Here is a 53,064-nt window from a genome sequence, read left to right on the forward strand (position 1 = left end):
GCCCTCGGGCACGGCGCTGATGCTGGGCGAGGCGGCGGCCGAGGGGCGCGGCGTGGCGCTGGACGCGGTGTCCGACCGGGGCCGCGACGGCATGACCGGCGGGCGCGGGCGCGGCACGATCGGATTCCACGCGATCCGGGGGGGCGACGTGGTGGGCGATCACGACGTGATCTTCGCCGCCGATGGCGAGCGGGTGGTGCTGCGGCATCTCGCGACCGACCGGTCGGTCTTCGCGCGGGGCGCGATCAAGGCCGCGCTCTGGGGACAGGGCAAGGGGCCGGGCGCGTTCGACATGCTGGACGTGCTGGGCCTGCGGTGAAGGGGATGCGAGGGGCCAGCCCCTCGCGCGCCCCGGTCGGGGGGCCGTCTGCCCCCCGACATCCCCCCGAAGGTATTTCGGGCCAGAGGAGGGGCGTTGATGTCGCAGGCCCGAGGACCATCTTCTTTTCTATGCGCATTCTGTTCGCCCTCCTTCTTCTCGCCCTGCCGGTGCCGGCCGCCGCCTTCGAGCGGGTCGCGGATCGCGGCGCGTTCCTCGCGCTGGTCGAAGGCAAGCGGCTGACGGGCGACGGGGTGTCGCTGCGGGTCGGGCGCGACGGGTCCATCGCGGGGCGGGGCTTCGGCTTTCGCGTCACGGGCGGCTGGAGCTGGCAGGACGGCTATTTCTGCCGGACGCTGCAATCGGCGATCCGGGACTTTCCGCTGAACTGCCAGGTCGTCGCAGTGCGCGGCGATGTCGTCCGGTTCGTGGCCGATCGCGGCGCGGGCGACGTGGCGGACCTGCGCATCCGCTGACCGCTCAGAAGTCGATGGCGATGCCCTTGCGCTCCCAATCGCCGTAGCGCACCGGCTCGGGGCCGTCGCGGCCGCCCAGCTCGATCGGGCGCGCCTCGGTGTCGCGCCGGCGCGCCTCGGCCTCCTCCAGCGCGCGGCGGGCGACCTCCGGCAACGCGGCGCGGCGGGCGGCTTCCTCGGCAGGGCTCAGCGCGGCGAACTCCGCGCCTCGGTCGCGATTGCCCGTCGGGCAGGCGGGCGCGTCGGCGGGCGCTTCGGGGAGATCGGTCGGATCGACGTTCATTCGCTGGGCCATCGCGGGGCCTCCTTGCCGGGGGTGCGGGATGGATATACGTCGCGGGACCGCCGCCGCCAAGGAGCGCCCCCGCATGACGGATCGACCCGACAGCCTCGCCGCACGCCGCGGGGCGCTGAAACTCATGGCCCATGTGCTGCGCGACGGGCGAATGCTGTCTGACGGGGCCAGCGGTCTAGACGGACCGGATGCGGCGCGGGCGCTGCGGCTGGCGGGCCTCGCGCTCCAGCATCTGGGGCAGGCAGACACGCTCCTGAAGGCGCGGATGGAGCGCCAGCCGGCAACACGCGTGCGCGATATCCTGCGGCTTGCGCTGGCCGAGCTGTTCGCCGACGACGCGGCCCCGCACGGGGTGGTGAACGACGCGGTCGCGCTGGCCCGGATGTCGCCGCGCACGGCCAAGCAGGCGGGGCTGGTGAACGCGGTGCTGCGCGGGCTGGCCGAGGATCGCGCGGCTTGGGACGCGCTGCCGCCGCCCGCCCTGCCGCCTTGGTTGCGCAAGCCGCTGGCGAAGGCCTGGGGTCGCAACCGGCTGGAAGCGATCGAGGCCGCGCATGTCGCGGGCGCGCCGCTAGACCTGACGCCGAAGGGCCTGGACGCGGTGCTCCCGGACGGGGCCGAGGCCCTTCCGACGGGGTCGTTCCGACTGGACGGGGGGCAGGTCTCGACGCTGCCGGGTTATGCCGAGGGCCATTGGTGGGTGCAGGACGCGGCGGCCGCGATGCCCGTGCGCCTGCTGGGCGACGTGGCGGGGCTGCGGGTGCTGGACCTCTGTGCCGCACCGGGCGGCAAGACGATGCAGCTTGCGGCGGCGGGGGCGGAGGTCACGGCGCTCGACATCTCGCCCAAGCGCCTGCGGCGGGTCCATGCCAACCTGGAACGGACGGGACTGACGGCCGAGATCGTCGAGGCGGATGCGCTGGAGTGGACGCCGGAGGCACCGTTCGACGCGGTGCTGCTGGATGCGCCCTGCACCGCGACCGGCACGGTTCGGCGGCATCCCGACCTGCCGCATCTGCGCGAGGCGCGCGACGTCGAGACGCTGACCCGGCTGCAATACCGACTGATCGACCGGGCGCTGGACCTCCTGCGGCCCGGCGGGCGGCTGGTCTATTGCACCTGTTCGCTCTTGCCGGTCGAGGGCGAGCACCAGGTGACGGCGGTGCTGAAGCGGCATGACGGGCTGTCCGCCGAGCCGCTGGACCCGGTGGCGTTCGGCCTGCCGGAGGTCGCGGCTTCGGACCACGGGCTGCGGCTTCTGCCCGATCTCTGGCCCGAGCGGGGCGGCATGGACGGGTTCTACATGGCGGTGTTGCGCCGCCCGGACTGAGCCCCGCGTGACAGCCGATGGCGGGCGGCGTATCGTCGCGCGCGAAGGCCCCGGAGACAGGGGCCACCGAGGTCGGGAACGAAGCCATGGGACGGGCAGGCACCCTCCGCGACAGATGGACGACGCGCTGGCGCGTGGCGCGATCGGCGCCGCCGAAGGGCACCCGGTCTCTCGTCTGGCAGCCCGAGCCGCGCGGCACCGGATCGGCGCAGCGCGGGCGGCACATCCTGAACGGAACATGGCACCTGGCCGGGCAACTCGTGCAGGCGCCGGGGGCGTCGCCCTGGACACTGGAGGCGCCGTCCGACCCGTTCGAGATGATGCTGCACGGGCAAAGCTGGCTCGACGACGTGATGGCCGTCGGCACGGGCAACGCGGTCGCCACCGCTCGGGGGTGGATCCTCGAATGGGCCCGCCGGAACGGGCGTGGCACGGGCCGGGGCTGGGCCGCGGCGCTGACCGGGCGGCGGGTGCTGCGCTGGATCAGCCACGCGCCGATCCTCCTGCAGGGGATGCCCGCACCCGATCAGAGGGCGTTCTTCGAGACTGCGTACCGACAGACGGTCTTCCTGTCGCGGAACTGGACGCAGGCGCCCGCGGGCCTTCCGCGGATGGAGGCGCTGACGGGGCTTCTCTATGCCGGGCTGACGCTGGAGGGCCTGGGCGATCTGGGGCAACGGGCCGCGGCCGACCTGACGCAAGCGATGGCCGAGGATGTCGGCGACGATGGCGGCATCGCCAGCCGTAACCCGGAGGCGCTTCTGGAGGTGGCGACGCTCCTGGGCTGGGCGATCGCGGCCCTGTCGGAAATCGGCGAGGTGCCCGAGGGTCTGCGGGCGGCGCAGGCACGGATCGTGCCGACGCTGCGCGCGCTTCGGCATGCGGATGGCGGGCTCGCGCGGTTTCACGGGGGCGGGCGGGGCCTGCCGGGGCGGCTGGACCGCGTCTTGGTCGATAGCGGCATCCGGGGGCGGATGGATAGCGGGCTCGCGATGGGTTTCGTGGCGCTGGCGCATGGGCGCAGCTCGGTCGTGGTCGATGCCGCCGCCCCGCCAACGGGGATCGCGTCGGGCTCTGCCCATGCCTCGACGCTCGCCTTCGAGCTGAGTTCGGGGGCCTGCCCGGTGGTGGTGAATTGCGGGCCCGGCGGCGCGTTCGGGCCGGACTGGCACCGCGCCGGCCGCGCCACGGCGAGCCACTCGACCCTCTCGCTCAGCGGCTGGTCGTCGAGCCGGATCGGGCCGCTTCTGGCCCGCGACGGACGCCGGATCGCGCCGCTCGTGCAGACGCCCGCGCGGGTGCAATGGCAAAAGAGCGGATCGCGCCGGGCGACGACCGTGGTGCTGAGCCATGACGGCTACGCGCCGTCCCACGGGCTGACCCATCTGCGGCGGCTGGTGCTGGCCTCGGACGGGCGGACGCTGTCGGGCGAGGATTCGCTGCGCGCCGTCAGCGCCGCCGACAAGGAGCGGTTCGAGGACGCGCAGACCGAGGCCAAGCTGCAGGGCGTGCCCTTCGAGATCCGGTTCCACCTGCACCCCGACGCCGAGGCCGAGGTGGATATGGGCGGGCGGGCCGTGTCGGTCGCCCTGCCCTCGGGCGAGGTCTGGGTGTTCCAGCCGGGCCGCGACCTCGTGCCGACGCTGGAGCCGTCGGTCCATCTGGACGCCACGCGGCTGAAGCCGCGAGCGGCGCAACAGGTGGTTCTCTCCGACCGCGTGGTGAAGTATGCGGCCACCATCGACTGGACCTGGACACGGGCACAGGAGGCGACGGACCTGCCGCCGTCGCCTGCCGAGAGCCGGGGCTGAGAGCTGGAAGGACGATTCTCCGATGACCGACGCCGTGCCCGTGAAACGCGCCCTGATCTCCGTATCCGACAAGGCGGGGTTGACCGATCTCGGCACGGCGCTGGCCGCGCGCGGGGTCGAGCTGGTCTCGACCGGCGGGTCGGCGCAGGCCTTGCGCGCCGCGGGGCTGACGGTGCGCGACGTATCCGAGCTGACGGGCTTTCCCGAGATGATGGACGGGCGCGTCAAGACGCTGCACCCGGCGGTGCATGGCGGCCTTCTGGCGCTGCGGGACGTGCCGTCGCATGCCGATGCGATGGAGGCGCATGGCATCGCGGCGATCGACCTGCTGGTGGTGAACCTCTACCCGTTCGAGGCGACGGTGGCGCGCGGTGCGGATGCACCCGACGTGATCGAGAACATCGATATCGGCGGCCCGGCGATGATCCGCGCGGCGGCCAAGAACCACGGCTTCACGACCGTGATCGTCGACCCCGAGGATTACGCGCCGCTTCTGGAGGAGCTGGACGCCAACGACGGCGCCACCACCCTGCCCTTCCGGCAGAGGCAGGCGGCGATCGCCTATGGCCGGACGGCGGCCTATGACGCGGCGGTCGCGACATGGATGGCGCGCTTCGAGGAGGTGCCGCGGCGCGTCGCGGCGGCGGGTGTGCTGGCCCAGCCCCTGCGCTACGGCGAGAACCCGCATCAGGGCGCGGCCTTCTACACCGATGGCAGCGCGCGGCCCGGCGTGGCGACCGCGGCGCAGCACCAGGGCAAGGCGCTGAGCTACAACAACATCAATGACACGGATGCCGCGGTCGAGCTGGTGGCCGAGTTCGACGGACCGGCGGTCGCGATCATCAAGCACGCCAACCCGTGCGGCGTGGCGACCGGTGCCACGCTCGCCGAGGCCTATGGGCGCGCCTTCGACTGCGACCGGACGAGCGCGTTCGGCGGCATCGTCGCGCTGAACGGTCCATTGGACGAGGCGACGGCGCGGGCCATCGTGGAGATCTTCACCGAGGTGGTAATCGCACCCGAAGCCGACGACGCGGCCCGCGCGGTCTTCGCGGCCAAGCCGAACCTGCGGCTTTTGACAACGGGCACGCTGCCCGATCCGCGCGCGGCACGGCGGGCCCTGCGGCAGGTGGCGGGCGGCTGGCTGGCACAGGACCACGATACGGGGCACGTCTCGGCGGCGGAACTGAAGGTGGTCACGAAGCTGGCCCCGACCGAGGCCCAGATGCGCGACCTGATGTTCGCATGGCGCGTGGCCAAGCACGTCAAATCGAACGCCATCGTCTATGCGAAGGACGGCGCGACGGTGGGTATCGGCGCGGGCCAGATGAGCCGGCTGGACAGCTCGCGCATCGCCGCCCGGAAGGCGGTGGACGTGGGCGAGGTTCTGGGCCTGGACGGATCGGCGGCGGTCGGCTCGGTCGTCGCGTCGGACGCGTTCTTTCCCTTCGCCGACGGTCTTCTGGCGGCGGCCGAGGCGGGGGCGACGGCGGTCATCCAGCCCGGCGGGTCGATGCGCGACGACGCGGTGATCGCCGCCGCCGATGAGGCCGGTCTGGCGATGGTGCTGACCGGCATGCGGCATTTCCGTCACTGATGCGCGCGCTCTGGATCTCCGCCGCGCTGGCATTCGCGGTCGACCAGCTCTCGAAGCTGATCGTCGTCTTCGGCATGGACCTGCGCCAGATCGGTATCATCGAGGTGCTGCCCCCGTTCCTGACCTTCCGCATGGGCTGGAACGAGGGGATCAATTTCGGCCTTCTGAGTGGCGCAGGCGCACGCTGGCTCCTTGTCGCCATCGCGGTCGCGGTGTCGCTTCTGCTGATCCGCTGGGCGCGGGGCTTCGTGCGACCGATGGCCTTCGTCTCGGCAGGCCTCGTGATCGGCGGAGCGCTGGCGAACGCGTTGGACCGTGTCATTTACGGCGCGGTCGCGGATTTCCTGAACATGTCCTGCTGTGGCCTCAACAACCCCTATGCCTTCAATCTGGCCGACGTGTTCATCTTCGCGGGCGCCTTCGGGCTGATCGTCTGGGGCGACGACCAGACCAAAGGCGCCAAAGCCCCGTGACCCTGCCCGAAGGTTGCGTTAGGAGGGGTTCGAACGGGAAGACGCGGGGGATCGCGGAATGATCGGACGGATGGGAATGGCGGTGCTTCTGGTGCTGACCGTCGCGGCCTGCGAGCGCGACAACCCGACGCTGTTCAACCTGCGCAAGGCCGACCGGACGCCGGATGAATTCTCGATCCTGCCGTCGCGCCCGCTGGAACAGCCCGAGAATTTCGCCGCCCTTCCGCCGCCCACCCCCGGTGGATCGAACCGCACCGACCGCGCCCCCGAGGCCGAGGCCATCGCGGCCCTGGGTGGCAACGCGGCGGCGGGCGCGGGCGCCGACGGCGCGCTGGTCGCGGCGGTGTCGCGCTACGGGCTGCAACAGGGCATTCGCGGCCAGCTTGCCGCCGAGGACCTTGAATACCGCCGCAAGAACGATGGCCGCCTGCTCGAGCGGGTGTTCAACGTGAACGTCTATTACAAGGCGTATCGCCCCCTCTCGCTCGACCAATATGCCGAGCTGGCGCGCCTGCGCCGGGCGGGCGTGCGCACCGTCGCCGCACCGCCCGACCCCGCGACGGTCGACTGAACCCATCCTGACAATCGCGTGAATCCCGCCGGTCCCCCGGTTTGATTCCGCGCGCCGGGGCCTCATCTGTCACCCCAGACACGTATCCCGGAGGTTCCCGCTTGAGACTGCCCCTTCTCGCCGCCGCGGCATTCGCCGCCGCGCCCGCGCTGGCCCAGCCCAGCCTCGACGACACGGTCACGACCTTCACCCTGCCCAACGGTCTCGATGCCGTCGTGATCGAGGATCACCGCGCGCCCGTCGTGGTCCACATGGTCTGGTACGATGTCGGCGCCGCCGACGAGCCACCGGGCAAGTCCGGCATCGCGCATTTCCTCGAGCACCTGATGTTCAAGGGGACCGACGAACTCGAGCCGGGCGAATTCAGCCGCACGGTCGCGGCCCAGGGCGGGACCGATAACGCATTCACGGGCAAGGATTATACCGGCTACTTCCAGCGCGTCGCCGCCGACCGGTTGGGCCTGATGATGCGGATGGAGGCCGACCGGATGCGCGACCTCGTGCTCGACGACGAGGATATGCTGACCGAGCTGGACGTCGTGCTGGAGGAGCGGGCGCAGCGCACCGACAGCAATCCCGGCGCGATCTTCGGCGAGATGCGCAACGCCGTGCAATATCTCAACCACCCCTACCGCGTGCCGATCATCGGCTGGCCGCAGGAGGTGTCGGCGCTCGACCTGCAGGATGCGCTGGACTTCTATGGCGAGTTCTACGCGCCGAACAACGCCACGCTGATCGTCGCGGGCGATGTCGATCCCGACGAGGTCCGTGCGCTGGCCGAGGAGCATTACGGCGCACTCGAGCCGACGCCCGGCCTCGGCGAGCGGGTCCGCCCGGCCGAGCCGCCGCAGCTCTCGCCGCGACGCCTGAGCTACGCGGACACGCGGGTGTCCAATCCTTACGTCATCCGCACCTATCTCGCGCCGGAACGCGACGCGGGCGATCAGGACGACGCCGCCGCGCTGACGATCCTCGCGCAACTTCTGGGCGGGTCGTCGGCGACCTCGATCATGGGCCGAACGCTGGAGCAGGAGGAGGGCGTGGCGCTATATACGTCGGCCTTCTACTCGGGCACCTCCTATGACGACACGACCTTCGGCCTCGTGGTGATCCCCACGCCCGACCGCACGCTGGAGCAGGCCGAGGCGGACATGGACCGCATGATCGCTACGCTGCTCGAAGACGGGGTGGACCCGGTCCAGCTCGACCGGATCAAGGCGTCCGCCCGCGCCTCGGAGATCTACAGCCGCGACAGCCTGCAGGGACGGGCGCGCGAATATGGCGTCGCATTGACCTCGGGCCTGACGGTCGAGGATGTCGCCGCATGGCCCGACGCGCTGGCCGCGGTGACCGAGGAAGACGTGCTGCGCGTCGCGCGCGAGGTGCTGGTGCCCGAGACCAGCGTGACGGGCTGGCTGATCCGACCCGAGACCGAGCAGGAGGTGACCCAATGATCCCGATCCGCGCCTGGGCCATCGCCGCGATGGCCGCCCTCCCCCTGCCCGCTTTCGCCGCAGTCGAGATTCAGGAGGTCACGTCGCCCGGCGGCATTGAGGCCTGGCTGGTCGAGGAGCATTCGATCCCCTTCATCGCGCTCGAGCTGCAATTCGAGGGCGGGGCCGCGCTGGACCGGCCTGGAAAACGCGGCGCGGTCAACCTGATGACCGGGCTTCTGGAGGAAGGGGCGGCGGATCGCGACGCCCGCGCCTTCGCCGAGGCGACCGAGGATCTGGCCGCGCGGTTCGGCTTCGATGCCGGGCAGGACAGTGTCTCGATCTCGGCCGAGTTCCTGACTGAGACGACGCCCGAGGCCATCGCGCTTCTGCGCGACGCGCTGGTCTCGCCGCGCTTCGACGACGCCGCGGTCGAGCGGGTCCGCGACCAGGTGCTGGCCGTGCTGGCGCAGGACGCGACCGACCCGGATGCGATCGCGTCGAGCACCTTCCAGGCGCTGTCCTTTCCCGACCACCCCTACGGTTCGGTCATCGACGGGACGGTCGAGACGGTCTCGGCGCTGACCGCCGACGACCTGCGTGACGCCCATGCGGATGCGCTGACCCGCGACCGGGTGCGCGTCGGCGTGACCGGCGACATCACCGCCGCCGAGCTGGGGCCCCTTCTGGACAAGCTGCTGGGCGATTTGCCGGCGACGGGCGGCGATGTCGTGCCCGAGGCCGACAAGTTGCTAGAGGGCGGCATCACGGTCGTCGATTTCCCGAGCCCGCAATCGGTCGTCTTCTTCGGTCATGAGGGCATCGCCTTCGACGATCCGGACTACTTCCCCGCCTATATCCTCAACCACATCCTCGGCGGCGCGGGGTTCGAGTCGCGGCTGATGGCGGAGGTCCGCGAAAAGCGGGGCCTGACCTACGGAATCGGAACCTTCCTCGCGCCCCGCGACCACGCCGCGCAGTGGATGGGCCAATTCTCGTCGTCGAACGACAAGACCGCCGAGGCCGTGCGCCTCGTGCGCGAGGAATGGGCGCGGCTTGCCTCCGACGGCGTCAGCGCGGCCGAGCTGGAGCAGGCGAAAACCTACCTGACCGGTGCTTACCCGCTGCGGTTCGACGGCAATTCGCGGATCGCGGGCATCCTCGTGGGAATGCAATCGCTGAGCCTCGGGGTGGATTACATCCCCGGTCGCAACGACCGCATCATGGCCGTCACCGCCGAGGATGTCGCGCGCGTCGCGGCCCGGCTGCTGCGGCCCGACGACCTGCATTTCGTGGTCGTGGGTCAACCCGACGACCTGAGCACCGAAGGCTTTTAGCCCCTGTCAGAATCGGCGGCGCCCATGCTACCCCTTGGGGCATGGGCGCCGCCGACCGCAATATGATCCTTCCGCGCATCCGTCAGCTGGACGAAGGTGCCGTGAACCGCATCGCCGCCGGCGAAGTGGTGGAGCGGCCCGCCAGCGCCGTGAAGGAGTTGGTCGAGAACGCGCTCGACGCGCAGGCGACGCGGATTTCGGTCGAGATCGCGGATGGGGGCCGAACGCTGATCCGGGTGACCGATGACGGCCACGGGATCGCCGCCGCCGACCTGCCGCTGGCCCTGTCGCGGCACGCGACCTCCAAGATCGACGGAACGGACCTTCTGGACATCCGGTCCTTCGGCTTCCGGGGCGAGGCGCTGCCGTCGCTGGGCGCGGTCGGGCGGCTGACGATCACCACGCGGGCGGCGGGCGCGGCCGAAGCGGCGTCGATCCGCATCTCGGGCGGCCGGGTCGATCCGGTGCGCCCGGCCGCCCTGCGCGCGGGCACCGTGGTCGAGTTGCGCGACCTCTTCCACGCGACGCCTGCACGGCTGAAATTCCTCAAGTCCGAGCGATCCGAGACGATGGCCGTGACGGAGGCGATCCGGCGGCTGGCAATGGCGGAGCCGGGCGTTGCCTTCAGCTTGCGCGACGTGTCGGACGGCGGCGACAGGGTGCTGTTCCGCGCGGATGCCTCCGACCGCGCGGGGCGGCTGGCGACGATCCTCGGGCGCGACTTCCCCGAGAACGCGATGGTGCTGGACGCGGGGCATGAAGGCTTCTCGCTGACCGGATTTGCGTCGCTGCCGACCTATTCGCGCGGCAACGCGGTGCATCAATACCTCTTCGTCAACGGCCGCCCCGTTCGGGACCGGATGCTGACCGGCGCGCTGCGCGGGGCCTATATGGACGTGCTGGCGAAGGACCGGCATGCGGTCGCGGCGCTGTTCGTGACCTGCGATCCGGTTCTGGTCGACGTGAACGTCCACCCCGCCAAGACCGAGGTCCGGTTCCGCGATGCGGGGCTCGTGCGCGGGCTGATCGTCTCGGGACTGCGGCACGCGCTGGCCGAGAACGGGCACCGGGCCTCGACCACCGTGGCGGGGGCGGCGCTGGGCGCGATGACGCCAGAAAGTCCCGCCGCGCCCATCTACCAGATGGACCGGCCCTCGGCGGGCGCCCGAGGCACGGCCTATGCCGCGCAGATGCCGGGGCTGGCCGAAGCGCCCGCCGCCCGGATCGAGCCGGAGATCGAGGCCGAGGGACCGCTCGGTGCCGCGCGCGCGCATCTGCACGAGAACTGGATCGTGGCGCAGACGGCGACGGGCATGGTGCTGGTCGACGCCCATGCCGCCCATGAGCGGCTGGTCTACGAACGATTGAAGCGGCAGATGGACGAAAGCGGTATCCGCGCGCAGGCCCTCCTCATCCCCGAGGTGATCGAGGTCGGCACGGCGGCGGCCGAGCGGCTTCTGGCGCTGGACCTCGGGCGGCTCGGCCTTGCGGTCGAGGGGTTCGGGCCGGGCACCATCGCGGTGCGCGAAACCCCTGCGATCCTCGGGACCTGCTCGGCCGAGGCGCTGATCCGCGACCTGCTGGACGAGATCGAGGGCGACGAGGAGGTCGATCCCCTGTCGCTGCGCGCGCGGCTCGACGCGATTCTCAGCCGGATGGCCTGTCACGGCTCGGTCCGGACAGGTCGCCGGCTCTCGGGGCCGGAGATGAACGCGCTTCTGCGCGAGATGGAGGCGACGCCCAATTCGGGACAGTGCAACCACGGGCGGCCCACCTATGTCGAACTGAAGCTGTCGGATATCGAGCGGCTGTTCGGGCGGACATGATCCTCGACCTGAGCGATCCGCTGGTGATCGGCGGGGGCGCGGTGGCGCTCGTGATGCTGGTCCTGATCGCGCTGGTCGCGGTCCTGACCGCGCGGCTGGGCGACGTGACGCGGGGACAGGCGCATCTGGCGGGCACGCTGGGCGTGCTGCGCGATCAACAGCGGGCGGGCGAGGCGCAGGTGGGCGACGCGCTGGGCGCCTCGGCCGAGAAGACGGCGCAGGCGTTGGGCGACCTGCAGCGGCGGCTGGCCACGATCGACGCGGCGCAGACCAAGATCGAGGCGCTCTCTGCAGACGTGCTGGGCCTGCAGGACATCCTGACGAACAAGCAGACGCGCGGCGCCTTCGGCGAGATCCAGCTCCGCGATATCGTCGCGCGCGCCCTGCCGCCCGACGGGTTCACCTGGCAGGCGACGCTGTCGAACGGACGCCGCGCCGATTGTCTGATCCACATGCCCGACCCGCCGGGCCCGCTGGTGATCGACGCGAAATTCCCGCTGGAGAGTTACGAGGCGCTGATCGCCGACCCCAAGGACCCGCGGGCGGTGACGGCATTCCGCGCCGCCATCCGCACCCATGTCCGGGCCATCGCGGCGAAATACATCCTGCCCGGCGAAACGGCGGAGGGCGCGTGCCTGTTCCTGCCTTCCGAGGCGATCCATGCGGAACTGCACGCCAACCACGCGGACGTCGTGCGCGAGGCGTTCGGCCTGCGGGTCTGGATCGTGTCGCCGACGACCACGATGGCGACGCTCAACACGCTGCGGGCGATCCTCAAGGACCACCGGATGCGCGAACAGGCGGGCGCGATCCGGGCCGCGCTGGCCGCGCTGCATCGCGATGTCGAGCTGATCGTCGAGCGGGCGGGCAAGCTCGAGACGCATTTCGACCAGGCGCGCCGCGACGTCGAAGGCATCGCCACCGCCGCCGAGCGGGCGGGCAAGCGGGCCGACCGGCTGGACGCGTTCGACTTCGCCGAGGACGCCGCCCCCGCGCCGCCCCGGCTGGCCCCGGTGATCCGGCGTGGATAGCACCCCATGCGCGTGCTAGCTGCCCCCGCATGAGCACCCTCCCCGACAAGGCGGCCATCCTGCAATGGATCGCCGACAACCCCGCCCTCACCTCCAAGCGCGATATCGCCAAGGCCTTCGGCATAAAGGGCGCGGCGCGGATCGACCTCAAGCGCATCCTGCGCGAGATGGAGGACGAGGGGCACCTGTCGAAGCGCAAGCGGAGCTATGACGATCCGAACCGCCTGCCACCCGTCAGCGTGCTGAAGGTGGCGGGGCAGGATCGCGACGGCGACCTGTTCCTCGCGCCCGCCGACTGGAAGGGCGACGCGCCCGAGCCGCGCATCCTCTACGTGCCGAAGGACGGCGACCCGGCGCTCGGGGCGGCCGATCGCCTGCTGGTCCGGCTGACCGAGGTGGCGGGCGAAGATCACCAGTTCGAGGGAAGGCTGATCCGCCGGATCGGCACCGGGCCGCGCCGGGTCGTCGGCGTCTTCCGCGCCGGATCGGATGGCGGGCGGATCCTGCCCGTCGAAAAGGGCAATGACCGCGAATGGCTGGTCGGGCCCCACGATGTCGAGGGCGCGCGCGACGGCGAACTGGTCGAGGCCGAGCAGGTCGGTGGCCGAACGCGGATGGGTCTGCCGAAGGCGCGCATCGTCACCCGGCTGGGCGATCCGGGGGCCGCGAAGGCCGTCAGCCTGATCGCGATCCATCAGCACGGGCTGCGCGACGACTTCCCCGACGAAGCCGTGGCCGAAGCCGAGGCCGCCGAGGCGCCGGTGCTGGGCGACCGCACGGACCTGCGCGACCTGCCTCTGATCACGATCGACCCGAGCGACGCGCGCGACCACGACGACGCCTGCTATGCCCATGCCGATGACGATCCGCAGAACGAGGGTGGCCATGTCATCTGGGTGGCCATCGCGGATGTCGCGGCTTACGTCACGCCCGGTTCCGCGCTCGACCGCGAGGCGCGGGAGCGGGGCAACTCGACCTACTTCCCCGACCGCGTGGTGCCGATGCTGCCGGACGCGCTCTCGGGCGATCTCTGCTCGCTGCACGAAGGCGTCGAGCGGGCCTGTATCGCGGTTCGCATGGTGATCGACGCGCGCGGGCGGAAGCGGTCGCAGCAGTTCCACCGGGGACTGATGCGCTCGCCCGCGAGCCTGCACTACGAAGAGGTGCAGGCCGCCATCGACGGGGCGCCGAACGACCGGACCGCGCCCTTTCTTGACGTGCTGACACCGCTCTACGCGGCCTATGGCGCGTTAAAGACCGCGCGGCGCGAACGCCAGCCCCTCGATCTCGACCTGCCGGAGCGCAAGATCATTCTCAGCGACGCGGGCGAGGTCGAGAGCGTGGCCTTCCGCGACCGGCTCGACGCGCATCGCCTGATCGAGGAGTTCATGGTGCTGGCCAATGTGGCCGCCGCCGAGGAGCTCGAGCGGTTTAGGACGCCGCTTCTCTACCGCGTCCACGAGGAGCCGGAGGCGGATCGCATCGAGAGCCTGCGCGAGACGGCCAAGGCCAGCGGGTTCGACCTGCCGAAGGGACAGGTGCTGCGGACCGCCACGCTCAACCGGCTGCTGCACGCGGCCGAGGGGACCGAGCTGTCGGGGCTAATCTCGATGTCGACGCTGCGCGCGATGACGCAGGCCTATTACGGCGTGCAGAACATGGGGCATTTCGGCCTCGCCCTGCGGTCCTACGCGCATTTCACCTCGCCGATCCGGCGCTATGCCGACCTGATCGTGCATCGCGCGCTGATCACGGCGCATGGCTGGGGCGAGGACGGGCTGTCGCCGTGGGACGTGGAGAACCTCGACGCCACGGCCAAGCTGATCTCCGAGGCCGAGCGGCGCTCGATGGTGGCCGAGCGGGACACCAATGACCGCTATCTCGCGGCGTTCATGGCCGACAAGATCGGCGCCGAGTTCGCGGGGCGCATCTCGGGCGTGCAAGCCTTCGGCGTGTTCGTGCGACTGGACGAGACGGGGGCGGACGGATTGATCCCGGTGCGCTCGCTCGGGTCGGAATACTTCCGATACGACAAGGACGACCAGGTCCTGACGGGCTCCGAGAGCAGGACCGAGATCGGACTGGGCCAGCGCGTGACCGTGCGGCTGGCCGAGGCGGTGCCGGTGACCGGCGGTCTGGTCCTGGAACTTCTGGCGCTCGAAGGCGAGCGGCTGAAGACGAAGGGTCGCGGCGGGCGATCCGCGCCGAAGGGCGGCAAGCGCAAGTTCAAGAAGGCGCCGAAGCGGCGGCGCTAGGCGGGCCGGCGTGGAAACGACGCGCCCGTCAATTTCGCCGCAGCAATCGCCGCGCGGGGCCGCTAACGTGACGCGCATGAGATACCTGTTCTGCGCCCTCCTCCTCGCCCTGCCTGCCCAAGCCGATGACCTGCCCGGCTACCTGCCCGAGTTCCGCCCCCGTGCCGAGGCGGCGGGGATCGCGCCCGCCACGCTCGACGCCGTCCTGCCCGAGCTGGACTGGCTGGCCGACACCGTGCGGCTGGACCGCAACCAGTCGGAATTCACCCGCACGATCTGGGAGTATCTCGACCTCGCGGTGAGCGAAGACCGCGTGCGGAACGGGCGCGCGGCGCTGGCGGCGAACGCCGCGGCGCTGGATGCCATCGAGGCGCGGTTCGGCGTCGAGAAGGAGATCGTCGCCGCGATCTGGGGGCTGGAATCGAGCTTCGGCGCCTTCATGGGCGACACCTCGACGCTGGACGCCGTCGCGACGCTGGCCGCAGACGGGCGGCGGCGCGACTTCTTCGAGGCGCAGCTTCTGGCCGCGCTGACCATCCTCGAGGCCGGGGACGTGACGGCGGACGCGATGCGCGGCTCGTGGGCGGGGGCGATGGGGCACACGCAGTTCATGCCGAGCTCGTTTCTGGATCACGCGGTGGATTTCGACGGCGACGGGCGGCGCGACGTCTGGGGTGATGACCCGGTGGACGCGCTGGCCTCGACGGCGGCCTATCTCGCCTTCCACGGCTGGGAGACGGGGCAGCCCTGGGGCATGGAGGTGACGTTGCCCGAGGGGTTCGACTATTCCGAGGCGTCCTCGCTGGTCACGAAGACCCCTGCCGAATGGACGGCACTGGGCGTGCAGCCCGTCGCCGGGGGCACGCTTCCGAGCGAGACGCCGATCTCGATCCGGGTGCCCGCGGGCCGGGCGGGCGCCGCCTTCGCGACTTGGCCCAACTTCATGGTGCTCGAGCGCTACAACACGGCCGACGCCTACGTCATCGGGGTCGGGCACCTGGCGGATCGCCTGGCGGGCGGCGGTCCGATCCAGAGCGGCTGGCCCCGCGGCGACCGCGCCCTCGGGTTCGACGAGCGGGTCGAGATGCAGCGCCTGCTGGCCGCCGCGGGCTTCGATCCCGAGAAGTTCGACGGGCTGGTCGGCCCGCTAACACTGAACGCGATTCGGCGCTGGCAGGCGAGCGAGGGGCTGGTTCCGGACGGCTACATGCCGCCGCAGATGCTGGAGCGGCTCAGGGGCGGGTGACGGTTCAGGCACCTCCCAGCGCCGACATCGCGTCGATCCCGACGATGACCGACATCGTGAAGAACAGAAGGCAGGTCAGGACGGTCAGGACGATGACGCGGTTGAAGTAGTGCACCTGCCGGATGGCCTCGATCTGGAGCCGATGCGCCTCCTCGACCTCCCGGAGCGCGAAGACGGCGCGCAGACGCGGCGCGGGCTCGTAGACGAGGCACCGGAGGAGGAAGAGGATCGAGACCGAGATCGTCAGCACCTGCCCGAACATCAAAAGAAGCGTCCAATAGGTCTGGTCGAGCGAGAACACGAAGGCCGAGGTCGCGAGGATGATGGCAAGCACGGCGAGGAGCGCCGAGGACTTTGCGTCGATCTCGCCCATGATCTGCCGCGCCTCGTCCTCGGTCATGTCCGAAATGCCGACCCGCGCATCGCTGTCGATGCAGACCGGTTGCAGCGCGAGATCCGCCATATCGGGCAGAAGAGCGCGGTCCATGGCCCGCACGATGCCGTGCAGGCCGCGCCCGGTCACCCCGCGTGCCGCGTGGGCGCCCGAAGCGCGCCGAAGCCGTAATGCTTCAGCCAGCGCAGGTCGCTGTCGAAGAAGGCGCGGAGGTCGGGGATGCCGTATTTCAGCATCGCGATCCGGTCGATGCCCATGCCGAAGGCGAAGCCCTGCCATTCTTCGGGATCGATGCCACCCGCCTGAAGCACCTTCGGGTGCATCATGCCGGAGCCGAGGATCTCGAGCCAGTCGTCCCCCTCGCCCAGCTTGAGCGTACCGCCCTCCCAGGAGCAACGGATATCGACTTCGGCCGACGGCTCGGTGAAGGGGAAATGCGACGCGCGGAAGCGCAGCTCGATGCCGTCGACGTCGAAGAAGGCGCGGCAGAACTCCTCGAGGCACCATTTTAGGTTCGCCATCGAGATGTCGCGGTCGATCGCCATGCCCTCGACCTGGTGGAACATCGGAGTGTGCGTCTGGTCGTAATCGGCGCGGTAGACGCGGCCGGGGCAGATCATGCGGGTCGGCGCGCCGGTCTTCTCCATCGAGCGGATCTGGACGGGCGAGGTGTGGGTCCGCATCACGAAGGGATTGCCCGCCTCGTCGGTCCCCGCGCTCTCGGCCATGTAGAACGTGTCCATCTCGGCGCGCGCGGGGTGATGGCCTGGGATGTTGAGCGCGTCGAAGACGTACCAGTCGGTCTCGATCTGGGGGCCCTCGGCCACGGCGAAGCCCATATCGGCGAAGATGGCCGTCACTTCCTCGGTGACCTGGCTGACCGGGTGGATCGTGCCCTGACGGCGGGCGCGCGCGGGCAGCGTGACGTCCAGCCATTCCGAGCGCAGGCGTTCGTCCAGCGCAGCATCCTCAAGCCCGGCCTTCCGGGCGGCGATGGCCGAGTTGATCTCGTCCTTCAGGGCGTTGAGCCGCGGGCCGGCCTCTTGTCGCTCCTCGGGGGTCATGCGGCCCAGTTCGCGCATCTGGAGCGCGACCTCGCCCTTCTTGCCGACGGCGGCGAGCCGCACCTGTTCGAGCGCGTCCTCGTCGGAGGCGTCGCGGATTTGGCCCAGATACTTGTTGCGCAGATCGTCCATGGGCGCGGGTTATCGCGGCCCCGGTTGCGGCGCAACCGTCCGCGCGTCGACGCAAGGTCACGCTCGGGAAAAGCTGCCGCATCGGGAGGAGACCGCCGTGCAACTCGAGCAAATCGCCGGAACCGCCATCGCGAACGGGGACGTGCCCTTCGCCGTCATCATGCTGGGGGATCGTAACGGGATCACCGCGACGGCCGTCACGGGCGAGGCCGCGCCGGGCCGCCCCCCCACCGCGGACACCGCCTTTCGCATCTTCTCGATGACGAAGCTGGTCGGGTCGCTGGCCGCGATGCTCCTGATCGACCGTGGCAAACTCTCGATGGATGCGGAGGTGGCGGGGATCGTCCCAGAATGGGACAGGCTTCGGGTGCTGGACGGCTGGGGCGGGGACGCGCCGCGCCTGCGCGCGCCGAAGACGGCGGCCACGGTGCGGCATCTGGCGACCCACCGGTCGGGGCTGGAATACGAGTTCTGGAACGCCGACATGGCCCGCTACCTCGAGGCGACGGGGCATCCGTCGATCCTCGCGGGGACGCCGGCGTCCATGGATTATTTGCTGACGTTCGATCCAGGCGAGCGCCGGGGCTACGGCCCGTCGATCGACTGGCTCGGCCTCGTGATCGAAGCCGTGGACGGACGGCGCATCGACGCCTTTTGCCGCGAGGAGATCTTCGGACCGCTGGGCATGTCGGCCACCGCGTTCGAACCGGACGGGATGGAGGATCGGCTGGCCGAAGTCCGGATCCGCGGCGAAGATGGCACCCTCGGGCCGTTCGAGCTGGCCCCGCCGCCCACGCCGTAGGTCTACGGGATGGGGCATTGCCTCTATTCGACGGCGCCCGATTACATGCGGCTGTTGCGGATGCTGCTGGGGGCGGCGCGCTGGACGGGACGCGCCTTTTGTCGGAGGACGCGGTCGAGGCGCTCTATGCCGACCAGATGGAGGGCCGGAGGTTCGAGCGAATGGTGACCGTCGTCCCGCCGATCACCGACGACGTGGACCCCTGTCCCGGTGCCGCGGGGCACGGCTTCGCCGGGCTGCGCAACGACGCCGATATCGACGGGCGGCGCCGGGCGGGCACGCTGACCTGGGCCGGGGTGCTGAACACCCATTGGTGGGCAGACCGCACCGCGAATGCCTGCGGCGTCGTGATGACGCAGACGCTGCCCTTCGTGGATCCGCGCTTTCTCAAACTCTACGACGCGGTCGAAGAGCCGGCCTACGCCTGAGCACGCTGCCGCTCGGGTCGCCCCATCAGGCGATCAGCCGCGACAGCCCCCAGAGGCCCATGCCCATCATGGCGAGGTTCTCGCTGAGCGAAACGAAGCCCAGCGGCACGTTCGAGCCGCCGCCGACGCAGGCGCATTTGAGCTCCCGCTTGTCGAGATAGACCGCCTTGAAGACCGAGACGGCCCCGATCGTGCCGATGACGAGCATCACGGGCACCGCGAGCCACAGGAGCGCGCCGGCCAGCATGAGAAGGCCGGCGCCGGTTTCGAGATAGGGATAGATGTAGCCATAGCGGACCCAGCGCCGTGCGAGGAGGTCGTAGGTCAGGAACATGGTCGAGAAGCGTTCGACGTCCTGCAGCTTCTGGATGCCCAGAAGGCACATCGCGATGGCGACGAACCACGGCACGACCTGCCATTGCAGCAGCAGCCCGTCGACCCGCCAGCTCAGTGCCACGGCCATCAGCGCGGCCACCGCGAAGATCGCGAGAACGGGGCGGTAGGTGGTGGCCTTCGGGTCGGGCAAGGGCTTGCCGACATGGGCACGCAGCGCGTCGTAGCCGCCGATCCGCGTGCCGTCGATGATCACCTGCGGCGTCGTCTTGACGTCGAGCTCGGCCTTCAGCGCATCGGTCTCGGCACGGTCGCGCAGCGGGCGATCGTCGATCTCGTAGCCCTCGCGCTCCAGCAGGTCCTTGGCCTTCAGGCCCGACGGGCAGAGGTGGTCGGGCATGACCATGCGGTAGAGCGTGGCGCGCTTGGCCGTGTCGGTCGCGGTGTCCTTGGGCATGTCAGCGCTCCGGTCGAGAGGTTTGAAGGGAATGGAGGATGGGGCAGTCGGGGCGGTCGTCCCCGGCGCAGCGGTTCACGAGGTCGCGCAGCGTCTCCTGCATCGCGCGCAGGTCTGCGATGCGCGCCTCGATCCCGGCCAGATGGTCGGTGGCGATGCGCTTGACCTCGGCGCTGGCCCGCGCGTCGTCGCGCCAGAGCGCGAGAAGCGCGCGGCATTCCCCCAGACCGAAGCCCAGCGCGCGGGATCGACCGAGAAAGGTCAGGTCGTGCACGTCGCGCTCGGAGAAGCGGCGGTAGCCGTTGCCCCCCCGCTCGGGCGTCACGAGGCCGACCTCCTCGTAATATCGTATGGTCTTGGCGGGCAGGCCGGAGCGCTCCGCGGCATCGCTGATGTTCATGTGATGCGAGATAGTCCTTCCAGTTACTGGAAGGTCAAGACCCGCGTTCGGCGGCGCGCATCGCGGTGGCGAGCGCCCGTCCGATCAGGGCCGACCCCCGCGCCGACGGATGCACGAGATCGGGCGCATAGAGGGCCAGATCGCCCGAGTCGATCACGTCGCCCGCATCGAGGAAGACCAGCCCCGGATCGCGTGCGGCAAGTTGCGCCATCCGCGCGTTCATCACATCGAAGGCGGGCTGGCAGGGCGTGAAGCCCGTGGGCGACGCCTCGGCCCCGTCGTAGTAGCCGACGAAGGCGACCTTGGCGCCCGTGCTGCGGATGCGTGCAATGAGGGTCGGGATGTCGCCCGTGCCGCGTGGCCCGATCAGGGCGTCGCGGGTCGCGTCCATCCGGGGCGTCGCGCAGTCACCGCGGATGTCGTTGCCGCCGCCGGTCAGGATGACCCAGTCCCAGCCGCCCCCGGCGCCCGTGAACTGGCGCGTGATGTCGAACCCGAGGGCGGCGGCCGCGCCGTTGGGGTTCGTGACCTGGGCCAGCGATTTGGAGCGGTCGGTGACGGGGCGGCCGAGTGCTGCGGCCGTCGCTTCGGGGATGCCTGCCGCGCCGTTCCACGCCATGACGCTGTCGCCGATGGCGAGGATGGCGTTATCGGAGAACGGAGTCGCCACGCAGGCGGCCAGAAGGGCGAAGGGGGCAAGCAACGCGGCGCGCATCGGCGGATCTCCGGGGTTGGGGTACGGGGGGTCAACGGCCGATGCACAGGATCGGTTCATCCCGCGCGGGCACGGGTCGCGGCACGAAAAAAGGGCCGCCCCGAAGGACGGCCCCGATCTCGGGCTGGCGCGCGGCTCAGGCCTGTGCGGCGCGGGCTTGGTCGACGATGGCCGCGAAGGCCTCGGGCTCGTGCACGGCGAGATCGGCGAGGACCTTGCGGTCGACCTCGATCCCGGCCTTGGCCAGCGCGTTGATGAACCGCGAATAGGTCATCTCGGCGTCATGGGCGCGCACGGCGGCGTTGATCCGCTGGATCCACAGGGCGCGGAAGGTCCGCTTGCGATTCTTGCGGTCGCGCGTGGCGTACTGGTTCGCCTTGTCGACGGCCTGCGTGGCGGTCCGGAACGTCGTCGAGCGACGGCCGTAATAGCCCTTGGCGGCCTTGATGATCTTCTTGTGGCGGGCGTGGGTGACCTTGCCGGAGGTGACTCGGGACATGTTCTCTCCTCCTCAGCGATCGTAGGGCATGTAGCTCTTGACGATCTTCGCGTCAGGAGCGGACAGGGTGGTCGTTCCGCGGGCGTCGCGGATGAACTTCTTGTGGCGCTTGATCATGCCGTGGCGCTTACCGGCCTGACCGGCGAGGACTTTCCCCGTCGCGGTCACCTTGAAACGCTTCTTGGCGCTCGACTTCGTCTTCATCTTGGGCATTTCGGGCTCCTTCGTTCATCGCGCGCCTCGGCATCCCAATCGCCGGGCGTGCGGTCATTCGAACGCGCCGGGTAGCAGGGCGGCGGGGGCGTGGCAAGGGGCGGCGGCACCGGGCGGGCCGACCCTCAGCGGATGACCCGCGCGACCATCTCGATGAAGGCCTCGGGGATGCGGATGGGGCCGAAGCCGTCGCGATCCACCTCCCAGACCCAGAAGAACAGCGCGATCCCGACCAGCGTGGCCAGAAGGGACTTCGCCGACACCCGCCGATCGACCCAGGCGGTCACGACGCCCATGATGCCCAGCATCGTCACAACCGTGGCAATCACGATCAGGACGTCGAGATCGCCCGGATGCGGCAGCGGCAGGTCGGGGATCGATGGCAGGTCGGCCCAGCCCGCGCGAAGGCGGGTCCAGAGCGCGGCCAGCCCGTCCACGTCAGTCGCCCTCGCCCCCGAAGATCAGACGCTCGTCGCAGGGCGCAACGCGCAGGATGTTGGTCGAACCGGGCACGTTGAACGGGATGCCCGCGGTCACCACGACCTGATCTGTGCCCTCGGCGAAGCCCGACGACTTGGCGGCGCGCACGGCCGAGACGACGGCGAACTTGAAGCGCTCGACCTCCTGGGTCTCGACCGAGTGGACGCCCCAGGACAGGACCAGCCGCCGCGCCGTCTCGCGGATCGGGGTCAGGCCGATGACCGGCACGCGGGGACGCTCGCGGCTGACCTTCAGTGCGGTCGAGCCGGAATGCGAGAAGACGCAGATCGCCTTGACGTCGGTGGTTTCGGCGATCTCTCGGGCGGCGGCGACGATGCCGTCGGCGGTCGTCGTCAGATGCGAGGACCGGCTGGCCTCGATGATCTCGCGGAAGGTCGGATCGCTCTCGACCTCCTCGGCGACGGCATTCATGGTCTGGACCGCCTGCAGCGGGTACTGGCCGGCGGCGGATTCGGCCGAGAGCATGACCGCGTCGGTGCCCTCGTAGATCGCCTGCGCCACGTCCGAGACCTCGGCGCGGGTGGGCATCGGGCTCTCGATCATCGATTCGAGCATCTGGGTCGCCACGATCACCGGCTTGGCGGCGGCGCGGCACTTGCGGATCAGGCGCTTCTGGATCGGCGGTACGGCCTGTACCGGCAACTCGACACCCAGATCGCCGCGCGCGACCATGATGCCGTCGGACACGGCGAGGATCTCTTCGAATGCCTCGACCGCGGCGGGCTTCTCGATCTTCGACAGGATCGCGGCGCGCCCGCGGGCCAGCTCGCGCGCCTCGTCCACGTCCTCCGGGCGCTGCACAAAGGAAAGCGCCAGCCAGTCGACGCCCAATTCGCAGACGAACTCCAGATCCTTGCGGTCCTTCTCCGACAGCGCTGCCAGCGGCAGCACCACGTCAGGCACGTTGACGCCCTTGCGGTTCGAGATGGTGCCGCCGGTGACGACGACGCAATCGGCGTAGTCGTCGCCGCAGGCCTCGACCTTGAGACGCAGCTTGCCGTCATTGACCAGAAGCGTGCTGCCCGGCTCCAGCGCGGCGAAGATCTCCTTGTGGGGGAGGCGCACGCGGGTGGCGTCGCCCGGCGTCTCGTCGAGATCGAAGCGGAACTTCTGGCCCTCCTCGATCTCGGCCGAGTCCCCCTCGAACACGCCGCAGCGCAGTTTCGGGCCCTGCAGGTCGGCGAGGATGCAGATCGGGCGACCGGTGTCGCGCTCGATGTCGCGGATCGTGTTGTGGCGCGCCCGGATGTCATCATGGCCGCCATGGCTCATGTTCAGGCGGAACACGTCGGCCCCCGCCTCGAACAGGCTTCGGATGGTGTCGTAATCGTCCGATGCGGGGCCGAGGGTGGCGACGATCTTGACGTTGCGATGGCGTCTCATGGGGCGCTCCTGCGGCGTGGGTCCGTTAGCGCTCGCACCTTTGCCCCGTCCGGGGCGTGGCCGCAACACTTCGCCCGCAATCTACGGCGCGCCGCGGCCTGCGCCAAGCCGCTTCCCAACCGGCGCGGGCGGGGCTAGGCATGCCGCCATGGACGGCCCCTCCCACCATGTCGAGAACGCGAATGGCGCCGGTCGCTGGGTGGTCACCTGCGACCACGCGTCGAACCGCGTGCCCCGCTCGGTGGCGGGCGGCGACCTGGGCCTGCCGGCGGCGGACATGGCGCGCCACATCGCGTGGGATGTCGGTGCGGCGGGCGTGACGCGGGCGCTGGCCGGCATGTTGGACGGGCCGGCCGTCCTGTCGGACTTCTCGCGGCTGGTGATCGACCCGAACCGGGGCGAGGACGACCCGACGCTGGTCATGCGGCTCTATGATGGAACGATCATCCCGGCGAACCGCCATCTCGACGCGGCCGAGCGCGAGCGCCGCCTCGCCGCGTTCCACCGCCCGTATCACGACGCGTTGACGGGCCTTCTGGCGGCGCGGCGCGACCCCGTGATCTGCTCGATCCACAGCTTCACGCCGCAGCTGCGCGGACGCCCGCCCCGGCCCTGGCAGATCGGCATCCTCTTCGCGGACGACCGGCGGCTGGCCAACCCGCTGATCGCGCGCCTCCGGGCCGAGCCGGACCTCCTGGTGGGCGAGAACGAGCCCTATACCGGGCACCTGCCGGGCGACGCGATGGACCGCCACGCCATCGTCCACGGCCGCCTGCATGTCTTGATCGAACTGAGGAACGACCTCATTTCTGACGAAGACGGCCAGCGCGAATGGGCCGCCCGGATCGCGCCGCACCTGGCCGCAGCCCTGGAGGATGTCGAAGATGGATGACCAGACCCGGACCGAGATCGAGGCCGCCGCCTTCCGCCGCCTCCGCCAGCACCTGCTGGAGGACCGCCCGGATGCGCAGAACATCGACCTGATGAACCTCGCGGGGTTCTGCCGGAACTGCCTGTCGCGCTGGTATGGCGAGGCCGCGGGCGAGCGCAGCATCCCGATGACCAAGGAGGAGGCGCGCGAGGCGTTCTATGGCATGCCCTTCGCCGAGTGGAAGGCCCGCCACCAGGCCGAGGCGACGCCCGAGCAGGAGGCCGCCTTCAAGACCAGCTTCGCCGAGAATGTCGGCGGAACCGGCTGACGCGCCTGCCGCTTTTGGATAACATGCGCGCATCGGACATAACGTCCCCAAGTCCAATCGACCGCTCCGAAGGAGACCCGACATGACCGGACGCCTCGTCCTCGCCGCCGCTCTCGTGGCCCTTGCCGCGCCCGCCGCCGCCAACGCCCCGATGAACTCCGCGCGGGTCCACCTGTCGCAGCAATTGCCGGTCTACGGCTTTCGCGATGTCGACGTGCGCCGCCTGAGCGCCGGACAGGTCGTGCAGCTTCAGCATGTGCTCCATTCGGGTCGCTCGAACGGCAACATTCGATGGCAGATCGACACGATCCTGAACGGTGGCCTCTTGCAACGCGGCTTCGACCGCGTGCTGCGATGAGGCTGATGGCGCTGGCCATTGCGGGGCTGCTGATCGCGGCGCCCGTAACCGCCGCGCCGAACGCGCAGCTGGTTCAGTCCGTGCAGACGCGGCTCAACACGCTGGGCTTCGGCGCCGTCGACGCGGGCAGCCTCACGACACGGCAGATCGCGGCGCTCCACATGCAGTTGCAGGGCGGCACGATGGAGTTCGGCATCCCGCAGATGGACGCACGCCAGAAGGTGCGCGTGATCCTCGGGTGGGACGGCTACACGCTACGCGACTGACGGATCAGAGCGCGGTCTTGCGGCTTTCGTCGAGATAGATTTCCCGTAGGCGCGCCGCGACCGGGCCGGGCGTCCCCTGCCCCACTGGCGTGCCATCGATCTCGACCACGGGCATCACGAAAGTCGAGGCCGAGGTGACGAACGCCTCGTCGGCCGCGCGCGCCTCCTCGATGGTGAACGACCGCTCCTCGACCTTCATCTGCGCCTCCGCCGCCAGCCGAAGAACAGCCGCGCGGGTGATCCCGTGCAGGATCTCCTCGCCCAGATGCCGCGTCACTATGGTGTTGCCTTTGACGATATAGGCGTTGTTCGACGTGCCTTCGGTGACGGCGCCGTCCTCGACCATCCAGGCATCGTCGGCGCCCTCGGCCTTGGCGGCCATCTTCCCCATCGATGGATAGAGAAGCTGCACCGTCTTGATGTCGCGCCGCCCCCAGCGCCGGTCGGGGATCGAGATGACCTTGATGCCGGTCTTCGCCACGGGGTTGTCGGCGAGCCCCGGCTTGGCCTGCGTGAAGAGCACGATCGTCGGCGTGGCATCCGCGGGATAGGCGAAGTCGCGGTCGGCCGCGCCGCGCGTGATCTGGAGATAGACCAGCCCGTCCCCGACGTCGTTCCGGGCCACCAACTCGCGGTGGATCGCGAGGAGTTCCTCGGCGGTGACGGGGTTCGCCATTTCCAGCTCGTCGAGGCTGCGCTGCAGGCGCGTCGCATGGCCGGGGAAGTCGATCAGCTTGCCGTCCAGTACGCTCGTGACTTCGTAGACCCCGTCCGCGAAGAGGAACCCCCGGTCGAAGATCGAGACCGTCGCCTCGTTCTCGGGGAGGTATTCGCCGTTGACGTAGACTGTGCGCATGGGGGCCTCCGCTCGGGTTGGCCCCCGTGATGCGACCCGCGCCGGGTCGGGTCAAGCGCAGGGATGTGACGGTACAATCGCGGAGGGCGTGCCGCGGGCCATGGGTTGGACGAGGCTGCGGCATCGCGTCCGCGCTTCGCGATCGGCACGGGCGCGGTGGACAGGGATGGTGCCGCGACGTCCGAGCGGGCTCACGGACGTGCCGAACCGAGCAGCGTCGCAACCGGCGCACGTCGCAGGTCTCGGCTACGGCTGTCCGGCCGAGCGATTGCCAATCCCATCACGCGAGGTGGCGGAGTTAGCGATGCTCGAGGGCGCCCATATCGAGCGGAGTGGCCGAGGATCGAACCCCGGTTCCGCAGGCATGCGTTTTCAGCGAACGGTGATCAAACCCGCCGGCGCCTCGCCGTCGCGTTCGTAGTCGAGGGGCGCGTTCTGGCGGGCGGCGGTGACGCGCTTGAACTCGTAGCGCATGGCATCGCCGTTGGGGTCGCCGGCGACGATCAATGCGCTGCGCACGACGCGGGGGCCATCGTGGATTTCGACGAGACCGCGCAGCTTCGGCGCGGCGTCGAGACCCACCTCGAAGCCGGTGTCGTCGCAGGACCGGATCGGATACCAGTCGTCGCCGACCTGCACGCGCAGGCGGCCGCCGGTCGCGCGCTGGTGGCGCGCGCGGGCGGCGATCAGACCGTCCCGCACCTCTTTCGGCAGGTGGTAGAAATCTGGCTGCGACATGCGATCTTCCCCCGTCTCGTGCGTCGGCCACGGCCGATTCCCCGCAGCAGACTAGCATATCCTGGAGGGCAAACGTGAAAATCGCGTGAAGGTTGCATCAGCCCCGCGCGCGGGGTCGCAAGACGTGCGGAATGGCCGGATCATAGAGCGCGGAATCCTTGAAGTCCGAAACCTCGCCCAGCACCGGACCGACCATGACCAGTGCAGTGCGCGTGATCTTCTCGGCGCGCACCTTGGCATGGATGTCCGACAGCGTGCCGCGGATGAAGGTCTGGTCGGGCCAGCCGACACGGTAGGCGACGACGACGGGACAATCGGGCCCGTAATGCGGCGCCAGAACACGCTCGATCTCGCGCAGGGCGCGGATGCCCAAGTGGATCGCAAGCGTCGCGCCGGTGCGGGCGAAGTTCTCCAGCGTCTCGCGGGGCGGCATGGAGGTGGACTTCATACTGACCCGGGTGAGCACGATCGACTGCGCCAGTTCGGGCACCGTCAGCTCCTGTCCAAGGGCGGCGGCGGCGGCGGCGTAGGCGGGCACGCCGGGGCAGATGTCGTAGGCGATGCCATCGCGGCGCAGGAGGCGGATCTGCTCGGCGATAGCGCCGTAAAGGCTCGGGTCGCCGGAATGGACGCGGGCGACGTCCTCGCCCCGGCCGTGGGCGGCCACGATCTCGGCATGGGTCTCGGCCAGCGTCATGGGGGCCGTGTCGAGGACGCGCGCGCCAGCGGGCGCCTCGGCCACAACCGCCTCGGGCACCAGCGACCCGGCATAGAGACAGACGGGGCATTCACGGATCAGGCGCTGCGCCTTCAGCGTCAGAAGCTCCGGGTCGCCCGGCCCCGCGCCTATGAAATGGACGATCATGCCGCTAGCCTTCCGTGATGGTGTCTGCCCCAGAGGATTTCGTGCCCGCCTTCGTCGCCGCCTGGATGGCGCGCGACGGCGCGGGGCTCGCCGCACTCTTCACCGAGGACGCGGATTTCGTGAACGTCGTGGGCATCTGGTGGGAGGATCGCGCCGCGATTGCGCGCGCCCATGCCCACGCGCTCGGGAGCTTCTTCGCCGAGACGCGCCTGGCCCCCGGTCGGATCAAGATCCGCGAGTTGGGGGACGTGGCGGTGATCCATGCGCGCATGTCCCTGAGCGGGCAGCGATTGCCGGATGGCGGGGTCGCCGGAGCGCGCACCACGATCCTGACCTTCGTGCTCGCGCGGCGTACGGACGGCTGGACCTGCGTGTCGGCTCAGAACACGGATGTCGTGCCGGGTGCGGAGACGCAGCTTGCCGCGGGCGGGACGCTCACGCCGCAGGACTATCGCTGAGACCATCACAAGGCCGCATCCGCGAGGTCGCCGCCCGTCATCTTCCTGGCATAGCCGCGTGGCGTGAACATCCGCGTCCTGTCGCCGGTCCGGACCAGCCGCGTATTCGACGAGCCGACCAGCACGACCGTCAGCATGTCCACCTCGTCCACCTCGAGCGCATCGAGGCGACGATAGCGCAGCGTTTCCTCGGGCCGGCCCAGCGACGAGGCCAGGAGGACGGGCGTATCGGCGGGGCGATGGGATAGCAGGATGTCCCGCGCCTCGGCCAGAAGGGTGCGGCGGCGCTTGGAGACGGGGTTGTAGAAGGCGATGACGAAATCGCCCTCGGCCGCGGCGTGCAGGCGGCGGACGATATCCTCGCGCGGGGTCAGCAGGTCCGAGAGCGAGATGGCGCAGAAGTCGTGGCCCAGCGGTGCGCCCGCGCGTGCGGCTGCGGCCTGCAGCGCGCTGACACCGGGCGTGCAGACCACTTCGACACGGCGGGCGGCATCGGTGACGGCGCTGTCGTCGGTGCGCGCCATCAGCTCGAAGACCAGCGCGCCCATCGCGTAGATCCCCGCGTCGCCCGAGCAGATCAGCGCGACGTTCCGCCCCTCGCCCGCGCGCTCTAGCGCGTGACGGCACCGGGCCTCCTCGCCGCCGAGGGGGAAGTCGGCGCGGGGCTTGCCTGCGGCCAGCGGGCCAAGCAGGTCGATATAGAGACCGTAGCCGATCAGCTCCTCGGCCTCCTGCACCAGGCGGCTGGCCTCGGGCGTGCGCCAGGCGGATTGGCCGGGCCCGATGGATACGATGGAGACGCGGCCGCGAGGGCGGCCCCCATGGGTCGTGATGGGATCGGCGGCGCGGGCGAGCGCGGCGGTCGTGTTGGCGGTCTTGCGCTTGGACTGCACAAGTGTGCCCCCGCTCGCCGCGAGGGCCGACGCCTCGGCGACGGAGGGCGTGCCGACCTCGGCCTGCACCACGTCCGACGGGTTGGGCACGTCGATCGCGGCCAGTTCAGCCGCGGAAAAGGCGCGGAGCGGCACGCCGAGGCGGGCGGCAAGCGCGTTCATCGCCGGCTCGTCGAGCTTGAGGTCGAGGGTACTGACCGACGCCACGGCACCCGGCGCCACGCCCGCCGCATCAAGAACGGCCGAGACATTCTCCCAAAGCTCCTCGGGGTCCGCGTCGCGGGCGCAACCGACGCCGAGCGCGTGGCGCTGCGGGTGATAGACGAGCGTTGCCGGGCCACCCGCCATTGGGGCCTCGGTGACCGCGATCTCGACGGCATCGCCCTCGGGCAGGTCGAAAAGCGGCTCGCCTGTGGTCCGCGCGCCGCCGCCCGAGAGCAGTGCGGCCATGACGGGCTTTGCGTCCTCGGGGTTGGCGAGGCGGTGGCCCGACGGCGGCTCGTCGAGTGCCACCCCGAGGGCCACGTCGCCCGCCGTCGTGACCGCCGCCGCTCCGCCCAGCGCCTGGGCGATGCGGCGGGCCAGGCGGTTGGCGCCGCGATGCCCGCCGAGCAATGGCACGACCACGCGGCCATCGTCGGAGACGGAGATCACAGGCGGCTCGGTCGTCTTGTCGGCCAGTAGCGGGGCCACGGCGCGGATCAGGATCCCGCTGGCGCAGACCCCGATGACGGCGTGCCCCGCGGCGAACAGGTCGCGGGCATGGACCAGCGCATCCGGAAACGTGGTCTCGGCCTCCGCGCGTTCCGCCCGGCCGTGAAGGGGGCAGTCGAGGGCGGCCGCGACGGCGCGGGCCGTGGCCTCGCCCGCGGCATTGAGGGCGAGGACGATAGGCGGGGCGGTCAGGGCGACGGCGTGAGCCACGGATCGGCTCCTTTCGCGATCAGGATCATGGAGAAATAGGGTGCGGCCTCGGGGGCTTCGGCGAGCGGCATCACCCGCTCGGCGCCCAGCGTGGCGCGCTCGACATATGTGGCCGACGCCAAGAGGCCCTCGGCGTCAAGAAGCGCGCGCAAGCGCGGCAGATGACGGCCGACCTTCATGCAGACGACCGTGTCGGCGGCGCGCAGATGGGCCCGGAGTGCGTCATCAGGTAGCGGGCCGGGCAGCACCGTCATCACCTCGTTGCGGGCTGCGAGCGGTAGGGCGGCGGCGGCGGCGCAGGCGGTAACGGAGGTGACGCCGGGCACGATCTCGACCCGGTAGACGGCCCGCAGCCGCGCGAAGAGATACATGAAGGAGCCGTAGAAGAACGGGTCGCCCTCGCAGAGGCAGACCACGTCCGTACCGCCGGCGAGCGCGGCGGCGATCTCGGCGGCGGCGGCGTCATAGGCGGCCTGCGCGGGCGCGCGATCGGTGGTCATGGGCACGTCGATGCGGATCTCGCGCGCGTGCGGCGCGATCAGGTCGGCGGCGATCGACCGCGCGAGGCTGTCGCCGCCGGCGAGGCTCGGGTAGGCGACGACGGCCGCGCCCTCGATCAGCCGCGCGGCGCGGCGGGTGATGAGATCGGGATCGCCGGGCCCGAGGCCCACGCCGTAGAGCGTGCCCGTCATCGCTTCACGAGGCTCAGTTGCGTGACCGGCATGGCGGGGCGCCAGCCGCGATAGGAGCCGACGGGCTCGGCCCGGTCGACCGCGATCCGGACGAGGTCGCCGCCATGCCGCGCGTGGAGCGCCGCGAGGATCGCCTCGGATTCGAGCGTCACCGCATTGGCCACGAGGCGTCCCAGCGGCCGGAGGGCGGCGAGGGCCGCGTCGAAGGTCGCTGCCGAGAGGCCGCCGCCGATGAAGACGGCATCCGGCGCGGGCAGGCCGTGCAACGCGTCAGGCACCGTGCCGTCGCGCAGGTCGAGGCGTGGCGTGCCCAGCGCCAGCGCGTTCTCGGCGGCCATGGCGCGGCGGTCAGCGCGCGGCTCGATCCCGATGGCACGGGCCGAGCGGGCGGCGCGCATCCACTCGATCCCGACCGAGCCCGAGCCGGAGCCGATATCCCAGAGCAGCGCGCCGCGCATCGGCATCAGCTTGGCCAACGTGGCGGCGCGAACCTCGCGCTTGGTCATCGTGCCGTCCGAGCGGAAGAGGTCATCCGTCAGCCCCGGCACGCGCGGCAGAAGCGCCGCGTCGGGCGCGGCACGGCAATCCACCGCGAGGGTGTTGAAGGCCGGGACGTCGTGGTCCCATCCCGCGGCGGTGCCGTCGAACCGCGCCTCGTCCGCGCCGCCCATGTTGGCCAGCACGGTCATCGGGCTGTCGCCGAAGCCGCGCGCGGTCAGGAAGGCCGCGATCCGAGCGGGGGTGTCGGCGCCGGTGGTCAGGATCAGCAGCCGCGCGTCGGGCTGGATGAAGGCGATCATCTGCTCGACCGGGCGGCCATGGACGGTCAGCGTCTCGAGATCCGCCATCGACCAGCCCATGCGCGCGGCGGCGAGCTGGAAGGCGCTGAGCTGGGGGTGATAGGCGATCTGGCCCGGCGGGATGGCGCGGCCGATCCGCGCGCCGACGCTGAACCAGAGCGGATCGCCCGTGGCGAGGACGACGACGCGCTGGCCCCGGAACGACAAGAGCGTCTCCACCAGCGCATCGAACGGGCTGGGCCACGCCACGCGGGCGGCCGAGACGGCGGCGGAGAGGTCGTGATGACGATCGCCGCCGACGAGGATCTCGGCCGTCTCGACCACGGTGCGCGCGGCGGGGGTCAGCCCGTCGAGCCCGTCTTCGCCGATGCCGACGATATGGAGCCAGGGGGCGTCAGGCACGGGATCGTCCGGCGCTGGCCCCGATGGGGGCGCTGCCCCCGCCTTCGGCTCCCCCGAGGTATTTCCGGCCAGAGGAAGGGGCGGGCGGCATAGTTACTGGGTGGTTAATGGCCGATCCGGTCACTGGACACCGCCCGCCGCGAGGATGCCCAGCGCGTTGACCGCCGCCGACGCCATAGCCGAGCCGCCGCGCCGACCGCGCAGGGTGAGGAAGGGCGTCGCGCGGGGGCGCTCGGCCAGTTCGGCCTTTGACTCCGCCGCGCCGACGAAGCCCACCGGAAAAGCAAGGATCGCGGCGGGCCGGGGGGCCCCCTCGTCGAGACGTTCCAGCAGGCGGAAGAGCGCCGTGGGCGCGTTGCCGATGGCCACGACCGCGCCCCCGGTATCCCAGAGGTCGACGGCGGCGGCCGAGCGCGTCGTGGCGCCCTCGGCGGCCATGTCGGGCACGCGGGGATCGTTGAGGGTGCAGCGGATCTCGGTGCCCTCGGGCAGCAGGCGGCGCGTGATGCCCGAGGCGACCATCTCGCAATCGGCATAGACGGGCGCACCGGCGCGGATCGCCGCGATGCCCGAGGCCGCGACGTCGGGCGCGTAGGCCAGCCGGTCGGCGACCTCGATCATGCCGCAGGCGTGGATGACGCGCACGGCCAGCTCGGCCACGTCGGCCGGGAAGCGGTCGAGATTGGCCTCGTGGCGCACGGTGGCGAAGGAGGCCGCGTAGATCGCCTTAGGGTCGCGCTCGTAGGGTCTCATGCGAGGACCGTGCGGGGCGCGCCCCGGGGCGCGGACGGGACGGTGGCGGTCATGTCAGGCCTTCGCCGTCCGGCGCGCCGATTCCGGCCCGTGGGGGTGGTCGGCATGGGGATATTCTGGATGGGCGTGATCGTGGTCGTAATGGTCGTGGTCGCCGTGGTGGTGATGGTGGTGATGGTGGTTCGCCGCCTGCCCCTCCAGACGGCACATCCCGGTGCAGAACGTGTCGCAAAGCGCGCAATCGGCCACGTTGGAGCCGGGGGCCGACGCGCCCTGCCCCTCGACATGGTGGTGGTGGCTTTCCTGGACCGCGCCGACCTCGGCCTCGAAGCCCAGGACGGCGGTGCGGTACTTGCAGAGCACGCAGGTCGGCGGCGGCGTGTCGGCGAAGGCCGGATGGTTGCGGTCCTCGGCGCGGATATGGACGTGGCGCCCCCCTTCCAGCGCCAGCACCTGCTCGCGGTAGGCGCAGATGCCGCAATTGGGCGGCGGGTTGGCCCCCGTCTGTTCCAGCACGCGCTCGGCGAAGGTGGCGAGGACCTGCGGATGGTCGCCGAGATAGCCCGCCTTGACGAAGGCGGTGCCGGGATGGGCGGCGGCGACGCGGTCGGTGAAGCCGTAGATCCGGTCGATGAGGATGCCGGAGAAGAGGAAGTAGGGGAACACGACGATGCGCTTGTAGCCGAGCTTGGCAGCATGGGTCAGGCAGGGCTCGACCAGCGGGAAGGTGACGCCCGAATAGCCGATCTCGAGCCAGCCCATGCCCAAGCCTTCGTGCAGCATCCGGGCGATCTTGGCGACGTTGCCGTTGGCGTCGGGGTCCGAGGCGCCGCGGCCGATGACGACGAGGCAGGTGTCGTGACGCGCGACGGCGCCGTCCTCGGCATCGGCGGCGGCCAGCGCCGCCTCGATCCGGGCGGCGGCGGCGGCGATCATCTTCGGATCGACCCCCAGCTCTCGCCCGTAGCGGATGTCGATGCCATGGGTCGCGGCATAGGCGTTGAGCACCGTGGGGATGTCGTTCTTGGCGTGCATCGCCGCGAAGAGCATGCCCGGCACGGCGAGGATCCGGTCGCATCCCTTCGCACGCAGCCGGTCGAGCCCGTCGCGGATCACGGGGTTGGCGAATTCCAGATAGCCGTAATCGACGTGCCAGTCGGCGGGCAGATGGGCCGGAAGCTGCTCGGCCAGGGTGGCGAACTCGTCGACGGCGGATTGCGAGCGGCTGCCATGGCCGCAGATCATGACGCCCGTGGTCATGCGGGCTGCTCCTCAGGGGCGTCCTCGTCCTCGGCTTCGGTCTCGGGCGTGTCCTTGCCGCCCTTGAGCCATCCGACGAGCCCGGCCAGCGCGATCGCGCCGAGGCCCGCGCCGAGCACCCAGTGGTCGTGACCGGCAAGGTCGCCGATATGGCCGGGATGGGCGGCGGCCGAGGCCGTGGTCAGGAAGAAGGCGAGAACTGCGCGCATCGGGACCTCGTACGAATGGCCCCCGGATGCCGGGTCGAAGACGATGCCGCCCCCGGCCCCCGATCTGGGTCGGCACGGGATCGCGGCCACCTGTCCGGCCCCCGGGGCGTTGGGGGCGTCGTCGGCGTCAGGGGTATCGGCGGGGGCGTCGGGGCGCAATGCGATTCCCGGCAGGGCGCGGCCCGTTGGCGACGTTGTGGGGGTCCCTCAGCCGGGTGCCGCGACGGCGGCGTCGGCGATCGGCGGCACGCCCAGCCGACCGATCCCCGGCAGCTTCAGCGCGGGACGGCGGAGGTCGAGGCCGACGGCCTGGCCCAGCAGATGGAGCTCGATCCCGGCGCGCGGCCCGAGGGCCAGCCCGGCGAGGCCGTTCCACGACACGTGCAGGTCGCCACCCGCGTCGCGCACCGCCTGCCAGCCCGGTCCGAGGTAGTCGCGACCGACGGCGTGGGGGGGCAGCGTGATCCCGAGTTCGGGCACCGCACGTAGGAGATGGGCCACAAAGGTGTTCGAGTTCGGGCCCGGCCAGATGACATAGGCATTTCGACCCGCGAAGGGGTAGTCTGCGATGGCCCGCTCGAGCGCGGGGATCGCCGCGGTGGCGTCGGCCCCGGCGAGCGCGCCGACGACATCGGGTGTGTTCGAGTACCAGCGCGCGTCGGGGGCATAGGCGTCGCGGCGCACGGGTGCGCCCCAGCCGACCACGTCATGTCGCGTCCAGCGCGCATCGCCCGCACGCTTGTGGACGATCCAGCTATGGACCGAGAGCGCGCCCTTCGGCCCGCCGGTGCGCGCCGAAAGCACCCGGATCGCCGCACCGGGGACGGATTCGGCGGGCGGCAGCACGCCGGACGGTCCCCAATCGGCATCGCGCCACGAGCCGGGGCGATCCTGCACCGCCCACCAGAGCCCCGCGATCGCGGCGGGCAGCACGAAGGCCAGCGCGAAGCCGAGCAGGCTCCAGCGAAGCGTCATGGCGACGAATGCGATCATGCGGGGATATCCGGGGGGCGTGGCACGGCATCAAGATGGGACCGCGACGCCGCGACCGAAAGGGGGCGCCGCGCGGCGTGCCGTCGCGGCAGGCGTCAATCGGCGCGGGCGAGCATCCGGCCCAGCGGACGACCGCCGATCAGGTGCTGGTGGAAATGCGGCACCTCTTGGACGGCATGTTCGCCGGCATTCGAGATGGCACGGAACCCCGCCCCATCGGCACCCGGCGCCACGCCCTTCTCGGCGCAGATGCGCGCGCAGGTGCGGTGGAAGTCCACGATCTCGGCATCCGCGGCGTTGGCGTGGAAATCCGCGTAATCGATATAGGCGCCCTTCGGGATGACGAGGACATGGACCGGCGCCTGCGGGGTGATGTCGGCGAAGGCGAGGGTGTGATCGGTCTCGGCGACCGTCACGTTGGGGATCTCGCCGCGCAGGATACGGGCGAAGACGTTCTGATCGTCATAGGTCTGGGGCATGGGCGGTCTCCTTTGGGCGAAGGCTAGCGCGGCGGCGGGTCGGGGGAAACGGCGTCACGCGGAGACGAGGACGCGCAGCGCGCCAAGCGGCGCGAACCCGGCGGCACGGGCATGGTCGAGGTCGGCATCCCGCTCGTAGCCGACCACCGGCAGGTCGGGGACGATGGCCGCGGCGGCGCGGGCGGCCCCGCCCCAGGTCGATGATGCGGCGGGCCCGAAGACGTTGGAGAGGCCGGTGCAGTCGGGCGAGCGGTTGAGGAGGCATCCCGCGACGATCCGGTCGTCTTCCAGCCGCGCCATGATGGCGAGGTCCGGGTGCGACAGGGCCGTGGTCGGCAGGTCGGGACCGCCCGCGGCCGTCCAGCGGGCGAGCGTCGCGGAATCGGTGACGCGATGCCAGGCGTACGACGCGGCGCGGGGCGGGGGATGCGCGATCCATTGCGCCTCGAAAAGGGGACGGAGGCCGCAGGCCGCGGCGTCCAGCCGCGCGAAGCTGTCCTTGACCGCTATGCCGCCGAAGCGCGTGCGCAGCGCGGCGATGCCGGGCGCGGGGTCGGTCCCCGGATCGGTGGTCACGAGATGGGCGAAGAGCGGCGGCGGCGCGGCCTCGGCCACGAAGGCGGCGGGTGTGCGGATAAAGGCACGGCCGTGACAGGCGAAGATCGCCGCGTGGAGATCGGCATTGTTGCGCGCGGCCATCGCGGCATCGGGCATGCGCGGCGCGGCGGTCAATCGTCGAAGAGATGCGGCGTGCGGGCCAGCGCCTCGGCGGTGTCGCGATCGGTGCCGAACACCGTCTCGAGCACGGTGGCCATCTCGGCCTCTGGGGTGCCTTCCACGAGGCGGTGGATATCGGGCAGGTCCGCCTCGCGGATGCGTGTGATCTCGGTGACGAAATCCTGCGCCACGGTCGGCATCAGGCGTTCGATCGTGGCATCGGGCGTCTGGTCACCCAGAAGACCGATCCGCTGGGCATGGCCGCGCAGGTAGCCCTCGTCATAGGCGCAGTCGACCAGCAGCGTCCGGATCGTTGTGCGGTCGGCATAGAATTCCTCCAGCAGCTCGAAATCGGCGGGATCGAGGCAGATCGCGAGGCGGTCCGTCCCCATCTGGCGGAACAGCATCCGCAGCATCGCGCGCCGATGGCGGTGACGCTTGGCGAGACTGGTCTCGATGCCACCGAGATCGGGCATCGGGCTGTCATCCTCGTTGAAGATGTAGTCGAGGGCGGGGATGACCTGATGCTGGCGCAGGCTTTCCGCCAGGCGCTTGGCCACGTGGTATTTCTTGCACACCAGCACGATCAGCTCGCGGTCGCGGCCGAGCGAGCTCTCGCGTTCCCAGAAGCGGGGGGCGAAGCGGCGGCCGACGCGACCGCGCTGGGTCAGGAACTGGAACAGGCGGCGACCGTCTCCGGCGATCGGGAAGGAGGTCCGCCCCGAGGTCCAGAGGCTTTCCAGCCGCTCCTTCAGCTCGTCGGCCTCGGGCGAGATCTTGCGCGCGAAGAGGAAATCCTGGCTGAGCAGCAGATCGTAATGGTCGTCGTAGAAGGTCGCGGGCATCCCGTAATCGGTGAACATCAGGAAGGTGAGCGTGCGGCTTTCGATCTCGGCGCGCGGCACGAGGTGGCGCACGAGGGTCTGGAAGAACGTCTCGTCGGGAATCCAGGTCGTGGCGAAGAAGCGCATCACGGCACGGTTCTTCCGGCAGAAGGCCAGGATGCGCTCGATCGTGCGGCGGCGCAGGCACCACCATTGCGACCCGATCATCATGTCGATCCCCTCGGGAATGTGCCGCTCCAGCTTTAGCGCCTTCTGGGCGGCCAGCATCGCGTAGAAGGCGCGCTTGTTGGTCCGCTCGTTGAGGTAGTGGCGGTAGATCAGCCGCTCCTCCTTCATGCCGGTCTTGATCCAGCCGGAGGTGAAGTAGTCGAAGCTCTCGATATAGTCGGCGTCGCGGGCATCGAGCATCGCGCGGGCATGTTCGGCCGACTTGATGGGGCGGCAGTCGCCCGAGAGCATGTAGAGATGCGTGGCGCGCGGAAAGGCGTCGATGGCGGTCTCGATCGTGGCCAGCGTCGCGCGCACCAGCGACCATTCCCCCCAGCCGCATTTGATCCGCTTGCGCACCAGGGCCACGTTCGGATTGTCGTGCAGCCCCGCCTCGATCGCGGCATATGCTTGGGCGGGCGAACGGGCATCGAAATGGATCGCGACGTAATCGCCTGCCTTCGTCAGACCCTCCGCCTGCCGGATGACGGCTTCGGGATCCTTGTGACAGAGCAGGATGAACGCGATCTTCGCCATTGAGCCCATCTTAATCCAAATTCGGTCACACCGGCATCGCAATACCGTCGCGGGGGCGTTGAAGAAACCGGACAATGCGGCTTTGATGCCGAGGATTTGACAGGGGACGTGTGAAGATGGGGTTTCCGGGCACTTGGATGACCGAAAGCGAGAGCGTCGTGTACCGTGTGGTGCCGAAATGCGCATGCTCGTCGATCGGGCAGATCATGTTCTATTCGGACCATGGCCGCTTCTTCGACGGGGACATCCATGACAGCACCGCCGGTCTGCACAAATGGGCGCAGGAGGAGAGCCAACCGCTGATCGTCGCGAACGCCAAGGCGCACAAATCCTATGCGTTCACCTGCGTGCGAAACCCCTATACCCGCATCCTGTCGTCCTTCTTCGACAAGATCGCGGGCATCCAGCGCAACGGGAAGCGCTACCGCGGCAAGCTGGTGCCGCAGCTGGCCGCGAAATACGGGGTCGAGGTCGGGTCGCCCGAGGACGATTTCCAGTTCGACCAGATCGCGTCCTTCCGCCGGTTCCTTCTGTTCGCGCGGGACACGATCCGCTTCCGCCGTCCGATGGACCCCGACATCCACTGGTCGGCGATGGCCGGCCACGTCGGCACCTTCGTCGCCAATGGCGGGCGCTACGACCACATCGTCTTCACCGAGAAGTTCAACGAGGGAATGCAGGTGGTGCTCGATCATATCGAGACCCCCGTTCCGGTCGACCTGTCGGAAGTGCCCCGTTTCAACGAGAGCGAGGGCCACGGCCCCAAGCGCGCGCACCCGGTCGAGGACTATTTCGACGACCTGTCGATGCACCTCGTCTGGGAGATCTACCACCGCGATTTCAAGCTCTTCCGCTACGACTTCGAGAACCCCGGCAACAAGATGCCGCTGGGCGAGGTCGATCTCGACGAGGTCCACGCGAAGCTCAGCGATTAGCACTTCGTCATGGAGAGGTGCGGCAGGGTTCCGCACCCCGTATTTCCCCGACATGTCCCGAATTCCGTGGTCGAGGCCGAGAGCTGACTGCGTCATCTGTTCTCGGCCAGGGCGGCGATCGACGGGGTGGGGTGGTTCAGCGCAAAGTGCGGGATGCGGAGCGCATCGTCGGACGCCACGCCTTCGAGGCGGAGGTGCGGCGCCGCGGCTTCGGGGCCGTGCAGAACGGCGGACGATACGTGATCTTCTGCAACCGCGAGGAGATGCGCCTGATCGAGTGACCGCATCCTTGCAAGGACGCGGACAGGGTCTTGCAAGACCCTGCCCCGCTCAGAGCATCGACGGCACCACGAGGTCCGGCGGGCGGTGGCCATCGGCAAAGGTCTGCATGTTGACCAGCACGCGGTCGCCCATCTCAAGACGGGCCTCGCGCGTGGCCGAGGCCATGTGGGGCATCAGGACGACGCTGGGCAATTCGCGCAGGCGCGGGTTCACGCCCTGCCCGCGCTCGTAGACGTCGAGCCCCGCGCCCGCCAACTCGCCCGCGCGCAGCATCCGGGTCAGGGCGTTCTCGTCGATGACCTCGCCGCGCGACGTGTTCACGACGACGGCCGAGGGGCGCAGAAGCTTGAGGCGGCGCGCGCCCAGAAGGTGGAAGGTCGACGGTGTGTGCGGGCAGTTGACCGAGACGACATCGGCCAGCGTCAGCATCCGGTCAAGACTGTCGTGATAGGTCGCCTCGAGCGGCGTCTCGAGCCCGTCATGCAGGCGGCGGCGGTTGTGGTAATGGACCTCCATCCCGAAGGCGCGGGCGCGGCGGGCCACCGCCTGCCCGATCCGGCCCATCCCGAGGATGCCGAGGACCTTCCCCCGAAGCCGTGACCCCAGCAGTGCCTCGGGCGCCCAGCCGGCCCAGTCGCCCGCCTGCATCCGGGCCATTCCCTCGGGCATCCGGCGCATCGCCGCCAGCATCAGGGCCATGGTCATGTCGGCGGTATCCTCGGTCAGCACGCCCGGCGTGTTCGACACGAGGATACCGCGCTGGCGGGCGGTGGCGACGTCGATGTGATCGACCCCGGCGCCGTAATTCGCGATCAGCTTCAGCCGGTCGCCCGCCCCGGCCAGAAGCGGCGCGTCGACGGTATCTGTCAGGCTGGTCACGAGGATGTCGGCCCCCTGCATCGCCTGGGCGAGCGCGTCGCGCGACATCACGTCGTCGCTGTCGGTCAAGGTCGTGTCGAACAGCTCCGACAGCCGGGCCTCGACCGGGGCGGGCAGGCGTCGCGTCACGACAACACTCAGGCGCTTCGTTGGCATCGGGGGGCGGTCTCCGCTTTGGTCCGGGCGGGCATGATGGCATGGTGTCCCCCACGCGCAAGGGGCGGTCAGACCCCGGCGGAGACAGTGAGGCACGGGCAGTCATGCGGAACTGGATGATCGGGGCGGCGCTGGCCGTCTTTTCGGCCCATGGGGCCCTCGCGGCGGAAAAGGGCCCGGTGACGGGCATGGACCTGCCGCGCTTCGTGTCGATGAAGGCATCCGAGGGCTATGCCCGGCGGGGGCCGTCGGGCACGCACCGGATCGACTGGGTGTTCAAGCGGCGCCACATGCCGCTGCGCGTGGTGGACGAATACGGACACTGGCGCCGGGTGCAGGACCGCGACGGCGCGGGCGGCTGGATGCACTACTCGCTGCTCTCGGGCAACCGGACCGTCATCGTCGAGGAGACGGCGCTGGACCTGCGCCGCAGACCCCGCCCCGACGCGCCCGTGTCGGCGCGGCTGGAGCCGGGCGTCGTGGCATGGCTGGGCGAATGCGACGAGGGCTGGTGCGCGGTCCGGGTCGAGGGCGCCGCGGGATGGGCCGAGACGGGTCGCCTCTGGGGCGTGGCGCCGGGCGAGGTGCGGGACTAGCCCCGCACGTCTTCGAAGGGCCCCCGAAAGGTCTCGGCCAGCCGCTCCCAGAGCGCGGGCGAGCGCGCATTCAGCAAGAACCCCTCCCGCATCGTCGGCGCATAGGGTGTCCCGTCGAGCGTGCGCGAACAGCCCCCGGCCTCGTCGAGAATCAGCGCGCCCGCCGCGTGGTCCCAGACGTTCAGCATCCCGTTGAGGCAGAAATCCGACGCCCCGGTCGCCATGCAGCGATACTCGTGAAGGCTGGAGCCCTGCGACGTCATGCGACGAAACAGCGGCGCGGTCGCCGCGAGGTCGGCACGGACACCATGGGGCATGTGGTAGAGCCCGGTATTGCCGCGCAGCGCGCCCAGCGGCGCCTCAGCCGCATCGGTGCGCAGCGGCCGGGCACGCCCGGCGCGGACATGGTGCGCGCCGCCGCCGCGATTCGCCGCCACCCAGTCGTCGAAGGACGGATCGTAGAGCAGGCCCCAGACCGTCTCTCCCTCCTCGATCACGGCGACGATGACGCCGTAATTCGCGACGCCATGGGCGAAGTTCCACGTCCCGTCGATCGGATCGATGATCGTCACGCGCCCCTCGCCCACCCGTTCGAGCAGACCGGGATCGGCGCTCACCGCCTCCTCCCCGATGACGCGGTCACCGGGCAGGATCGCCTCGACCTGCGCGGTCAGGGCCCGTTCGGCGGCGGTATCGGCCACGGTCACGAGGTCGTCCCACGTGGATTTCGCGTCGACGTCGCCCGCGTCGAGATTGCGGAAGCGCGGCGCGATCTCGGCGGCGGCGACGGCGCGGGTGGCGGCGATGATAGCGTCGGCCTGGTCGTCGGTCAGGGGCATGGCGGGCTTTCGGTCAAGGTCGGGAATCCATCACTACGACGATGCGCGCGCCGCCGCTATCCACCGATCACCCTTTGCAAAATCAGGAGGTTAACATGGGTGTTCGCACAAAGATCAGATTCGTCGACGCCGGGGTCCTGGACGAGATCGTCGCGCAGGACAACGATGCCGATATCACCGACGAGACCGATGTCATGGATGAGGTGCAGGAGGCCGCGGACGAGGCGGGACGGCTTCTTGGGCTGGGCAAGCGCCGCGTCGAAGCGGTGTTCGCGCATAACCGGCTCAAGAACAAGAAGGCCGCGTGGAAGAGCGACCCGGTCATCTGCCGCTATTTCGGCGACAGCGACGTGACGCGGCGCCAGATGCGGCTGGTGCGGCGGCGCCTGCGCCGGGCGCATCGGCGCACGACCGAAGGACGCCTGCGCATCCGCCTGCGGAGCCAGTCGAAGGCATCGAAGACGACGACACGCGGCCGCAATTCCGGGGGCGTGGCGACGCCGCGGATCTTCCAGCTCTATCCCCGATGGTTCGCGGCATCCGAGCGGGCGCGCGCGGGGATCCTCGCGCATGAGCTGTTCCACGACTGGAGCAAGGATCACGACGTCACCGGCGATCCCTACTCGATCGACAACGTGCTGGCGCTGGCGCGCGACGAGCCGAAGAAGGCCCGGCGCAACCCCGAGAACTTCGAGCAGTTCATCCTCGCCCTCGCCTGAGGGCCGATGGCGCGGCGCGGCCCCGTGGGCCCGCGCCGCGCCGACCGTTCAGGCAGCGTCGTCCAGCCCGCGGCCCTTCAGGAGCGCATCCACGCCGGGCAGCCGCCCCCGGAAGCGCGTATAGAGCGCAGCCGCATCCTCGGACCCGCCGCGCGACAGGATATCCGCCTCCAGACGCTTGGCCAGATCGGGATCGAACGGATCGCCCGCATCCTCGAAGGCAGCGAATGCGTCGGCATCCATCACCTCGGACCACATGTAGCTGTAATAGCCCGACGAATATCCGTCGCCCGAGAAGACATGCGCGAAATGCGGCGTCGCGTGCCGCATCCGGATCGCGCGGGGCATCCCGATCGTCTCGAGCACCTCGGCCTGCTTCTGCATCGGGTCCGCGGGCGCCGGCCCGTCATGGAACGCGAGGTCGACCAGCGCGCTCGCCACGTATTCCACCGTCGCGAACCCCATGTCGTAGGTCGAGGCCCGCAATAGCCGGTCGCGCAGGGCGTCGGGCATCGGCGCGCCCGTCTCGGCATGGGTCGCGAACTCGGCCAGCACCGACGGCACGTCGAGCCAATGCTCGTAGAGCTGGCTCGGCAGTTCCACGAAGTCGCGCGCCACGCTCGTGCCCGAGATCGAGCCGTAGGTGACGTCCGACAGCATCTGGTGCAGCGCGTGGCCGAACTCGTGGAACAGCGTCCGCGCATCGTCGTAGGACAGGAGCGCGGGGTCGCCCTTGGTGAAGTTGCAGACATTGACCACGACCGGGCGCACGTCGTCGTCCAGCCGCGACTGGGACCGCATCGCGCTGCACCACGCGCCCGACCGCTTGGACGGCCGCGCGAAATAGTCGCCCATGAAGACCGCGACGTGTTCGCCGTTCCGCGTAACCTCCCAGACGCGGACATCCGGGTGGTAGGCAGGCGTGTCGAGCCGTTCGAACTCCAGCCCGAAGAGGCGGTGCGAGACCGCGAAGGCCGCCTCGATCATGCGGTCGAGCTGGAAATAGGGCTTCAGCTCCGCCTCGTTCAGGTCGTGCAGCTCGGCGCGCCGGGCCTCGGCGTAGTAGCGCCAATCCCACGGCTCCAGCGGGCCGACGACGCCATCGGTGCGAGCCATGCGGGCGAGGTGCTCGGCATCGCCAAGTGCCGCGGTCCGGGCCGGATGCCAGACCTGCATCAGGAGGTCGCGGACGGCGTCGGGCGTGCCCGCCATCTCGGTCTCGAGCTTGTAGGCGGCGAAATTGTCGTAGCCGAGGAGGCGCGCCCGCTCCTCCCGCAGGGCGAGGATCTCTGTCGCGATGGCGCGGTTGTCGGTTTCGCCGCCGTTGGCACCCCGCGCGGTCCAGGCCTCGTAGGCCCGCTCGCGCAGGTCGCGGCGGGGGCTGAACTGCAGGAACGGCACGATCAGCGAGCGGTTCAGCGTTACCACCGGGCCGGGCCGGTCGCGCTCGGTCCCCGCGGCGCGGGCGGCGTCCTTCACGAAGTCCGGCAACCCATCCAGATCGTCCTCGGTCAGGTCCATGAACCACGCCCGCTCGTCGGCCAGGAGGTTCTGGCTGAACGCCGTGCCCAGCGTCGCGAGCCGCGCCTTGATCGCGGTCAGGCGCTCGGCGGCCTCGCCTTCCAGTGCCGCGCCCGCGCGCACGAAGCCCCGGCGGGTCAGCATCAGCACGCGGGCCTGCTCCTCCGTCAGGTCGAGCGCGTCCCGCCGCGCCCAGAGATCTTCGATCCGGGCGAAGAGCGCGGCGTCGTTGGTGATCTCGGAGGAATAGGCCGAGAGCTTCGGCGCCATATCGCGCTGCAGCGCCTCGCGGGCGGAGGTGCTGTCGGCGCCGGCGAGGTTGTAGAACACGCCCGCCACCCGGTCGAGCGTCCGATCCGACCGCTCCAGCGCCTCGATCGTGTTGGCGAAGGTCGGCGCGTCCTCGGTCGCACCGATGGCGGCTATGGCGGCGCGGCCTTCGGCCATGCCCTGCTCCAGCGCGGGCGCGAAGTGGTCGTCCTCGATCCGGTCGAAGGGCGGGAGGGCGTGGGGGCCGGTCCAGTCGGACAGAAGCGGGTTGGTCATGGGCGTCTCCTTCGCCGCCCTATGTAGGACCGCGCCGCCCGGTGATCCACGGCCGATCCGGGGCCCGGCCGCGTCGCGCCATGGCGGAACCGGGCCGTCGCGGGTATCGTTCCCTCCAGGCATCAACCCCAGGGAGAGCCGCCATGTCGCTCCGTCTCACCAAGATCCTCGCACTCACGCTCATCCTGCCGGTCCTCTCGGGCTGCGCCGCCGTGGCCGTCGGGGCCGCGGGCGCCATCGTCGCCGACGAGGTGGCCGAGAACGAAGGCGGGAACCTCTTCTGATGGCCCGCCTCACACGCGCGGCCCTCGTGCTGGCCGTGGCCCTCGGGCTCGCCGGGTGCGAGACGGCCAAGGGCTTCGTCCAGGACAGCGAGAACCTCGGCGACGCGCTCAGCGACGGGCTCTGAGCAGGGCGGCCGGGGCCTAGGCGGCCGCGTGCCGAGCGGCTAGCCTGCGCCGATCAGCGAAAGGATCGGCATGGGCTGGAGCATCCATCACGTGAACCTCGAGGCGCGCGACGTGCGGCGCACGGCGGCGTTCTACACCGACATCCTCGGTATGAAGGAACGTCCCTGGACCTTCCCCGAGACCCGCGGCTACCTGCCCGGCGATCCCGACAAGCTGGCGCTCTTGGGCGACGGGCGGGACAGCCATTCCGGCCTCCACCTCATCGCCCCGGATGAGGACTTCGCGGAAAAGAACGACCTCGCCTTCAACCCCTCGGTCGGCGGCCACGTGGCGTTCAACGTGCCCGACCTCGACGCGGTGATCGCCCGGCTGCGCGCCGCGGGGGTGCGCCACTCGGTGACGGGCGAGTTCGCGATCCCGGGGCTCCGGCACGTGTACCTGGAGGACCCGGAGGGGAACCTGGTGGAGGTGAATGGAGGATAATGACACCATCGACTTTTGCCATATCTTGAGCTCTTGGAAATGTTGCTCCCCAACACCTTCTTAATTGTGCCATAAATCCCAACTATGGCAATAGAGAACGGTCAATTAGCCTAGAGAAGTCTGAAATCACGTCTGAAGCGGTCGCTTTATACATCGTAATGGGCCTAGACAACTGATCTGACCCGCGAGAGTCGTCGACAAATAGCAGCCTTCCGAGCTCGTCTTTTATATCCGAGATGTTTGATTCCGATTCTTCGTAACAGGACGCGATGACATCTCGAACACTGCTCCTCTTCGGAAGGTCGAAAAGCTTCAGATTGAGCTTGTGATACCCAAACCCTAAGAATACCGCCATTCTCGAAGTTGAGAAATGCTTCGCAATCTCATCTACGACACCGCTATCAGCACCTTCCGTAAACGTCTGTATGCGCGCTGGGGCGTCAGACAGATTAACATCAGGTTGCGCCTTACTGCCATCCCGGCCCGAAAGGACCCACGGGTTTGATAGATCATAATCGCCAATTACACCATACGGGTGAATGACCCTTAGCGCCTCGTTTAGCCGAGAGCCGTATTGCGGGCCAAAATAGGATGGCACAGCTATAGAGAAGAACCTCTCTATACACCTATCGTAATTGAAACAGACGAAAGTTACTTTCGAAAGCGTCGCCAGAAATTCTTCGGCATCTCGACCGCTTACTAATCTTTGAAAAAGTCGTCCCAACCAAGTGTCACCGATCCGCCGCGGCAGTGCGGCCGTGCCTGCCTCATTCACGCTAGAAAAAAGAGAGCTCCCCAACTCTGCTCGTGCAATACAGCGAAGAATTGCAACTTTTCCGAACTCGACAAGCTTTGAGTCCGCTTGATGTGTATGCATAAAATTATCAATTGAGGGCGCTAAACCCATATTGTCGCGAATCTTCCAGCCCGATTTCTGATATTCACCAACCCTCCCCTCCCCATTGGCAGCTCTATCGAGGGCTTTGAGGGCGTCAACCACCTCCCGCTCGCCCTTCGATAGCTTACTCGAGGAAAATCGAATATCACAAACCTCTTGGATCTGCTGAGTCAGGCCAACGCCCAATGGGAATCCGTACTCAAAGCTAGCACCTGCGCCGACTACTATTACCAACGAAGTATCAGTCACATTTATTCCAGTCGAACTGAGGTCAATTTAAAGATGCGAACTTATCTATCGGCGAAAATATTCCCATACTACGTGCTGCGCTGCTGTGGGCGACATGCGTCAAAGTAGGACCCGCTGGCTTCGACGAAAAGGTTAAAGGACAACACTCAGCCTCAGCTTCCGTCAAAACTTCGCCCGCGCCCTGCCAAGATGCATTTACCATCATCCATCCATCTTCAACGCCGAGATAAACGCGATTTTGGGGATCTCCACCATCACCATCCCATCCAATCGTGTGCGGCCGCAGACTTTCGCACGCGAAAGTCGCGTTCCCGCACCGTTCGAAATCCCCCAAAGTGACTGCGGCGTTACGAGTCCATCTTCAACGCGCTGATGAAGGCACTTTGGGGAATCTCCACCTTCCCGAACTGCCGCATCTTCTTCTTGCCCGCCTTCTGCTTCTCCAGCAGCTTCTTCTTCCGCGTCGCGTCCCCGCCGTAGCACTTGGCGGTGACGTCCTTCCTCAACGCCGCCAGCGTCTCGCGGGCAATGACCTTGCCCCCAATCGCCGCCTGGATGGGGATCTTGAACATGTGGCGGGGGATCAGCTCCTTGAGCTTCTCGCACATGGCGCGGCCGCGGGTTTCGGCGCGGTCGCGGTGGACCATGATCGAGAGCGCGTCGACGGGCTCGTCGTTGACCAGGATCTGCATCTTGACGAGGCTGTCCTCGCGGTAGCCGATCATCTGGTAGTCGAAGCTGGCATAGCCCTTGGTCACCGATTTCAGGCGGTCGTAGAAGTCGAAGACGACCTCGTTGAGGGGCAGGTCGTAGACGACCATGGCGCGGGGGCCGGCATAGGTCAGGTCGAGCTGGATGCCGCGGCGATCCTGGCAGAGCTTGAGCACGTCGCCGAGATAATCGTCGGGCACGAGGATGGTCGCCTTGATGCGCGGCTCCTCGAGATGGTCGACATGGGTGAGGTCGGGCATGTCGGCGGGGTTGTGCAGCTCGACCATGCTGCCGTCGCGCATGTGGACGTGGTAGACGACGCTGGGCGCGGTGGTGATGAGGTCGATGTCGTATTCACGCTCGATCCGGTCCCGGATGACCTCGAGGTGCAGAAGGCCCAGGAAGCCGCAGCGGAACCCGAAGCCCAGGGCGGCGGAGCTCTCGACCTCGTAGGAGAAGGAGGCGTCGTTCAGCGCCAGCTTCTCGATGGCGTCGCGCATGTCCTCGAAGAGCGCGGAATCCACGGGGAAGAGGCCGCAGAACACCACCGGCTGCGACGGCTTGAAGCCCGGCAGCGCGGTCGCTGTGCCCTTCTTCTCGTGGGTGATGGTGTCGCCGACGCGGGTGTCGCGGACCTGTTTGATCGACGCGGTCAGGAACCCGATCTCGCCCGGCCCCAGCGCGGGGATGTCGGCCATGGCGGGGCGGAACACGCCGATCCGGTCGACATGGTGGATCGTGTCGTTCGACATGAAGCGGACGCGGTCGCCTTTCCTGAGCTGTCCATCGATGATGCGGACGAGGACGATGACGCCGAGATAGCTGTCGTACCAACTGTCCACGAGCATGGCCTTCAGCGGCGCGTCCGGGTCGCCCTTGGGCGCGGGCAGGCGGTCGACGATGGCCTGCAGCGTCTCGCGGATCCCCTCGCCGGTCTTGGCCGAGACGAGCATCGCGTCGGAGGCGTCGATGCCGATCACGTCCTCGATCTGCTCGCGGACGCGATCGGGCTCGGAGGCGGGGAGGTCGATCTTGTTGAGGACCGGCACGATCTCGTGGTCGGCATCGATGGCCTGGTAGACGTTGGCCAGCGTCTGCGCCTCGACGCCCTGGGTGCTGTCGACGACGAGGAGCGAGCCCTCGACCGCGCGCATGGAGCGCGAGACCTCGTAGGCGAAATCGACGTGGCCGGGCGTATCGATCAGGTTGAGCGTGTAGGCCGCGCCGTCGGCGGCGGTGAACTCGATCCGCACGGTGTTGGCCTTGATGGTGATGCCGCGCTCGCGCTCGATATCCATGCTGTCGAGCAGCTGTTCCTTCATGTCGCGCGTGGCGACGGTGTTCGTCTCCTGGATCAGGCGGTCGGCCAGCGTGGACTTGCCGTGGTCGATATGGGCGACGATCGAGAAGTTGCGGATATGGGCGAGGTCGGTCATGGGGCGCGGCCTGACGGGAATGGGGTTTCACGCGGAGATATACCGGGGGCCGGGTGGCGACTAGGGGGTGCGGCGATGGGCCGACGGTGCGTTCAGACGGTGGCCGTTGCCGTCATGGCCAGCGCCCCCGCCCCGGTGCCGGCCGCGAGGCGACAGGTCTCGCGCTCGGGGGCCGCGCCCAGCCGCAGATCACCGGGCAGCGTGACGGGCGCCGTGGCGCGGAAGTCGAACCGCCGCAGGGGCCGGTTCAGCTGGGTCGTGGCGAGGTCGGCCAGCAGCGTCGCGATCAGCGGGCCGTGGACGACGAGACCGGCGTGGCCTTCGACATCTCGGGCATAATCGCGGTCATAATGGATGCGGTGTCCGTTGAAGGTCAGGGCGGAGTAGCGAAACAGCTGGACCTCGGACGGGTGACGCGTCTCGCTCGCGGGCCAGTCGCCGAAGGGCGCCGGTTCGGGCAGCGGATCGCCGGGTCCGGGATCGGCGCGGTAGACGATGTCATGCTCCTCCCAGAGGGCGCGCGTGCCGTCGGTCGAGAGTTCATGGCGGACCGTGACGAAGCAGAGCGGGCCGCTGCGCCCCTGCTTCGGCGTCACGGCGGTGATGGTGGAGGTCTTCTCGACCTCGACCCCGAGCGGCAGGGGCGCGTCGAATCCCAACCGCCCGCCCGCCCACATGCGGCGCGGCAGGGCGACCGGGGGCAGGAAGCCGCCCGTCGCGGGATGCCCGTCGCGGCCCAGCGCCGAGAGCGGTGCCGCATCGAGATGGTAGAGCCAATGCCAGAGTGGCGGCAGCGGATCGCCGAGGCCCAGGGTCGGCGCGCGATCCAGCGTGGCCTGCATCATGCGGGCGGGCTCGGGCCGAAGGATGTCGGTCGCGGTCGCGGTGCGGCCGATCCAGAGGGCGAGGATCTCGGGGTCGAGTGTGCGGTCCATGGGCCTCCGGCCATGTCGGAAACGGGCGTCGCGGACGTCATTGACAGGTGCGGGCGCCCATCGCCAGCCTGAACGCCACCGCCGGGGAGGTCCACGCATGTCCAACGATCCATTGCTCCAGCCCTTTCGCCTGAAGCACCTGACGCTGCGCAACCGGATCATGACCACCGCGCATGAGCCGGCCTATCCCGAGAACGGAATGCCGACGGACCGCTACCGCGCCTATCATGAGGCGCGGGCCAAAGCGGGCGTGGCGCTGGCGATGACGGCGGGTTCGGCCTGCGTGTCGAAGGACAGCCCCGCGGCCTTCAACAACGTGATGGTGGATGACGACGCGGTCGTGCCGTGGATCGCCAAGCTGACCGAGGCCTGCCACGCGCATGGGACGGCGGTGATGATCCAGTTGACGCATATGGGTCGGCGGACGCGGTGGGACCAGGGCGACTGGCTGCCCTCGATCTCGTCCACCAAGCATCGCGAACCGGCGCATCGGGCCTTCCCGAAGCTGATGGAGGATTGGGACATCGCGCGGGTGATCCGGGATTTCGCAGATGCCGCCGAGCGGATGCAGGCGGGCGGCATGGACGGGATCGAAGTCGAGGCCTATGGGCACCTGCTCGACCAGTTCTGGTCGCCGCTGACCAACGAGCTTTCCGGGCCTTACGGCGCGGATACTTTCGAGAACCGGATGCGCTTCCCGCTGGAAGTCATCTCAGCGATACGTGCGCGGGTCGGGCGAAAGTTCATCGTCGGCATGCGATATACCGCGGACGAGACCTCCAAGGGCGGGATCGACCCCGAGACGGGTCTCGAGATGGCCCGGGTGCTCGAAGCGACGGGCGAAGTCGATTTCCTCAACGTGATCCGTGGGCGCGTCCATTCGGACCCGGCATTGACCGAGGTGATCCCGGTGCAGGGGATGCGCCACGCGCCGCATCTCGATTTCGCGGGGTCGGTCAAGGCGGCGGTCCGCCTGCCGGTCTTCCACGCCGCGCGCATCCCCGACGTGGCGACCGCGCGGCACGCGGTGTCGGCGGGCCTGCTGGACATGGTCGGCATGACCCGCGCCCATATCGCGGACCCCCTGATCGTCGCGAAGGTGATGGACGGCCGCGAGGACGAGATCCGGCCCTGCGTCGGCGCGACCTACTGCCTCGACCGCATCTACCAGGGCGGTGCCGCGCTCTGCATCCACAACGCGGCCACGGGGCGCGAGTTGACGATGCCGCATATCATTGCGCCCGCGCCGGAACGGAAGCGCGTCGTGATCGTCGGCGCGGGGCCGGGCGGGCTTGAGGCCGCGCGGGTCGCGGCCGAGCGCGGGCACGACGTCACCGTGTTCGAGACGCAGTCCCGGCCCGGCGGCCAGATTCGCCTGACGGCCCGGTCGCCCCGCCGCGCAGAGATGATCGGCATCGTCGACTGGCGGATGGCGCAGTGCGCCGCGCGCGACGTCGCCTTCCGCTTCGACACCTGGGCGGAGGCCGACGACGTGACCGCGCTCGACCCGGACGTGGTCGTCGTGGCCACGGGCGGCCTGCCGAACCTCGAACTCTTCGAGCAGCGGGGCGAGGCCGCGCATGTCGCCTCGGCCTGGGACGTGATCGCGGGCGATGTCGTGCCCGCGGGCCGGGTCCTGATCTACGACGAGGCGGGGGACCATCCCGGCCTGATGGCTGCCGAGATCGCGGCCGGTGCGGGGGCCGAGGTCGAGATCATGACCCCCGACCGCAGCATGTCGCCGGAGGTAATGGGGATGAGCCTCACGCCCTACCTGCGGACGTTGTTGCCCCTCGGCGTCACCTTCACCGTCGCCCGACGGCTGCTGTCTGTGACACGGGCGGGCAATCGCCTCTCGGCATCCATCGGGTCCGACTACGTCCCCGATGTCACGACCGCCGACTACGACTTGGTCGTGGTGAACTACGGGACCGTGCCGCTGGACGATCTCTACCACGACCTGCGCCCCGCCTCGTCGAACGGCGGCGAGGTCGATCACGCCGCCCTGCTCGCCGGGCAGCCGCAGGCGGTCCGGCGCAACCCCGACGGCCGGTTCCAGCTGTTCCGGGTCGGCGACGCGGTGGCCTCGCGGAACACTCACGCGGCCATCTATGACGCGCTCCGCGTCATGAAGGACGTCTGAGCGCGGTCAGTCGAAGGCGCGGCGGTAGAGATGCCAGCTCGCATGGGCCAAGACCGGCAGCACCAGGGGCAGGCCCAGAAACCACGGCGCCAGCGCCGCGAGGGTCAGCCCGGCGACGATCATCGCCCAGAGCAGCAGCGTGCCGGGATTGGCGCGCACCGTTCGGTAGCTGAGCCGCATCGCGGTTACGAGGTCGAGTTCTCGGTCCAGAAGAATCGGGATCGCCATGACCGTCAGCGCGAAGACGAGCGCTGCGCAGGCCGCCCCGAACGCGATCTCGGCCGCGAGCAGCGTCCAGATCCGACCGTCGGCGTAGCTCGCCCAATCCGAGACCGGCCCTGTCAGCGCCGAGGGCCCGAGGACCAGCGCGAAGAGGATATGGGCGAAGAAGCTCCAGAACAGGAACGCGATCAGGAGGAACATGCCCAGCCACGGCATCTGCCGCCCCCGCTCGGCCCAGAGCACGCCGAGGATCGCGCCCGGCGAGAGCGGTGCCCCCGCCTCGCGACGGCGGCTCACCTCGTAGAGCCCTACGGCGAGGAAGGGCGCGACCAGCGGGAAGCCCAGCGTCAGCGTCAGCGTCCAGGTGAAGAGCCCGGCGCCCAGCGACGACAGCACCAGTCCCGCCCCCGTCAGGATGCCCCCGAAGAAGAGCCCGTAGATCGGCGCCGCCGCGAAATCCGCGAGCCCCGCGCGGAGGGCGCGCCCGAGATCGGCGGGCGTCAGATGCGGCGTGGCCGGAAGGGGATCGGACGGGGTCACGGAACCTCGGGACGGGGGCGGGCGATCCGGCGACGATCCGCCAGCCGGGCAGCCGTCGTCGTTGATCCATGTCATACCGCGCTGTCCACGCCGGTTGACAGGACGCCTGCCCTGCCCCACATCCCCCTCGACCCCGCCCCTCGGGCCGCGTGAGCCGGACCTGCCATCAGGCATGTTCCAAGCGACGGGCGGGACGCTTTCCCAAGGATCACGCCGGGAAGGCGCGGGCCGGTCGGTCCGCAGCCTTTCAACCGCGCGTCCACCGGGGCGTGCCATTCGCGCCGCAGGGCGGCGTGCAGGACATATTATGGATTTCGACATGCTGGGGCTGAAGCCCCGTCTCATCGAGGCACTGGCCGAGATGGGGATCAAGGACCCGACGCCCATCCAGAAGCAGGCGATCCCGCCGGCGCTGGACGGACGCGACGTCATGGGCCTCGCCCAGACCGGCACCGGGAAGACGGCGGCCTTCGGCCTGCCGCTGGTGCAGCACATCCTGGCCGAGGACGCCCGGCCGAAGCCGCGGCAGGCGCGCGCCCTCATCCTCGCGCCGACGCGCGAGCTGGTGAACCAGATCGGCGACAGCCTGACCAGCTTCATCCAGGGCTCGCATCTGAAGGTCGCGCGCGTCGTCGGCGGCATCGGCATCAACCCGCAGATCCGCAAGATGGAGCGCGGCGTCGACCTTCTGGTCGCCACGCCGGGTCGCCTGATCGACCTGATGGACCGGGGCGCCGTGGACCTGTCGGGCACCTCGTTCCTCGTCCTCGACGAGGCCGACCAGATGCTGGA

The 53,064-nt window shown here is 69.6% G+C and carries 59 protein-coding genes (2 of these 59 only partly in view); 29 read left to right on the plus strand and 30 right to left on the minus strand.

Going from position 1 to position 53,064, the window contains the following annotated elements; all coding sequences use genetic code 11:
• On the plus strand, positions 1 to 319 hold the 3' portion of the coding sequence (dapB, locus tag ACK8OR_RS08970; RefSeq protein ID WP_410189064.1) for a 4-hydroxy-tetrahydrodipicolinate reductase. The gene continues 488 nt to the left of window position 1, outside the view; 319 of the gene's 807 nt are visible here — the last part of the coding sequence; the start codon falls outside the window, past its left edge; it ends in the stop codon at positions 317 to 319.
• 131 nt (positions 320 to 450) lie between these two features.
• Positions 451 to 795: a dihydrodipicolinate reductase gene (locus tag ACK8OR_RS08975; RefSeq protein ID WP_410189065.1), complete on the plus strand. Its 345-nt coding sequence runs from the start codon at positions 451 to 453 to the stop codon at positions 793 to 795.
• A gap of 4 nt (positions 796 to 799) precedes the next feature.
• Here ACK8OR_RS08975 and ACK8OR_RS08980 read toward each other — a convergent pair whose 3' ends face one another.
• On the minus strand, positions 800 to 1,090 hold the full coding sequence (locus ACK8OR_RS08980; RefSeq protein WP_410189066.1) for a DUF1674 domain-containing protein: 291 nt from the start codon (positions 1,088 to 1,090) through the stop codon (positions 800 to 802).
• Between the two features lie 73 nt (positions 1,091 to 1,163).
• Between ACK8OR_RS08980 and ACK8OR_RS08985 the strand changes: the two genes are divergently transcribed.
• From ACK8OR_RS08985 to ACK8OR_RS09035, 11 genes are all read left to right on the plus strand, one after another.
• Entirely contained in the window at positions 1,164 to 2,420 is a 1,257-nt protein-coding gene (locus tag ACK8OR_RS08985) for an RsmB/NOP family class I SAM-dependent RNA methyltransferase (RefSeq protein ID WP_410189067.1), read from the plus strand.
• A 134-nt stretch (positions 2,421 to 2,554) separates the two neighbouring features.
• Positions 2,555 to 4,231 carry a heparinase II/III family protein gene (locus ACK8OR_RS08990; RefSeq protein WP_410189068.1) on the plus strand — a complete coding sequence of 559 codons (1,677 nt, stop codon included), beginning with the start codon at positions 2,555 to 2,557 and terminating at the stop codon, positions 4,229 to 4,231.
• A 22-nt stretch (positions 4,232 to 4,253) separates the two neighbouring features.
• The gene (gene purH, locus ACK8OR_RS08995) at positions 4,254 to 5,828 is read left to right on the plus strand and encodes a bifunctional phosphoribosylaminoimidazolecarboxamide formyltransferase/IMP cyclohydrolase (protein WP_410189069.1); all 1,575 of its coding nucleotides are present in this window, start codon (positions 4,254 to 4,256) and stop codon (positions 5,826 to 5,828) included.
• Positions 5,828 to 6,301, plus strand: coding sequence for a signal peptidase II (gene lspA / locus ACK8OR_RS09000; protein WP_410189070.1), 474 nt, complete (start codon positions 5,828 to 5,830; stop codon positions 6,299 to 6,301). Before purH ends, lspA begins: the two co-directional genes overlap by 1 nt.
• Before the next feature lie 58 nt (positions 6,302 to 6,359).
• On the plus strand, positions 6,360 to 6,872 hold the full coding sequence (locus ACK8OR_RS09005; protein WP_410189071.1) for a DUF3035 domain-containing protein: 513 nt from the start codon (positions 6,360 to 6,362) through the stop codon (positions 6,870 to 6,872).
• Between the two features lie 107 nt (positions 6,873 to 6,979).
• Positions 6,980 to 8,326, plus strand: coding sequence for a M16 family metallopeptidase (locus ACK8OR_RS09010; protein WP_410189886.1), 1,347 nt, complete (start codon positions 6,980 to 6,982; stop codon positions 8,324 to 8,326).
• Positions 8,323 to 9,642: a M16 family metallopeptidase gene (locus ACK8OR_RS09015; protein WP_410189072.1), complete on the plus strand. Its 1,320-nt coding sequence runs from the start codon at positions 8,323 to 8,325 to the stop codon at positions 9,640 to 9,642. Before ACK8OR_RS09010 ends, ACK8OR_RS09015 begins: the two co-directional genes overlap by 4 nt.
• A gap of 41 nt (positions 9,643 to 9,683) precedes the next feature.
• Positions 9,684 to 11,468 (plus strand): DNA mismatch repair endonuclease MutL, encoded by a 1,785-nt coding sequence (gene mutL, locus ACK8OR_RS09020; protein WP_410189073.1) that lies wholly within the window; start codon positions 9,684 to 9,686, stop codon positions 11,466 to 11,468.
• Positions 11,465 to 12,499, plus strand: a complete 1,035-nt coding sequence (locus tag ACK8OR_RS09025; RefSeq protein WP_410189074.1) for a DNA recombination protein RmuC — start codon at positions 11,465 to 11,467, stop codon at positions 12,497 to 12,499. The genes mutL and ACK8OR_RS09025 overlap by 4 nt, the downstream gene beginning before the upstream one ends.
• Positions 12,500 to 12,528: 29 nt before the next feature.
• Entirely contained in the window at positions 12,529 to 14,754 is a 2,226-nt protein-coding gene (gene rnr / locus ACK8OR_RS09030; RefSeq protein ID WP_410189075.1) for a ribonuclease R, read from the plus strand.
• A gap of 76 nt (positions 14,755 to 14,830) precedes the next feature.
• Positions 14,831 to 16,000, plus strand: a complete 1,170-nt coding sequence (locus ACK8OR_RS09035) for a lytic murein transglycosylase (RefSeq protein ID WP_410189076.1) — start codon at positions 14,831 to 14,833, stop codon at positions 15,998 to 16,000.
• Positions 16,001 to 16,004: 4 nt separating this feature from the next.
• Here ACK8OR_RS09035 and ACK8OR_RS09040 read toward each other — a convergent pair whose 3' ends face one another.
• Together ACK8OR_RS09040 and pheS are read right to left on the minus strand one after the other, a co-directional pair.
• On the minus strand, positions 16,005 to 16,487 hold the full coding sequence (locus tag ACK8OR_RS09040) for a hypothetical protein (RefSeq protein WP_410189077.1): 483 nt from the start codon (positions 16,485 to 16,487) through the stop codon (positions 16,005 to 16,007).
• Positions 16,488 to 16,519: 32 nt separating this feature from the next.
• A complete protein-coding gene (pheS, locus tag ACK8OR_RS09045; protein ID WP_410189078.1) occupies positions 16,520 to 17,590 on the minus strand; it encodes a phenylalanine--tRNA ligase subunit alpha in 1,071 nt (356 codons plus the stop codon).
• Between the two features lie 97 nt (positions 17,591 to 17,687).
• On the opposite strand from pheS, the gene ACK8OR_RS09050 reads away from it, so the two are divergent.
• The gene (locus ACK8OR_RS09050) at positions 17,688 to 18,392 is read left to right on the plus strand and encodes a serine hydrolase domain-containing protein (RefSeq protein ID WP_410189079.1); all 705 of its coding nucleotides are present in this window, start codon (positions 17,688 to 17,690) and stop codon (positions 18,390 to 18,392) included.
• Positions 18,393 to 18,490: 98 nt separating this feature from the next.
• The gene (locus tag ACK8OR_RS09055; RefSeq protein ID WP_410189080.1) at positions 18,491 to 18,820 is read left to right on the plus strand and encodes a hypothetical protein; all 330 of its coding nucleotides are present in this window, start codon (positions 18,491 to 18,493) and stop codon (positions 18,818 to 18,820) included.
• 25 nt (positions 18,821 to 18,845) lie between these two features.
• Here the strand turns inward: ACK8OR_RS09055 and ACK8OR_RS09060 are convergent, their stop codons facing one another.
• The 7 genes from ACK8OR_RS09060 to pyk all read right to left on the minus strand — a co-directional run bounded on the left by ACK8OR_RS09060 (position 18,846) and on the right by pyk (position 23,321).
• Complete coding sequence (locus ACK8OR_RS09060) at positions 18,846 to 19,610, minus strand: MauE/DoxX family redox-associated membrane protein (RefSeq protein WP_410189081.1); 765 nt, start codon at positions 19,608 to 19,610, stop codon at positions 18,846 to 18,848.
• A gap of 1 nt (position 19,611) precedes the next feature.
• Positions 19,612 to 20,010, minus strand: a complete 399-nt coding sequence (gene cueR / locus ACK8OR_RS09065; protein WP_410189082.1) for a Cu(I)-responsive transcriptional regulator — start codon at positions 20,008 to 20,010, stop codon at positions 19,612 to 19,614.
• 34 nt (positions 20,011 to 20,044) lie between these two features.
• Positions 20,045 to 20,725: an SGNH/GDSL hydrolase family protein gene (locus ACK8OR_RS09070; RefSeq protein ID WP_410189083.1), complete on the minus strand. Its 681-nt coding sequence runs from the start codon at positions 20,723 to 20,725 to the stop codon at positions 20,045 to 20,047.
• A 136-nt stretch (positions 20,726 to 20,861) separates the two neighbouring features.
• Positions 20,862 to 21,224, minus strand: a complete 363-nt coding sequence (gene rplT, locus ACK8OR_RS09075) for a 50S ribosomal protein L20 (RefSeq protein WP_298435862.1) — start codon at positions 21,222 to 21,224, stop codon at positions 20,862 to 20,864.
• 12 nt (positions 21,225 to 21,236) lie between these two features.
• Entirely contained in the window at positions 21,237 to 21,437 is a 201-nt protein-coding gene (gene rpmI / locus ACK8OR_RS09080) for a 50S ribosomal protein L35 (protein ID WP_298435863.1), read from the minus strand.
• Positions 21,438 to 21,562: 125 nt separating this feature from the next.
• On the minus strand, positions 21,563 to 21,874 hold the full coding sequence (locus tag ACK8OR_RS09085) for a hypothetical protein (protein WP_410189084.1): 312 nt from the start codon (positions 21,872 to 21,874) through the stop codon (positions 21,563 to 21,565).
• Position 21,875: 1 nt separating this feature from the next.
• On the minus strand, positions 21,876 to 23,321 hold the full coding sequence (pyk, locus tag ACK8OR_RS09090) for a pyruvate kinase (RefSeq protein WP_410189085.1): 1,446 nt from the start codon (positions 23,319 to 23,321) through the stop codon (positions 21,876 to 21,878).
• Positions 23,322 to 23,469: 148 nt separating this feature from the next.
• Between pyk and ACK8OR_RS09095 the strand changes: the two genes are divergently transcribed.
• The 4 genes from ACK8OR_RS09095 (at position 23,470) to ACK8OR_RS09110 (ending at position 25,144) form a co-directional block, all read left to right on the plus strand.
• A complete protein-coding gene (locus ACK8OR_RS09095) occupies positions 23,470 to 24,213 on the plus strand; it encodes an N-formylglutamate amidohydrolase (RefSeq protein WP_410189086.1) in 744 nt (247 codons plus the stop codon).
• Complete coding sequence (locus ACK8OR_RS09100; RefSeq protein ID WP_410189087.1) at positions 24,206 to 24,520, plus strand: DUF1244 domain-containing protein; 315 nt, start codon at positions 24,206 to 24,208, stop codon at positions 24,518 to 24,520. The genes ACK8OR_RS09095 and ACK8OR_RS09100 overlap by 8 nt, the downstream gene beginning before the upstream one ends.
• 82 nt (positions 24,521 to 24,602) lie before the next feature.
• A complete protein-coding gene (locus ACK8OR_RS09105) occupies positions 24,603 to 24,878 on the plus strand; it encodes a hypothetical protein (RefSeq protein ID WP_410189088.1) in 276 nt (91 codons plus the stop codon).
• Between the two features lie 5 nt (positions 24,879 to 24,883).
• Entirely contained in the window at positions 24,884 to 25,144 is a 261-nt protein-coding gene (locus ACK8OR_RS09110) for a hypothetical protein (protein WP_410189089.1), read from the plus strand.
• A gap of 4 nt (positions 25,145 to 25,148) precedes the next feature.
• On the opposite strand, the gene ACK8OR_RS09115 is transcribed toward ACK8OR_RS09110, so the two are convergent.
• From ACK8OR_RS09115 to cobM, 3 genes are all read right to left on the minus strand, one after another.
• Positions 25,149 to 26,000: a D-amino-acid transaminase gene (locus tag ACK8OR_RS09115; protein WP_410189090.1), complete on the minus strand. Its 852-nt coding sequence runs from the start codon at positions 25,998 to 26,000 to the stop codon at positions 25,149 to 25,151.
• Positions 26,001 to 26,372: 372 nt separating this feature from the next.
• Positions 26,373 to 26,738: a hypothetical protein gene (locus ACK8OR_RS09120; RefSeq protein WP_410189091.1), complete on the minus strand. Its 366-nt coding sequence runs from the start codon at positions 26,736 to 26,738 to the stop codon at positions 26,373 to 26,375.
• A gap of 97 nt (positions 26,739 to 26,835) precedes the next feature.
• Positions 26,836 to 27,603: a precorrin-4 C(11)-methyltransferase gene (cobM, locus tag ACK8OR_RS09125; protein ID WP_410189092.1), complete on the minus strand. Its 768-nt coding sequence runs from the start codon at positions 27,601 to 27,603 to the stop codon at positions 26,836 to 26,838.
• Positions 27,604 to 27,644: 41 nt separating this feature from the next.
• On the opposite strand from cobM, the gene ACK8OR_RS09130 reads away from it, so the two are divergent.
• Entirely contained in the window at positions 27,645 to 28,061 is a 417-nt protein-coding gene (locus ACK8OR_RS09130) for a YybH family protein (RefSeq protein WP_410189093.1), read from the plus strand.
• A 5-nt stretch (positions 28,062 to 28,066) separates the two neighbouring features.
• On the opposite strand, the gene cobJ is transcribed toward ACK8OR_RS09130, so the two are convergent.
• From cobJ to ACK8OR_RS09180, 10 genes are all read right to left on the minus strand, one after another.
• Positions 28,067 to 29,878 carry a precorrin-3B C(17)-methyltransferase gene (gene cobJ, locus ACK8OR_RS09135; RefSeq protein ID WP_410189094.1) on the minus strand — a complete coding sequence of 604 codons (1,812 nt, stop codon included), beginning with the start codon at positions 29,876 to 29,878 and terminating at the stop codon, positions 28,067 to 28,069.
• Positions 29,857 to 30,570, minus strand: a complete 714-nt coding sequence (gene cobI, locus ACK8OR_RS09140) for a precorrin-2 C(20)-methyltransferase (protein WP_410189095.1) — start codon at positions 30,568 to 30,570, stop codon at positions 29,857 to 29,859. Before cobI ends, cobJ begins: the two co-directional genes overlap by 22 nt.
• Positions 30,567 to 31,772 (minus strand): precorrin-6y C5,15-methyltransferase (decarboxylating) subunit CbiE, encoded by a 1,206-nt coding sequence (gene cbiE / locus ACK8OR_RS09145; protein WP_410189096.1) that lies wholly within the window; start codon positions 31,770 to 31,772, stop codon positions 30,567 to 30,569. The genes cobI and cbiE overlap by 4 nt, the downstream gene beginning before the upstream one ends.
• Before the next feature lie 120 nt (positions 31,773 to 31,892).
• Complete coding sequence (locus ACK8OR_RS09150) at positions 31,893 to 32,525, minus strand: precorrin-8X methylmutase (protein WP_410189097.1); 633 nt, start codon at positions 32,523 to 32,525, stop codon at positions 31,893 to 31,895.
• Between the two features lie 54 nt (positions 32,526 to 32,579).
• Complete coding sequence (locus tag ACK8OR_RS09155) at positions 32,580 to 33,785, minus strand: sirohydrochlorin chelatase (protein ID WP_410189098.1); 1,206 nt, start codon at positions 33,783 to 33,785, stop codon at positions 32,580 to 32,582.
• Positions 33,782 to 33,994: a DUF6732 family protein gene (locus tag ACK8OR_RS09160; RefSeq protein WP_410189099.1), complete on the minus strand. Its 213-nt coding sequence runs from the start codon at positions 33,992 to 33,994 to the stop codon at positions 33,782 to 33,784. Before ACK8OR_RS09160 ends, ACK8OR_RS09155 begins: the two co-directional genes overlap by 4 nt.
• Positions 33,995 to 34,201: 207 nt before the next feature.
• Positions 34,202 to 34,987: a DUF3750 domain-containing protein gene (locus ACK8OR_RS09165; protein ID WP_410189100.1), complete on the minus strand. Its 786-nt coding sequence runs from the start codon at positions 34,985 to 34,987 to the stop codon at positions 34,202 to 34,204.
• Between the two features lie 95 nt (positions 34,988 to 35,082).
• Positions 35,083 to 35,466 carry an HIT domain-containing protein gene (locus ACK8OR_RS09170; RefSeq protein WP_410189101.1) on the minus strand — a complete coding sequence of 128 codons (384 nt, stop codon included), beginning with the start codon at positions 35,464 to 35,466 and terminating at the stop codon, positions 35,083 to 35,085.
• A gap of 54 nt (positions 35,467 to 35,520) precedes the next feature.
• Positions 35,521 to 36,165, minus strand: a complete 645-nt coding sequence (locus ACK8OR_RS09175; protein ID WP_410189102.1) for a hypothetical protein — start codon at positions 36,163 to 36,165, stop codon at positions 35,521 to 35,523.
• A 29-nt stretch (positions 36,166 to 36,194) separates the two neighbouring features.
• Positions 36,195 to 37,772: a DUF5928 domain-containing protein gene (locus ACK8OR_RS09180; protein WP_410189103.1), complete on the minus strand. Its 1,578-nt coding sequence runs from the start codon at positions 37,770 to 37,772 to the stop codon at positions 36,195 to 36,197.
• A 116-nt stretch (positions 37,773 to 37,888) separates the two neighbouring features.
• On the opposite strand from ACK8OR_RS09180, the gene ACK8OR_RS09185 reads away from it, so the two are divergent.
• On the plus strand, positions 37,889 to 38,707 hold the full coding sequence (locus ACK8OR_RS09185) for a sulfotransferase family protein (RefSeq protein ID WP_410189104.1): 819 nt from the start codon (positions 37,889 to 37,891) through the stop codon (positions 38,705 to 38,707).
• 131 nt (positions 38,708 to 38,838) lie between these two features.
• Positions 38,839 to 38,988: a hypothetical protein gene (locus ACK8OR_RS09190; protein ID WP_410189105.1), complete on the plus strand. Its 150-nt coding sequence runs from the start codon at positions 38,839 to 38,841 to the stop codon at positions 38,986 to 38,988.
• A 49-nt stretch (positions 38,989 to 39,037) separates the two neighbouring features.
• Here ACK8OR_RS09190 and ACK8OR_RS09195 read toward each other — a convergent pair whose 3' ends face one another.
• Positions 39,038 to 40,024: a 2-hydroxyacid dehydrogenase gene (locus ACK8OR_RS09195; protein WP_410189106.1), complete on the minus strand. Its 987-nt coding sequence runs from the start codon at positions 40,022 to 40,024 to the stop codon at positions 39,038 to 39,040.
• A gap of 104 nt (positions 40,025 to 40,128) precedes the next feature.
• Here ACK8OR_RS09195 and ACK8OR_RS09200 point away from each other — a divergent pair, with 104 nt between their 5' ends.
• Positions 40,129 to 40,620, plus strand: a complete 492-nt coding sequence (locus ACK8OR_RS09200) for an SH3 domain-containing protein (RefSeq protein WP_410189107.1) — start codon at positions 40,129 to 40,131, stop codon at positions 40,618 to 40,620.
• On the opposite strand, the gene ACK8OR_RS09205 is transcribed toward ACK8OR_RS09200, so the two are convergent.
• Positions 40,617 to 41,459, minus strand: coding sequence for an inositol monophosphatase family protein (locus ACK8OR_RS09205; protein ID WP_410189108.1), 843 nt, complete (start codon positions 41,457 to 41,459; stop codon positions 40,617 to 40,619). The genes ACK8OR_RS09200 and ACK8OR_RS09205 overlap by 4 nt on opposite strands.
• Before the next feature lie 95 nt (positions 41,460 to 41,554).
• Here ACK8OR_RS09205 and ACK8OR_RS09210 point away from each other — a divergent pair, with 95 nt between their 5' ends.
• On the plus strand, positions 41,555 to 42,178 hold the full coding sequence (locus tag ACK8OR_RS09210) for a hypothetical protein (RefSeq protein WP_410189109.1): 624 nt from the start codon (positions 41,555 to 41,557) through the stop codon (positions 42,176 to 42,178).
• 48 nt (positions 42,179 to 42,226) lie between these two features.
• Here the strand turns inward: ACK8OR_RS09210 and ACK8OR_RS09215 are convergent, their stop codons facing one another.
• Entirely contained in the window at positions 42,227 to 44,245 is a 2,019-nt protein-coding gene (locus tag ACK8OR_RS09215) for a M3 family metallopeptidase (protein WP_410189110.1), read from the minus strand.
• Positions 44,246 to 44,388: 143 nt separating this feature from the next.
• On the opposite strand from ACK8OR_RS09215, the gene ACK8OR_RS09220 reads away from it, so the two are divergent.
• The 3 genes from ACK8OR_RS09220 to ACK8OR_RS09230 all read left to right on the plus strand — a co-directional run bounded on the left by ACK8OR_RS09220 (position 44,389) and on the right by ACK8OR_RS09230 (position 45,138).
• Positions 44,389 to 44,529 (plus strand): hypothetical protein, encoded by a 141-nt coding sequence (locus ACK8OR_RS09220; protein ID WP_298435957.1) that lies wholly within the window; start codon positions 44,389 to 44,391, stop codon positions 44,527 to 44,529.
• Positions 44,529 to 44,654, plus strand: coding sequence for an entericidin (locus ACK8OR_RS09225; protein ID WP_298435960.1), 126 nt, complete (start codon positions 44,529 to 44,531; stop codon positions 44,652 to 44,654). Before ACK8OR_RS09220 ends, ACK8OR_RS09225 begins: the two co-directional genes overlap by 1 nt.
• Positions 44,655 to 44,724: 70 nt before the next feature.
• A complete protein-coding gene (locus ACK8OR_RS09230) occupies positions 44,725 to 45,138 on the plus strand; it encodes a VOC family protein (protein ID WP_410189111.1) in 414 nt (137 codons plus the stop codon).
• Positions 45,139 to 45,220: 82 nt separating this feature from the next.
• On the opposite strand, the gene ACK8OR_RS09235 is transcribed toward ACK8OR_RS09230, so the two are convergent.
• The 3 genes from ACK8OR_RS09235 to ACK8OR_RS09245 form a co-directional block, all read right to left on the minus strand.
• Positions 45,221 to 46,138: a hypothetical protein gene (locus ACK8OR_RS09235; RefSeq protein ID WP_410189112.1), complete on the minus strand. Its 918-nt coding sequence runs from the start codon at positions 46,136 to 46,138 to the stop codon at positions 45,221 to 45,223.
• Positions 46,139 to 46,632: 494 nt separating this feature from the next.
• Entirely contained in the window at positions 46,633 to 48,432 is a 1,800-nt protein-coding gene (gene lepA, locus ACK8OR_RS09240; protein WP_410189113.1) for a translation elongation factor 4, read from the minus strand.
• A gap of 92 nt (positions 48,433 to 48,524) precedes the next feature.
• Positions 48,525 to 49,367 (minus strand): HTD2 family dehydratase, encoded by an 843-nt coding sequence (locus tag ACK8OR_RS09245; RefSeq protein WP_410189114.1) that lies wholly within the window; start codon positions 49,365 to 49,367, stop codon positions 48,525 to 48,527.
• Between the two features lie 97 nt (positions 49,368 to 49,464).
• On the opposite strand from ACK8OR_RS09245, the gene ACK8OR_RS09250 reads away from it, so the two are divergent.
• Positions 49,465 to 51,510: an oxidoreductase gene (locus ACK8OR_RS09250; protein ID WP_410189115.1), complete on the plus strand. Its 2,046-nt coding sequence runs from the start codon at positions 49,465 to 49,467 to the stop codon at positions 51,508 to 51,510.
• A 6-nt stretch (positions 51,511 to 51,516) separates the two neighbouring features.
• Here the strand turns inward: ACK8OR_RS09250 and ACK8OR_RS09255 are convergent, their stop codons facing one another.
• Entirely contained in the window at positions 51,517 to 52,272 is a 756-nt protein-coding gene (locus ACK8OR_RS09255; protein WP_410189116.1) for a DUF2189 domain-containing protein, read from the minus strand.
• 307 nt (positions 52,273 to 52,579) lie between these two features.
• On the opposite strand from ACK8OR_RS09255, the gene ACK8OR_RS09260 reads away from it, so the two are divergent.
• Positions 52,580 to 53,064, plus strand: the 5' end (the start) of a protein-coding gene (locus tag ACK8OR_RS09260) for a DEAD/DEAH box helicase (protein ID WP_410189117.1). Its footprint extends 832 nt past the window's final position; only the first 485 of its 1,317 coding nucleotides appear in the window; the start codon lies at positions 52,580 to 52,582; its stop codon lies off the right edge, out of view.

The organism is Jannaschia halovivens (assembly GCF_046452375.1).
Lineage (GTDB): Bacteria > Pseudomonadota > Alphaproteobacteria > Rhodobacterales > Rhodobacteraceae > Jannaschia > Jannaschia halovivens.

What these genes read in the sequence shown, in the direction of transcription:
- ACK8OR_RS08975 (WP_410189065.1), top strand. Translation starts at nt 451, where the DNA reads ATGCGCATTCTGTTCGCCCTCCTTCTTCTCGCCCTGCCGGTGCCGGCC.
- ACK8OR_RS08980 (WP_410189066.1), bottom strand. Translation starts at nt 1,090, where the DNA reads ATGGCCCAGCGAATGAACGTCGATCCGACCGATCTCCCCGAAGCGCCC.
- ACK8OR_RS08985 (WP_410189067.1), top strand. Translation starts at nt 1,164, where the DNA reads ATGACGGATCGACCCGACAGCCTCGCCGCACGCCGCGGGGCGCTGAAA.
- purH (WP_410189069.1), top strand. Translation starts at nt 4,254, where the DNA reads ATGACCGACGCCGTGCCCGTGAAACGCGCCCTGATCTCCGTATCCGAC.
- lspA (WP_410189070.1), top strand. Translation starts at nt 5,828, where the DNA reads ATGCGCGCGCTCTGGATCTCCGCCGCGCTGGCATTCGCGGTCGACCAG.
- ACK8OR_RS09005 (WP_410189071.1), top strand. Translation starts at nt 6,360, where the DNA reads ATGATCGGACGGATGGGAATGGCGGTGCTTCTGGTGCTGACCGTCGCG.
- ACK8OR_RS09015 (WP_410189072.1), top strand. Translation starts at nt 8,323, where the DNA reads ATGATCCCGATCCGCGCCTGGGCCATCGCCGCGATGGCCGCCCTCCCC.
- mutL (WP_410189073.1), top strand. Translation starts at nt 9,684, where the DNA reads ATGGGCGCCGCCGACCGCAATATGATCCTTCCGCGCATCCGTCAGCTG.
- ACK8OR_RS09025 (WP_410189074.1), top strand. Translation starts at nt 11,465, where the DNA reads ATGATCCTCGACCTGAGCGATCCGCTGGTGATCGGCGGGGGCGCGGTG.
- rnr (WP_410189075.1), top strand. Translation starts at nt 12,529, where the DNA reads ATGAGCACCCTCCCCGACAAGGCGGCCATCCTGCAATGGATCGCCGAC.
- ACK8OR_RS09035 (WP_410189076.1), top strand. Translation starts at nt 14,831, where the DNA reads ATGAGATACCTGTTCTGCGCCCTCCTCCTCGCCCTGCCTGCCCAAGCC.
- ACK8OR_RS09040 (WP_410189077.1), bottom strand. Translation starts at nt 16,487, where the DNA reads ATGGACCGCGCTCTTCTGCCCGATATGGCGGATCTCGCGCTGCAACCG.
- pheS (WP_410189078.1), bottom strand. Translation starts at nt 17,590, where the DNA reads ATGGACGATCTGCGCAACAAGTATCTGGGCCAAATCCGCGACGCCTCC.
- ACK8OR_RS09060 (WP_410189081.1), bottom strand. Translation starts at nt 19,610, where the DNA reads ATGCCCAAGGACACCGCGACCGACACGGCCAAGCGCGCCACGCTCTAC.
- cueR (WP_410189082.1), bottom strand. Translation starts at nt 20,010, where the DNA reads ATGAACATCAGCGATGCCGCGGAGCGCTCCGGCCTGCCCGCCAAGACC.
- ACK8OR_RS09070 (WP_410189083.1), bottom strand. Translation starts at nt 20,725, where the DNA reads ATGCGCGCCGCGTTGCTTGCCCCCTTCGCCCTTCTGGCCGCCTGCGTG.
- rplT (WP_298435862.1), bottom strand. Translation starts at nt 21,224, where the DNA reads ATGTCCCGAGTCACCTCCGGCAAGGTCACCCACGCCCGCCACAAGAAG.
- rpmI (WP_298435863.1), bottom strand. Translation starts at nt 21,437, where the DNA reads ATGCCCAAGATGAAGACGAAGTCGAGCGCCAAGAAGCGTTTCAAGGTG.
- pyk (WP_410189085.1), bottom strand. Translation starts at nt 23,321, where the DNA reads ATGAGACGCCATCGCAACGTCAAGATCGTCGCCACCCTCGGCCCCGCA.
- ACK8OR_RS09095 (WP_410189086.1), top strand. Translation starts at nt 23,470, where the DNA reads ATGGACGGCCCCTCCCACCATGTCGAGAACGCGAATGGCGCCGGTCGC.
- ACK8OR_RS09100 (WP_410189087.1), top strand. Translation starts at nt 24,206, where the DNA reads ATGGATGACCAGACCCGGACCGAGATCGAGGCCGCCGCCTTCCGCCGC.
- ACK8OR_RS09105 (WP_410189088.1), top strand. Translation starts at nt 24,603, where the DNA reads ATGACCGGACGCCTCGTCCTCGCCGCCGCTCTCGTGGCCCTTGCCGCG.
- ACK8OR_RS09110 (WP_410189089.1), top strand. Translation starts at nt 24,884, where the DNA reads ATGGCGCTGGCCATTGCGGGGCTGCTGATCGCGGCGCCCGTAACCGCC.
- ACK8OR_RS09115 (WP_410189090.1), bottom strand. Translation starts at nt 26,000, where the DNA reads ATGCGCACAGTCTACGTCAACGGCGAATACCTCCCCGAGAACGAGGCG.
- ACK8OR_RS09120 (WP_410189091.1), bottom strand. Translation starts at nt 26,738, where the DNA reads ATGTCGCAGCCAGATTTCTACCACCTGCCGAAAGAGGTGCGGGACGGT.
- cobM (WP_410189092.1), bottom strand. Translation starts at nt 27,603, where the DNA reads ATGATCGTCCATTTCATAGGCGCGGGGCCGGGCGACCCGGAGCTTCTG.
- cobI (WP_410189095.1), bottom strand. Translation starts at nt 30,570, where the DNA reads ATGACGGGCACGCTCTACGGCGTGGGCCTCGGGCCCGGCGATCCCGAT.
- ACK8OR_RS09150 (WP_410189097.1), bottom strand. Translation starts at nt 32,525, where the DNA reads ATGAGACCCTACGAGCGCGACCCTAAGGCGATCTACGCGGCCTCCTTC.
- ACK8OR_RS09155 (WP_410189098.1), bottom strand. Translation starts at nt 33,785, where the DNA reads ATGACCACGGGCGTCATGATCTGCGGCCATGGCAGCCGCTCGCAATCC.
- ACK8OR_RS09160 (WP_410189099.1), bottom strand. Translation starts at nt 33,994, where the DNA reads ATGCGCGCAGTTCTCGCCTTCTTCCTGACCACGGCCTCGGCCGCCGCC.
- ACK8OR_RS09165 (WP_410189100.1), bottom strand. Translation starts at nt 34,987, where the DNA reads ATGATCGCATTCGTCGCCATGACGCTTCGCTGGAGCCTGCTCGGCTTC.
- ACK8OR_RS09170 (WP_410189101.1), bottom strand. Translation starts at nt 35,466, where the DNA reads ATGCCCCAGACCTATGACGATCAGAACGTCTTCGCCCGTATCCTGCGC.
- ACK8OR_RS09175 (WP_410189102.1), bottom strand. Translation starts at nt 36,165, where the DNA reads ATGGCCGCGCGCAACAATGCCGATCTCCACGCGGCGATCTTCGCCTGT.
- ACK8OR_RS09180 (WP_410189103.1), bottom strand. Translation starts at nt 37,772, where the DNA reads ATGGCGAAGATCGCGTTCATCCTGCTCTGTCACAAGGATCCCGAAGCC.
- ACK8OR_RS09185 (WP_410189104.1), top strand. Translation starts at nt 37,889, where the DNA reads ATGGGGTTTCCGGGCACTTGGATGACCGAAAGCGAGAGCGTCGTGTAC.
- ACK8OR_RS09195 (WP_410189106.1), bottom strand. Translation starts at nt 40,024, where the DNA reads ATGCCAACGAAGCGCCTGAGTGTTGTCGTGACGCGACGCCTGCCCGCC.
- ACK8OR_RS09200 (WP_410189107.1), top strand. Translation starts at nt 40,129, where the DNA reads ATGCGGAACTGGATGATCGGGGCGGCGCTGGCCGTCTTTTCGGCCCAT.
- ACK8OR_RS09205 (WP_410189108.1), bottom strand. Translation starts at nt 41,459, where the DNA reads ATGCCCCTGACCGACGACCAGGCCGACGCTATCATCGCCGCCACCCGC.
- ACK8OR_RS09210 (WP_410189109.1), top strand. Translation starts at nt 41,555, where the DNA reads ATGGGTGTTCGCACAAAGATCAGATTCGTCGACGCCGGGGTCCTGGAC.
- ACK8OR_RS09215 (WP_410189110.1), bottom strand. Translation starts at nt 44,245, where the DNA reads ATGACCAACCCGCTTCTGTCCGACTGGACCGGCCCCCACGCCCTCCCG.
- ACK8OR_RS09220 (WP_298435957.1), top strand. Translation starts at nt 44,389, where the DNA reads ATGTCGCTCCGTCTCACCAAGATCCTCGCACTCACGCTCATCCTGCCG.
- ACK8OR_RS09225 (WP_298435960.1), top strand. Translation starts at nt 44,529, where the DNA reads ATGGCCCGCCTCACACGCGCGGCCCTCGTGCTGGCCGTGGCCCTCGGG.
- ACK8OR_RS09230 (WP_410189111.1), top strand. Translation starts at nt 44,725, where the DNA reads ATGGGCTGGAGCATCCATCACGTGAACCTCGAGGCGCGCGACGTGCGG.
- lepA (WP_410189113.1), bottom strand. Translation starts at nt 48,432, where the DNA reads ATGACCGACCTCGCCCATATCCGCAACTTCTCGATCGTCGCCCATATC.
- ACK8OR_RS09245 (WP_410189114.1), bottom strand. Translation starts at nt 49,367, where the DNA reads ATGGACCGCACACTCGACCCCGAGATCCTCGCCCTCTGGATCGGCCGC.
- ACK8OR_RS09250 (WP_410189115.1), top strand. Translation starts at nt 49,465, where the DNA reads ATGTCCAACGATCCATTGCTCCAGCCCTTTCGCCTGAAGCACCTGACG.